Here is a 55,828-nt window from a genome sequence, read left to right as displayed (position 1 = left end):
GCGGTCCTGTCCGGGCGTGCCGAAGAGGTACAGGACGAGGTCGTCGCGCAGGGTGATCCGGCCGAAGTCCATGGCGACGGTGGTGGTCGCCTTGGACTCGACGCCGTGCAGGTCGTCGACGGGCCGGCCGGCCTCGCTGAGGATCTCCTCCGTCCGCAGCGGCCGGATCTCGCTGACCGCGCCGACCAGGGTGGTCTTGCCGACCCCGAAGCCGCCCGCGACGAGAATCTTCAGCGTGACCGGTTCGACCGGCGGCTGGGTGCGGCTAGAGCGCCCGAAGGCCATTGATCACCTCGCGAAGGATGCTCACGTCCGGCAGCTCGGCCGGCGGAACGGGGCGGGTCACATGGACGAGCTCGTCGTCGACGAGATCGCCGACGAGGACCCGTACCACCCCGACGGGGAGGTCGAGTCCCGCGGCGAGTTCGGCGATCGACTGCGGCTGCTCGGAGCAGCGTTCGACGATCTCCACATGCTCGGGGGACAGCGTCTGGTCGCGGCCGGGGTCGTCGGCGGCCGGTTCGGGCACCACCAGCGCGATCAGGTCGAGGCGGTGGCGGGTGGCGGTGCTGGTCCGGCCACGGGTCATGGCGTACGGGCGGACCACGGGGCCCGCGTCGGCGTCGAACCAGCGGGCGACCGCGTCCTCGTGGGACTGCTCCGTGTCACTCATGCCGTCCCCCTCCCCCGTCATCCGTTGGGCAGCCCGGAACGGGGCGCCGTGGCGAGGTGGGCTCCGACGCGCTTGACCATCAGGGTCATCTCGTACGCGACCTGGCCCACGTCCGAGTCGGCGTCGGCGAGGACGGCGAGGCAGCTGCCGTCGCCGGCGGCGGTGACGAAGAGGAAGGCGTCCTCGAGCTCGACGACGGTCTGCCGGACCCTGCCCGCCTCGAAGTGGCGGCCCACGCCCTTGGCGAGGCTGTGGAAGCCGGAGGCGACGGCGGCCAGGTGCTCGCCGTCCTCGCGGGAGAGGTCCTGGGACGCGCCGGTGGGCAGGCCGTCGCTGGAGAGCACCAGGGCCTTGCGGATGGAGCCGACGCGCTGGACCAGTTCGTCGAGGAGCCAGTTCAGCTCCCCGTTGCCGTGGGCGGAGCTGTGGGTTGCTGCGGCGTTCGGTGCGGTCATCGACCGTCCCCCTCGGGTGTCGTTCCTGGTGCTGTCGTTTCGGCGTTGTGCCGTCGTCCGCGCTGCCAGCCGCGCTGCATCGAGGCCATGCGGCTGCGCACCTCCTCGGCGTCGCGCTCGAAGGAGTCGGCCTCGGCGGCGGAGGCCGTGGTGCCGGTGCCGGCCGCAGCGTCCTCGGCGCGGGTGCCGTCCTCGCGCAGCTGGGGCGCGAGGCTGGCCTGGCGGACCCGGCGGGGCAGTCCGCCGAACGGGGCCGGCCCGTCCTGCGGGACGGGGACGAGCGTGGGTCCGGTGCCCTGCGGAGGCACGGGCGCGATGCCCTGGGGCGGCACGGGGGCGTCGCGCGGCACCCGGGCCAGCTCCATCGTGTCGCCGTCGCCGGGGGCGCTCGGGTTCGGGTGGGCGCGGCCCGGCTCGTCCAGGCGCCGGCCGTGGTCGACGACGAGGGTCGGCGGGCGGCGGCGGGGCAGGCGTACGGGCTCGGCGGACGTGTGGTCGTCGGCGCGGGAGCCGCCGCCGCGGGCCTGGTCGGCCTGGTCGCGGGCCTGCTGGTGCTGTTCGCCGCGGCGGCGGTGTTCGCGGGCCCGGAACAGGCCGCCGCGCTCGCTCTCGGTGTCGAGCAGGTCGGCGGCGCCGCCGAGCAGCTCGTCGAAGCCGTCGGAGTCGAGCGGGGCCTCGAGTTCGACGGGGCCGTCGAGCAGCGGGCCGGCGGGTTCCAGGGCCGGGTCGGGCACCTTGGTGAGCAGCGGGCGGCGGACGGGCAGCCCCTCCGTGCGCTCGGCGCCGTCGCGGTCGGGGCCCTTGCGGTCGAGGCGGAAGCCGGCGCCCTGGGTCTCGGGGGCGTCGGTGAGCAGCGCGGCCGGGATGAAGACGACCGCGGTGGTCCCGCCGTACGGGGAGGGCTGGAGCGAGACGCGTACGTTCTGGCGCTGGGCGAGCCGGCTGACCACGAAGAGGCCGAGCCGGTCGGTGTCGGAGAGCTCGAAGTCGGGGGTCTCGGCCAGGCGCAGGTTGGCGTCGAGGAGGGCGTCGGGGTTCATGCCGAGGCCGCGGTCGTGGATCTCCAGGGTGAAGCCGTTGGCGACCCGCTCGCCGAGCACCTGCACCGCGGTGTGCGGGGGCGAGAACACCGTGGCGTTCTCCAGGAGTTCGGCGATGAGGTGGGTGAGGTCGGCGACGGCCGGGCCGCCCACGCCGAGCCGGGGCAGCCGGCGGACCTCGATGCGCTCGTAGTCCTCGACCTCGGCGACGGCGGCGCGCACGACGTCCATGAGCTGGACGGGCTTGCGCCACTGGCGGGAGGGGGCGGCGCCGGAGAGGATCACCAGGCCCTCGGCGTGGCGGCGCATGCGGGTGGTCATGTGGTCGAGCCGGAAGAGGTCGGCGAGCTCGTCGGTGTCCTCGGTGCGCCGTTCCATGGTGTCGAGGAGGGTGAGCTGGCGGTGCAGCAGGACCTGGTTGCGGCGGGCGAGGTTGACGAAGACCTCGGAGACCCCGCGGCGCATGTCGGCCTGCTTGACGGCGGCCTCGACGGCGGCCCGCTGCAGGGTGTTGAGGGCCTGGCCGACCTGGCCGACCTCGTCGTCCTCGTACCGCAGGTGGGGCACCTCGGTCTCGACGTCGACGTGTTCGCCGGCGGCGAGGCGGCGCATGACGCTGGGCAGGCGGACGCCGGAGACCTCCTGGGCCTCCTTGCGGAGCCGGCGCAGGTCGCGGACGAGTTCCCGGCCGATGCGGACGGAGACCACGACGGAGACGAGCAGGGCGACGAAGCCGAGGACGCCGGCGACGCCCGCCTTGAGGAGCACGCTGTAGGCGGCGGGCTGGACGCGGTCCTGGTAGCGGTCGCCCGCCGCGGTGTTGTCGCGGGCGAGGTCGTCGAGGACGGGGGTGGCCTGCTCCTGCCAGGCCTCGGCGGTGACGGCGCGGGGGCGCTCGGTGGCGCCGCCGGCGATGACCGCTTCCTCGGACTTGCGCAGCGGGGCGGTCTCGGGGCTGCTCCAGTATCTCTCGAAGCGCTCGCGCTCGGCCCTGGGCAGGAGTTCGAGGTTGGCCTCGTAGTAGAGCCTGCGGGCGGCGACCAGGTCGGAGATCGCCCGGATCTCCTCGGCGGTGACGCGTTCGGCGATGAGCGCGGAGACGACCAGCGCGTCCTCGCGGGACAGGGCCTCGCGGGCGCGGACGACGCCGACGAGGGCACGGCCCTGCTTGTCCATCTCCACGTTCTCCAGGGCGTGGAGGGTGAGGAGGAAGCTGTAGCAGGGGTCGACGAGCCGGTTGTAGAACTCGAGGGCCTGGATGCGCCCGATGTCGCGGTTCTCCACGGAGCGGCGCAGGGAGGAGAGGCCGTCGAGGGCGTCCAGGAGGGAGGTGAGCCGCTGGGCGGTGACGGGGTTCATCTCGGCGCGGACGCCGGAGTCGGCGGCGTTGCGGCGGATGAGGGTGATCTGCCGGTCGGTGGCCTCGCGTTGCTCGCGGAGGCTGGTCAGCGCGTCGGAGGCGCGGGGGTCGGCGAGGTAGACGAGGGACTGGCGGCGTTCCTTCTGGATGACACGGACGGTGTCCTCCAGGGGGTAGCCGACCTTGTCGACGATATAGCCGACGTCGAGGAGCTGACGGGCCTCGCGTCCGGTGAGGACCGTGGCGAATCCCCACAGGCCGGTGAGGGAGACGAGCGGCACCAGGAGCAACGCCACGATCTTCCTGCGGATGGACTTCCCGCGAAAGCGCATGGCCTCCCCCACCTCGGCCTCCGCGGCCACGGAGGTCCCTCACGTTGTCACGCCCGGCGTCAACACGCGGCGTCAACCTTCAGTTTCAACAAACGGCGGCGCGAGCCTACTACTGCATCACAGCCATCTCGAAGACGCGTCCGGGCGATTTTCAGCCTGTCGAGTGAGTGTTGATCATGAGATGTCCTGGTATTCGGGGAGTTGGGTTCCGGGACTGTGGCACAGGACACCTGACAGGACACCACTTTCCGTACCCGAACAGATGGCTGGAACTGTTCGTTCCGCTCTTGAGGTCGCCGGCCGGAGGGGGACCCCGGCGAAACCTTTTCCCTCCCACGTGCGTCATTCTGTACCGGGGGGTGTGTGTCCGCGTAAAGCGGCTCAAGACGGGCAGCAGCCACCCAGGAGACATCGGTGGTGGGGAGTGACAGGACGATGGACAACGAGGCGCGGCCGGCGCGGCAGTTGTGGGTGGAGGACGAGAAGGGGCGCGGGCGCATGCCCGACCCGGTGCGGACGGCCGCCGTCCGTGCCGTCCTGCTGACCTCGGTGACGCTGATCCAGGCAATGGTCGCCTTCTTCTGCACGGTCACGGGGTCCTGGCTGGCCTTTCCGGTGACGATCACCGCGGTGGTCAGCACGGTGGCGGCCACCTGGAGCGTGCTCGACGTGTGGATCACGCGGCAGGTCTGGCGGCAGCGCAACGGGGTCGTGTCGGAGCCGAGCAGCACGGCACGGCCGCGGCGCGGCGAGCAGACGGCGGAGCCCCTGTCCGAGGCCGCCTGAGAGATCCCGGACGCGGAACGGCCCGGCCCCCCGTGGGGGCCGGGCCGTTCCGCGTCTTCTCGGGTCCGGCTACTCCGCCGCGACGGCCGCGGGCGCGTCCGGGGTACGGCGGAACATCCGGGTCGCGGTGATCTCGCCGTGGATCGTCTCGCCCTCCGCGCTCGGCTGCGGCAGACCGGGGCGGAGGTGCTCCTCCACGCTGATGTACTTCAGGCCCGCGCGCAGGTCCGCGTCATTGCGCAGCCGGATGACCAGCGGGAACTCGGCGAGCGCCGTCGTGTCGAACAGACCCGTCGTGTACAGCAGCTGCACGCCCAGGGCGTCCGACACGGCCCGCTGGAGCTCCAGGAGGTACGTGGCGTTGGCGCGGCCGATCGGGTTGTCGAGGAACAGCGTGCCCGCGTGGCGGTGCTTGTCGCGGCCCCGGTCGTTGGACCGGAGCGCGGCCATCGTGCAGTAGAGGGCGATGGCCGCGGTGAGCAGCTGGCCGCCGGAGAAGACGTCTCCCATCTGCCCGACGGGGACGCGCTCGGCGCGCAGCACCGCGTCCGGCTTGAGGATCTCGACGGCGACGCCCTTGGGTTCGAGGGCGGCCTGGACACCGCGCAGCAGCAGGGACATGCCGTCCCTGCGCAGGTCGGAGTTCTTCTTCACGGCGGCGCGGGTCGCCTCGTCGACGACCTCGCCGAGGCGCTCGGTGAGCGTGGCCTGGTCGGGCTCCTCGAAGCGGATCCGCAGGAACTCCTGGCCGGACCACTCCCCCAGGCCCTCGGGCAGCCGGGAGAGCCGCTGGGCCGAGCGAAGGGTGGCCAGCGAGGACTCCACCAGGCCGCGCAGCCGGTCCACGATCGAGTCGCGGTTGCGCTCCAGCTGCGCCAGCTCGTCGGTGAGCACCCGCAGACGGGGCGCGAACGCCTCGGCCCACTTCGCGGCGTGCTCCGGCAGCGCGGCGGCGGGCAGTTCACGGATCTGCTGCCGGGCCGGGGTGCGGACCTGCTCGAAGCGGTTCGCGTTGGCGTGGCGTACGAGGATGTCGCCGGCCTCGCGGACGGCGGCGTCGGCGGCGGACAGCTCGGCGGCGCAGCCGCGCAGCGAACGGCGGGCCTCCGCGGCCGAGTCGCGGGCCTCGGCCAGCGGACCCGGGTACGGCTCGGGCTCCTCCTGCTCCTCCTCGGCGTGGTCGCGCAGCAGGTCGCGCAGGAGCGCGGCGGTCTCGTCGAAGCCCCCGGCGGCGTCCTCGGCGGCCCGGTGGGCCTGGAGCAGACCCGTGTGGGCGGCGCGCGCCGCCTCCAGGGCGTCGGTGCGCGCGGCCAGTTCGGTGGTGGCGGTGCGGAGCAGGCTCTGGGCGTGCTCGGCGTCGGCCGGGATCAGCTCGTCGGGCAGCTCGGTGTGCGCCTCGCCGTCCTCGGGGGCGAGCCGCTCGGCCTCGCCGCGGAGCCGGCCCAGCTTCTCGCTGGCCTCGGAGGCGCGCGACTCCAGTTTCTGCACCAGGGCCTCGGCGCGGGCGGCGGCGGCCTGGCGGGACGGGCCGTCGGCGCCGTCGGTGGACTCCAGGAGCTGCTCGGCGCGGGTGCGGACCTTGTTGGTGAGGCGGTCGAGCTCGGCGAGGGCGGCGGACTCGTCGCTCTCGGCGCGGGCCTGTTCGGCGCGCAGGTCCGCGCCGACGCCGACCTTCTCGTACACCTGGGAGGCGGCCCGGTAGGCCTCGCGGAGGGTGGGGAGCGCGGCGCGGGGCGCGTCGGCGTCCTCCTCCGGGAGGTTCTCGGGGGCGCCGGCGATCTCGGCGCGCTCGGCGCGCAGGGCGCGGGCGGTGCGGTGGGCGTCGTCGGCGGCGCGCTGGGCGGCGCGGCGGTCCTCGTCGGCGGCGCGGGCGCGCTCCAGGCAGGTCTGGGCGCGGGCCTCGGACTCGGCGGCGTCGTCGGCGAGTTCGCGGAGCTTGGCCTGCCAGGCGGAGCGCTCGCGCAGCCGGAAGGCGAGGCCGGCGAGGGCGTCGGCGGCGCGGCGGGCGCGCTGGGCGGCCTCGCTGCGCTCGTCGCGGACCCGGGCGGCGTCGGCGGCGGCCTCGTCGGCCTCGGCCCGGACCGTACGGGCCTCGGCGAGGGCGGCGGCCGCGGTCTCGGCGGCGGTGCGCGCGGAGGCGGCGACGGCGGCCAGCTCGGCGAGCATGCCGGGCGGGCAGTCGGCACGCCAGGAGCCGATCCGGGCGGCGAGCGAGCGGTCACCGGTGAGCCGGGCGGCCAGGGCGCGGATCTCCTCGTCGCGGGCGGCGGCGCGGCTGCGCAGCGCCTGTCGCTCCTCGTCGGCGGCGTGCTCGTCGTGCATGGCCGGGTTCGGCGGCACGAGGAACACGTCGGTGTCCTGACCGGAGTCCGGCGCCGGTACGGGGGCCAGCAGGGCGGCGGCGGTGCCGACGGCGACGGTGGAGCGGGGCAGCAGCGCGGCGCCGCTCAGCACCTCGCGGGCGCGGGTGTACGAGACGGGGTCGGTGATCACGACGCCGTCGACCAGCTCGGGGCGGGCGGCGAGGACGGCGGCGTGGTCGGCGGGGGCGACGGCCTGGGCCAGATAGCGCCAGCCGGGCAGGGCGGGGATGCCGTGCTCGCCCAGGTACTCCACGGTGGCGAGCACGTCGGGGCCCGGCGGCAGCAGGCCGCCGTCGCCGAGGGCGCCGAGGATGCGGTTGTCGTCGGCGGCGGCCGTGCGCAGGTCGAAGAGCTGCCGCTCGGCGGAGGCGATGGACCGGTCGAGCAGCGCGCGCAGTTCGTCGGCGTAGCGGTCGAAGTCGGTGACGGTCAGCGGGCCGCCGTCGGCGACCTCGGCGAGGCCGGCGGCGGGCGGGGCGTCGGGGCCCGGGCCGTCGCCCGCGCGCTGGCCGGGCAGCGGGGAGCCGGTGCCCTGGACCGCCCCCTGGCCGGCGTCCGGCAGGGAGAGCAGTTCGGCCAGGCGCGGGTCGGCGGCGAGGGACTCGGCGGCGCGGCGCTCGGCGTCGTAGGCGTTCTCGGCGGCCTCGGCCGCGTCGGAGGCGCGGGCGGCGGCGAGTTCGGCGCGGGACTCGGCGGCGGCGGCCTCGCGGGCGCGCTCGGCGGCGGTGCGGGCGGCCTCCCGGGCCGCGTCCCAGGCGGCGACCGTGGTCTTCTCGGCGTCGCTCGCGGCGAGGGCGGCGCGGGCCGGGTCGGCGTCGGGCGCGGAGTCGTCGAGCCAGCCGGCCCGGACCGCCTCGGCGGTCTCCTGCTCGACCTCGGCGAGGCGCTGGCGCAGGTGCCCGGCCTCGCTGCGGGCGCGCTGGGCCTCGGTCGCGGCGGCGGTGGCGTCGCGGTGGGCGGTCTCGGAAGCCTCCTGGAGGGCGGCCGACCGCTCCTCCTCCTCGGCGGCCTGGCGCTCTCCCTCCCCGGCGGCCGCGGCGAGCGCCCGTACGAGATCGGCGGCGGCCTTGGCGCGGGCGGCGAGCGCCGGGGCGGCGTCCCGCTCGGCCTCGCGGATGGCGGCGGCGACGCGGGTCGAGCGGTCGCTCGCGGCGCGGTGCCGGAGCACGGACTCGGCGGCCTGCCAGGCGGAGTGCAGGGTGCGGGCGTCGGTGAGCTCGCGGCGCTGGGACGCGGCGCCCTTCTCGGCGGCGGTCAGGGCGAGCGAGGCGTGCCGGTAGGCGAGCTCGGCGGCGATGAGGGCGCTGCGACCGCGGGCCTCCTCGGCCTCCGAGACGGCGTGGGCGGCGGAGGTGACCTGCTGGGCCAACTCGGCGACGCGGGCGCGCTCCTGGGCGGCGCGGGCGGACAGGGCGCGGGCGAGGGTGCGGGTGCGGCGCTCGGCCCCGGCGTGCACGTCGCGCGCGCGGCTGCGGGTCTCGGCGGCCTCGACGATGCGGGTGAGCAGGTCGACGGAGCCGGCGGTGAAGTCGCGCTCGGCGGTGAGCTCGGCGCGGCGGCCGAGCTTGTTGCCGAAGCCGCCGACGAGGTCGGCGAGGCCGTCGGTGTCCCGGGTGTCGGTGACGGCACGCAGCAGCAGGTCGGTGAAGTCGGAGTCCTTCTTGACCGCGAAGAGACCGGCGGCCTCGCCCTCGTCGGCGTTCATCTCCCGCTGGTAGCGGAAGAGTTCGGGGTCGAGTCCGAGGTCGCCGAGGTGCTCGTTCCAGCGGTCGTGGATCTCCTCCCAGTAGACCTCCAGGTGCGGATAGGCCTTGCCGGCCTCGGTGATCGCGTCGCGGAAGCCCTTCATCGTGCGGCGGCGGCCGGCGGCGCCGGAGGCGCCCTCGACGGGCGGGCGCACGGAGGTGGCCTCGGCGACGGGGAGGTTGTCCAGGCTGAGGCCCGGGCCGGGGCGGAAGGAGTACCAGGCCTCGGCGAACTTGCGCGGGTCGTTGGAGACCTGGCGGCCCCGCCACTCGCTGGCCTTGCCGACGACGACGAGCTCGCCGGTGAGGGTGTGCTGCCACTCCAGGGCGACGTGGCCGCAGTCGTCGGCGAGCAGGAACTTGCGCAGCACGCCCGAGCTGGCGCCGCCGAGGGTGTTGCGGTGGCCGGGGAGCATGACCGAGAAGATCAGCTTGAGGAGGACGGACTTGCCGCCGCCGTTCTCCAGGAAGAGCACGCCCGCGGGGGCGGGGCGGCGCGGCGGGCCGACCGGCTCCTCCTCGAAGAACTCCGCCTGGGTGGGGGCGGGGTGCGGCACGGGCGCGCCGACTCCACGCAGGTCCAGGACGGTGTCGGCGTAGCGGGCACCGGCCGGTCCGATGGAGTAGAGGCGGACCCGGGACAGCTCGTACATGCGGCGGACTCTCGTCGTGTCGTTCGTGGATCAGGCGTGGAAGGGCAGGCCGGCGTCGGCGGCGATCTCCAGGTCGTCGCCCTCGGGCGGCGGCAGGAGGGTCGCGGACCCGTCGCTGACGGGGACGACGCCGAGGTCGAGGAGCTCGGCCATGGCGGCGCTGCCGGCCATGTCACGGACCTGGAGCTGGTAGCGGGCGGTGGTGCGGTAGGAGCCGCCGGACTCGTCTCCGGTCCGCTGGAGGAAGCCGGAGTCGGTGAGGAAGGCGACGGCCTTGCCGACGATGCCGGTGGTGGAGCCGGCGAGGCGGCGGGCGTCCTTGGTGGCGCCGGTGGCGCTGCGGCGGGCGTAGATCCGCCAGGCGGCCTCCAGGCCGGGGGCGTCGGAGGCCGGGTCGGTGTTCTCGCCGCTCTGTTCGGCGCGCTCTTCGAGGCGGCGGCAGGCCTGGCGGACGAAGGCGTCGACGCCGTTGACGGTGAGGCGGCCGATGTAGCCGTCGTCGGCGAGGTCCTCGGGGCGCGGGAACGCCATGGTGGCGACGGCGAGGTGCGCGAGGCCGTGCAGGAACCGGTCGGCGGAGTCGGTGGAGGCGCGGCGGGCGTAGTCGCCCATGCGGACGGCGAAGACGGAGTCCTCGCCGGCGGTGACGGCCATGCCGGCGCGCGGGGAGACCTCGAGGACGACCAGGCCGAGGCCGGTGGCGACGGCGTCGGCGAGGCGCGCGAAGGCGGGGTCCTCGCGGTAGCGGCGCAGCAGCTCGGCGTACTCGGCGTCGCGGGCGGGCAGCAGCTTGGGCTGGAGCCCGAAGGAGACGAGCCGGGCGGCGTCGGCGGCGTCCGCGGGGGTGACGGCGGTGGGTGCGGCGGGGGTGCCCGGGGCCTCCGGCTCGCTCCACGCGTCGGTGTGCTCGACGTGGTGTTCGCTCACGGCTGGGGCTCCTCGGTACGGCGGGGGTGCGGGTGCGGAGACACCTCGACGGCAGGGACGGCTGGGACGGCTGGGGTATCGGGGGTGGACAGCACGGCGGGGACGGCTGCGGTGTCCGGGGCGGCCGGCGCGTCTGGGACGGTCGGGGTCACCGGAACGGCAGGCGCGTCTGCGCCGGTTGCGGCTGCTGCTGCGGCTGCCGGTGCTTCCGGGGTACCCGGCTCGGGCGCCTGAGCCGGTCCGGGCAGGGGCAGGGGCAGGGGCAGGCGTACGGGTGTGACGGACACGGGTGCGGCCGTCGGCTCGGCCTCGGTCCCGCCCGCGGTCTCGTCGCCGGCCCGGCGCGTGCGCGGCAGCGGTACGGCCCGCACGAAGGGGCGGCGCGCGGGCTCGGCCGCCGTCGCGGCGGGCACCGTGCGCACCCGGGGGCCGTCCGTCGGCAGGTCGCCGAGGGGCCGGTCGGCGCCGGGCCGGGCCAGGGGCACGGCGACGACGCGTGGCCCGGGGGCGCGGTCGGCGGCGGGCGGGGTGACGGCAGCGTCGTCGGCGGGCGGGGCGGGGTCGACGGACGGGTCCGCGGCCTCCGGGGTGTGGGGCGCGGTCACGTGGCCTCCGTGCGGTCCGCGGCCATGCCGACGGCGTCCAGGAGGGCCGTGCCCACGATGAGGTCGGCGCCGCCGAACTCGGGGTCGTCGAGCTGCGTGCCGTCGTCGACGGCGAACAGCAGGCGCTCCTCGCCCTGGCGGTAGGCGGTGCCGACCGGGGGGCTAGCGGCGTGGACGGCGAGGAGGGCGACCAGGTAGGGCAGGTCGGGGTCGCGGCGGCGGGCGTCGGCGAGGAGGCCGGAGAGACGGCGCGGGGCGTCGTGCTCCAGGTCGAGCAGCTCCATGGCGCTCGCCAGCTGCTCCTCGCTGAAGCGGCTGTCGTCGGGGGTGGCGATCAGGTCGGGCTCGGGCATCTCCGCGCCCAGGTGCTGGCGCTCCACGGGCGGGGTGAGGAGGAGCTCGACCAGGTCGGCGACGCGGACGGAGGCGGGGGTGCGCAGTCCGGTGCCGTGGGCGAAGAAGGCGTCGGTGACCCGGGTGGCCTGCTCGACGGGGAGCGGCAGGAGGGGGGCGATCAGCTGCCCGTACAGGTCGAGGCCCGTGTAGGCGGTGGGGGCGGCGAAGGCCTGGCGGTCCTGCTCGGCGCGGAAGAGCGGTCCGGCCTCCAGGAGGCGGGACTGGAGCTGGGTGTGGCGGCGGATGCAGTCCTTGACGATGTCGACGAGCTCGGCGGCGCGGCGCTTGTGCTCGTGGTCCTCGGCCTCGTCCCGGGCCTTGCGGATGTTGGTGAGGATCGCGTTCTCGTGGCGGTAGCGGTCGGCCACGTGGTCGAGGGCCTCGGCGATCATGTCGGGCACGGCGTGGAGCCAGTCGACCGCGCGGACGTTGCGCCGGGTGGCCTCCAGGGTCCTGCGGAGGGTCTCGGCGTACTGCACGGTGCGGTAGCGGGCCTGCTCGGCGGCGAGCTGGGCGTCGGCGAGGCGCCCCCGGCTGATGAGGACCTCCAGCTTCACCTCGGCGGCGATCTGGGCGCTGGTGACATCGGTGTCGAGGGCGCCGACGAGGACGTTGACGGCCTCGTCGGTGGTGCGGAGATAGACCCCGCCCCCGTAGCCCGGGACCTCTTCGATGAGCTTGAAGTCGTAGTCGCGGCGGGTGTAGGCGCCGTCGGCGCCGAAGGTGCCGTAGACGGCGCGGAAGCCGCGGTCGACGCTGCCGACGTTGATCAGGTTCTCCAGGACCCAGCGGGCCACCCGCTCGTGTTCGGCGGCGGGGCGGTCGGGGGCCTGGGCGGCGACGCGGGGCAGCAGACGGGCGATTATCTGCTCGCTGTCCGCGCCGGTGTCGAAGTCCATGTTGAGCGTGACGAGGTCGATCGCGGCGAGGGCGACCTCGGCCATCGCGTAGACCGAGTACTCGCCGGCCAGGTTCGCCTTGCGCACGTCGAGGTCGTGCAGCGGGGCCGTGCACGCGAGCGCGCGGAGCCGCCGCGCGAGCCCTTCGTCGGCGGCCGGGCCCTGCGCGGGGCGCGGCCCCGCGCTGAGCTGGGGCGGAGCGAGGTCCGTCGAGGCAGGCGAAGTCACGGTGCACAGAGTAGGTCCTCGCACTGACAACGGTCGAAACGACGCTTATACGACCCCTGCCCGCGGCCCGTCCGCTCAGGCCTCCGGGTCGTCGACCGCCTTCGCGTACACATCGGTGATGCGGGTGCGGGAGTCGTCGAGATAGCGGGCCAGGAGCTGTTCGGCCCGATCCCGCTCACCCGCCCGCAGCGCGTCCAGAATCTCCCGGTTTCTTATGAGATAAGGCTCATGGAGGCCACGCGGGTCGTCCACGATGTGGAAGGCCAGGCGGAGTTCGGCGAGGACGCCGCGCATCAGCTCGTCGGTGCGGGCGCTGCCGGCCAGGGCGACGAGTTCGCGGTGGAAGTGGATGTTGGCGGTGGAGACGCCCTTCCAGTCCCCGGCCCGGGCGGCCCGCTCGCCCTCGCCGACCGCGGCGGCCAGGCCGTCGAGGATGAACGGCGGCTCCCCCAGGGCGTGGACGACGGCGCACTCGACGAGCCTGCGGGTGCGGTAGATGTCGGCGACGTCGTCGACGGCGAGGACGCGGACGAAGACGCCGCGGTTGAGCCGGTGGACGAGCAGCCGCTCGTGGGTCAGGAGGCGGAAGGCCTCGCGCAGGGTGTTGCGGGACACACCGAGGGCGCCGCCGATGCCGTCCTCGGAGAGCCGGGTCCCGGGCGGGAAGAAGCCCTCGGCGATCCGGGTCCGCAGGATGTCGGCCACCCGTTCCGCCGTGCTCGTGCGCCCCAGGAGGGCGCGGTCGTCCACCAGCTCGCCGATCGTGCCCCTCGGGTCCATGCGCGTTCCGTTCCCTCCGTCGTCCGCCGCCGAGTCAATCGCAGGTCCGGCATCGGAAACAAGGACGTGACGACACCACTCTTGTCGGATCGTTGAACGATCCCTACATTGAACGACATCGCACGGCACGTCGGCACAGCACGTCAGCACGGTTCGTCCGCACGTCTCTCCCGCACTCTCCTCCCCTTACCGCGAGGTGCAGATGAGCACGACCCAGACCCGGCAGCCCTCCCGAGGCGAACGTCCCGACGACACGGGTGCGTTCGCGTGGCTGCGCGCCCTCGGACCGCGCGGCAGACGCGCGTTCGCCGGCGCCTTCGGCGGATACGCCCTCGACTCGTACGACTTCTTCACGCTGCCGCTGTCCATGGTGGCCATCGCCGCCTACTTCCAGCTGGACAAGGGCCAGACCGGTCTCCTCACCACCGTCACCCTGGTGGTCTCCGCCGTCGGCGGCGCGCTGGCCGGCGTCCTCGCCGACCGCGTCGGCCGGGTGAAGGCGCTCCTGGTCACCGTGATCACCTACGCGCTCTTCACCGTCCTGTGCGGCTTCGCGCCCGACTACGAGACGCTGATGGTCTTCCGCGCGCTCCAGGGCCTCGGGTTCGGCGGCGAGTGGGCGGTCGGCGCCATCCTGGTCGCCGAGTACGCCTCCGCGCGGCACCGGGGCCGCACCCTGGGCGGCGTCCAGAGCGCGTGGGCGGCCGGCTGGGCGCTCGCCGTGATCGTCTACACACTGGTCTTCCGGTTCGTCGACGCCGACACCGCCTGGCGGGTCATGTTCTGGACCGGCGCCCTGCCCGCCCTCCTCGTGGTCTACGTACGGCGCCACGTCGAGGACGCCCCGCAGGCGGCCGAGGCGCGCCGCGCCGGTGCCGGCCGGGGGTCCTTCACCGCCGTCTTCAAGCGCCCCCTGCTCGGCACCACCCTCTTCGCGGTGCTCCTGTCGACGGGCGTCCAGGGCGGCTACTACACGCTCGCCACCTGGGTGCCGACCTTCCTGAAGACCGAGCGCGGACTCACCGTCGTGGGCACCGGCGGCTATCTGGCCTTCCTCATCTCCGGGGCCTTCACCGGCTATCTGACCGGCGGCTACCTCACCGACCGGCTCGGCCGGAAGAGGAACATCGCGCTCTTCGCGGTGCTGTCCGCGCTCGCCGTGCTCGCCTACACGCACATCGCGGCCGGGGCGAACACCCTCCTTCTGGTGCTCGGTTTCCCGCTCGGCTTCTGCATGTCGGCCATCTTCAGCGGCTTCGGCTCCTTCCTCGCCGAGCTCTACCCGACCCCGGTCCGCGGCACCGGCCAGGGCCTCACGTACAACACCGGCCGGGCGGTCGGCGCGCTCTTCCCCGCCCTGGTCGGCTTCCTCGCCGAGAGCTGGGGCGTGGGCGGGGCGCTCGTCTTCGGCGCGGTGGGCTACGGGCTGGCCGTCCTCGCCCTGCTCGGCCTGCCCGAGACCCGGGGGAGGGAACTCGTATGACCCGCACCGACGTTCCCGATCCGCGTACCGCCCGCGCGCGGGCCCGGGCCGGGGCCACCGGGCCCACGGCCGGCTGGGCACCGGGCCACGCGCAGGCCAACCTCATCGCGGTGCCCGCGGACTGGGCGTACGACGTGCTGCTCTTCTGCACCCGCAATCCGCGCCCCTGCCCCGTCCTCGACGTCACCGACGCCGGCTCCTGGCGGACCAGGCTCGCGCCGGACGCCGACCTGCGCACCGACATCCCTCGCTACCGGGTGTGGGAGCACGGGCGGCTCGTCGACGAGCCCTCCGAGGTGACCTCGTACTGGCGCGAGGACCTGGTGTCGTTCCTGATCGGCTGCAGCTTCACCTTCGAGGGGGCGCTGGCCGAGGCGGGGGTGCCGCTGCGCCATGTCGAGCAGGGCCGGAACGTGTCGATGTACGTGACCGACCGCGCCTGCCGGCCCGCCGGGCGGCTGCACGGGCCGATGGTCGTGTCGATGCGCCCGGTCCCGGCCGCCCTGGTCCCCGCCGCGCGGCGGATCAGCGGGCTGCTGCCCGCGGTGCACGGCGCGCCGGTGCACGAGGGCGATCCGGCCGGACTCGGGATCCGGGACCTGTCCCGGCCCGACTTCGGGGACCCGGTGGTCGCCGAGCCCGGGGACGTGCCGGTCTTCTGGGCCTGCGGGGTCACCCCGCAGGCGGCGGTGACGGCCTCGCGGCCGCCGTTCGCCCTCACCCACGCCCCCGGCCGGATGCTCGTGACCGACGTACCGGACGCGGAGTACCGCGTCGGGGCCTGAACGGGGGCGCGCGCGTTCCCGAGCTCTTCTGCGCACGGAAGGAAGGAAACCCTCCATGACCCGGGTCTCGATCGACCTCAACGCCGATCTCGGCGAGGGCTTCGGCCGCTGGACGCTGACCGACGACGAGCAGCTGCTCTCGGTGGTCACCAGCGCCAACGTGGCCTGCGGCTTCCATGCCGGGGACGCGGCGACCATGCGGCGCGTCTGCGAGCTGGCGGCGGCCCGCGGGGTGCGGATCGGGGCGCAGGTCTCCTACCGGGACCTCGCGGGCTTCGGCCGGCGCGCCATGGACGTGCCGGCGGCGGAGCTGGCGGCCGAGGTCGCCTACCAGATCGGTGCCCTCGAGGTGTTCGCGCGGGCGGCCGGCGCGCGCGTGGCGTACGTCAAGCCGCACGGCGCGCTCTACAACCGGGTGGTCCACGACGAGGAGCAGGCCGCCGCGGTCGTCGAGGGGGTGCGGCTCGCCTCGGCGGAGCTGCCGGTGCTCGGGCTGCCGGGCTCGCGGCTGCACGAGGCCGCCAGGAAGGCCGGACTGCCCGTGGTCGGCGAGGCGTTCGGCGACCGGGCCTACCGCCGGGACGGCACCCTGCTGCCCCGCGGGCAGGAGGGTGCCGTGGTGAGCGACCCGGGCGAGGTCGTCGAACGGTCCCTGTCCCTGGCCCGGTTCGGCGTGGTCACCGCGCACTGCGGACGCACGGTCGCGGTCCGGGCGCGCTCGCTGTGCCTGCACGGGGACACCCCCGGCGCGGTGGGGCTCGCCCGGCGGGTGCGGGAGCGGCTGGAGTCCTCCGGGGTGCGGGTGGAGGCGTTCGCATGAGGGCGCGCAAGGTCTACCGGGTCGGCGACCGGGGGCTGCTGGTCGAGCTGGTGAGCGGGGAGGCGACGGAGGCCTTCCACGCCGAGCTGCTGCGGCGGCGGGAGGCGGGCGCGCTGCCCGCCGTGCGGGAGATCGTGCCGGCGGCACGGACCGTGCTCCTCGAAGGGGTGGCGGCGCCGGACCGGCTCGCGGCCGAGCTGCGCGATTGGGACGTGCCCGCGCGGTGCGCGCCCGAGGGGGCGGCGGTGACGGTGCCGGTGCGGTACGACGGGCCGGACCTGGCCGATGTGGCCGCCCTGTGGGGGGTGTCCGTGGAGGCGGCGGTGCGGATCCACGCGGAGACCGTGTTCCGGGTCGCGTTCTGCGGGTTCGCTCCGGGCTTCGGCTATCTGACGGGGCTGGGTCCGCGCTACGAGGTGCCGCGCAGGGACACTCCGCGGACGGTGGTGCCGGCCGGTTCGGTGGCGCTCGCGGGGCCGTACACGGGGGTGTATCCGCGCTCCTCGCCGGGCGGCTGGCAGCTGATCGGCACCACCGACGCGGTGCTCTGGGACACCGCGCGGGAGCCGGCCGCCCTGCTCTCCCCCGGTGCCCGGGTGCGCTTCACGGTGGCGGGCCGATGACCGATCGGGCCGTGGCCGTCGTACGGGCCGGGGCGCTGACCACCGTGCAGGACCTGGGCCGGGCGGGGTACGCCCACCTGGGCGTGCCGCGTTCGGGGGCGTTGGATCCGGGCGCGGTCCGGCTCGTCAACCGGCTGCTCGGCAACGCGGAGGGCGCGGCCGTCCTGGAGACCACGGTCACCGGGTGCGCGCTGCGGCCGCGGTGCGCGGTGACCGTGGCGGTGGGCGGGGCGCCGTGCCCGGTGACCGTGGACGGCCGGCCCGCCGCCTGGGGCACGCCCGTACGGGTCGGTGCGGGGCAGCTCCTCCAGGTGGGGGCGGCCGTGCGCGGGCTGCGCTCGTACGTGGGGTTCGGCGGCGGAGTCGACGTCGACCCGGTGCTCGGCAGCCGCTCCACCGACCTGCTGTCCGGACTCGGCCCGGCGCCGCTGGCGGACGGGGAGGTGCTGCCGCTGGGAGCGGAGGCGGCCGTACGGGGGTCGGTCGACGCTCCCCCCTGGCCGGGCCCGCCGGACGAACTCGTCCTGCGGGTCCGGCTCGGTCCGCGCGAGGACTGGTTCACGCCCGGCGCGCTGCGGGCGCTCGCCACCCGCGCGTGGCGGGTGTCCGCGTCGAGCAACCGGATCGGACTGCGCACGGAGGGGCCCGCCCTGGAGCGGGCGGTCACGGGGGAGCTGGCCAGTGAGGGCATGTCCCTGGGGGCGGTGCAGGTCCCGCCGGACGGGCGGCCGGTGGTGTTCCTCGCGGACCATCCGACGACGGGCGGCTATCCGGTGGTGGCCGTGGTCCGGGAGGCGGATCTGGCGGCGGCGGCGCAGGCGGTGCCGGGGACGGCGGTCCGCTTCGTGCCGTACCGGTGACGACGGCCGAAACCGCTGTGCCGGCCGTAGAGGCGGGAAATGTTGTGCCGGCCGTAGAGGCGGGAATCGCTGTGAACTCCGTTCACAGGGGCGGCGGTCCGTAGCCTCCGCCTCCCGGTGTACGGACGACGAGGACGTCGTCGGGGCCGACCTCGGTGGTGTCGACGCCGTCGAGGCGGTCCACGGTGCCGTCGGCGCGCTCGACCGAGTTGACGCCGAGGGCGCCGGGCTCGCCACCCGCCATGCCGTACGGCGGGACGCGGCGGTGGCCGGTCAGCAGGGTGACCGTCATGGGCTCCAGGAAGCGGATGCGGCGCTCCACGCCGTCGCCGCCGCGGGTGCGGCCGCGGCCGCCGCTGCCCTCGCGGACGGCGAAGGCGTCGACCCTGACCGGGTGGCGCCACTCCAGGATCTCGGGGTCGGTGAGCCGGGAGTTGGTCATGTGGGTCTGGACGGCGTCGGCTCCGTCGAAGTCCTCCCCGGCGCCGGAGCCGCTGGCGACCGTCTCGTAGTACTGCACGCGGTCGTTGCCGAAGGTGACGTTGTTCATGGTGCCGGAGCCCTCCGCCTGCACGCGGAGGGCCGCGTAGAGGGCGCCCGTGACGGCCTGGGAGGTCTCCACGTTCCCGGCGACGGTGGCGGCGGGGTGGGTGGGGGCGAGCATCGAGCCGGCCGGCACGCGCACGTCGAGCGGCTCCAGGCAGCCGCTGTTGAGCGGGATGTCGTCGTCGACGAGCGTGCGGAAGACGTAGAGGACGGCGGCCATGACCACGGAGGTGGGGGCGTTGGCGTTGCCGGGCTGCTGGGGCGAGGTGCCCGTGAAGTCGACGACGGCGCCGCGGTGTTCGCGGTCGACGCGGACGGCGACCTGGACGACGGCGCCGGCATCGGTCTCGTAGCGGAAGCTTCCGTCGTTCAGCCGGGCGACGATCCGGCGGACCGACTCCTCGGCGTTGGCGCGGACGTGCCGCATGTACGCGTGGACGACGTCGAGGCCGTACGTGTCGACCGTCTTGCGGAGTTCCTCGATGCCCTTCTCGTTGGCGGCGATCTGGGCGCGCAGGTCGGCGAGGTTGGTGTCCGGGTCGCGCGAGGGATGGCGGGCGCCCGTGAGCAGGGCGCGGGTCTCGGCCTCGCGCAGTCTCCCGTCGCGGACGAGCAGCCAGTTGTCGAAGAGGACGCCCTCCTCGTCGACGGTGCGGCTGAACGCCGGCATGGAACCGGGGGTGATGCCGCCGATCTCGGCGTGGTGGCCCCGGGAGGCGACGAGGAAACGCAGAACGGTCCCGGCGGCGTCGAAGACGGGCGTGACGACGGTGACGTCGGGCAGATGGGTGCCGCCGTGGTACGGGTCGTTGATCGCGTAGACGTCGCCGGGGCGCAGGGAGTCGCGGTTGCGGCGCAGCACCTCCTTGATGGACTCGCCCATCGAGCCGAGGTGGACCGGGATGTGGGGCGCGTTGGCGATGAGGTTGCCCTCGGGATCGAAGAGGGCGCAGGAGAAGTCGAGCCGCTCCTTGATGTTGACGGAGTGGGCGGTGTTCTCCAGGCGGACGCCCATCTGCTCGGCGATCGCCATGAAGTGGTTGTTGAAGACCTCCAGGAGGACGGGGTCGACGTCGGTTCCGACGGCCGTGCGCGCGGGGCGCGGGGTGACGCGGCGCAGCAGGAGGTGGCCGCCGTCGGCGGCGGTGGCGCACCAGCCGGCGTCGACGACCGTGGTGGCGTCGGCCTCGGCGAGGATCGCGGGGCCGGTGACGCCGTCACCGGGGCGCAGATCCGCGCGGCGGTACAGCGGAGTGGGGGTGAGCTGTCCCCCGCTGTAGGTGCGGACCGTGACGCGCGGGGCGGGCCGCCCTGCCGCGGAGGCCTCCGCGGAGGCCCGTTCCGAAGGTCGTTCCGATGCCCCTCCGGAGGGCCGTTCCGCTGGTCGTTCCGATGCCCCTCCGGAGGCCCGTTCCGCAGGTCGTTCCGATGCCCCTCCGGAGGCCCGTTCCGCAGGTCGTTCCGATGCCCCTCCGGGGCCCCGTTCCGAGGCAGCTCGTCCGGGGGCCCCTCCGGGGGGTGCCTGTCTGCCTTCCTCGGGGACGACGACGGGCCCGTGGGGGCCCGCGGTGCCGATGGCCTCCACGGAGACGGCCTCGACGACGACCGGCTTGTCCATCGTGAAGGCGTAGCGCAGCCGGTGGGCCGCTGTGAACGCGGTTTTCATCGTTTCCGCGGGAGCGAGGGGCACTTGGAGGCTCGCGTCGGTGCCGGCGTACCGCAGCAGGACACGCGCGCGGGTGGTGATCGCGCTGTCCGGCACTCCGTCGTCCCGCAGTTCGGCGCGAGTGCGTTCGGCGAGCGCGGCGCAGAGCGCGCTGACGCGGTCGGGCGTCCCGGGGGCGTCGAGTTCGGCCTCGACGGACTGCTCGCGCATGGCGGTGGCGTCGGCCAGGCCGATGCCGTACGCGGAGAGGACACCGGCCAGCGGCGGCACGAGGACGGTGTCGATGCCGAGTGCGTCGGCGACGGCACAGGCGTGCTGGCCGCCGGCGCCGCCGAAGCTCGTGAGGGCGTAGCGGGTCACGTCGTGCCCGCGCTGGACGGAGATCTTCCTGACGGCGTTGGCCATGTTCAGCACGGCGATCTCCAGGAAGCCGGCGGCCACCTCCTCGGCGGTGCGGCCACCCCCCACCTCGGCGGCGAGGGCGGTGAACCGCTCGCGCACGACGTCGGCGTCGAGCGGCTGGTCCCCGTCCGCGCCGAACACGGCCGGGAAGTGGTCCGGCTGGATCCGGCCGAGCATCACGTTGGCGTCGGTCACCGTCAGCGGGCCGCCGCGGCGGTAGCAGGCGGGGCCGGGCACGGCGCCCGCTGAGTCCGGGCCCACGCGGTAGCGCCGCCCGTCGTAGTGGAGGACGGAGCCGCCGCCGGCCGCGACGGTGTGGATGCTCATCATCGGGGCGCGCATCCGGACGCCCGCCACCTGGGTGCCGAGTTCCCGCTCGAACTCGCCCGCGTAGTGCGAGACGTCGGTGGAGGTACCGCCCATGTCGAAGCCGATGACCCGGTCGAGTCCGACCTGCGCCGAGGTGCGGGCCATGCCGACGACGCCGCCGGCCGGCCCCGACAGGACGGCGTCCTTGCCGCGGAAGTGGGCGGCCTCGCGCAGGCCCCCGTTGGACTGCATGAACATCAGGCGGATCCCGGCGAGTTCGCGGGCGACCTCGTCGACGTACCGGCGCAGGATCGGCGAGAGGTAGGCGTCGACCACGGTGGTGTCCCCGCGCGGGACGAGCTTGATGAGCGGGCTGACCTCGTGGGAGCAGCTGACCTGGGTGAACCCGGCCTCGCGGGCGAGGTCGGCGACGCGGGTCTCGTGCTCGGTGTACCTGTAGCCGTGCAGGAGGACGACGGCGGCGGAGCGCAGTCCCGCGCGGTGGGCGGCGGCGAGCTCCGCGCGGACGGTGTCCTCGTCGAGCGGGCTGACGAGCCCGCCGCGGGCGTCGACCCGCTCGGGCACCTCGATCACCCGCGCGTACACCGCCTCGGGCAGCACGATGTGGCGGTCGAAGAGGCGGGGGCGGTTCTGGTAGGCGATGCGCAGGGCGTCGCGGAAGCCGGCCGTGACCAGCAGGACGGTGGGCTCGCCGCGCCGCTCCAGGAGGGCGTTGGTGGCGACCGTGGTGCCCATCTTGACGACGTCGATCCGGTCGGCGGGCACGGGCTCGTCCGGGCCGAGGCCGAGGAGCAGCCGGATGCCTGCGACGGCGGCGTCGTGGTTGCGGGCCGGGTCGTGCGAGAGCAGCTTGCGGGTGACGATCCGGCCGTCCGGTCGCCGGCCCACGACATCGGTGAAGGTGCCGCCCCGGTCGATCCAGAACTCCCAGCGTCCGGTCATGTCCTCATTGTGGCGGGCGGGGGCCGTCCGGGGCGCTCAGCAGCAGGCCGAGCGAGGCGGTCAGGTCCCGCTCCGCGCGGGCGTCGAGCACGGCGCGGGTCCCGGTGGCCGCGTGGCGCAGTTCGGCGGCGGCCAGCAGGAGCAGCTGGGGCAGCAGGTCGTGGCAGCGGCGCAGCACCCAGGCGGTCCCGGCGGTGGCGAGCCAGAGCGCCGCGTCCCCGCGGCCGGGCGGCGCCTGTTCGGGCTCGGGCGAGGGCGCCGGTCCGTCGGCGAGGCCGCGGGCGTGCAGGAGCCGGTGGAAGGCGGCGGCGATGGCGCGGTGGCCGCGTTCGCCCGGGTGCAGCCGGTCGGCGCTCCACAGGGAACGGTCCGCGGTCCACGCGGGGGCGTCCAGGTGCAGGTGGACGGCGTCGTAGCGGGCGGAGAGGGCGTGGACGACGCCGTTCACGGAACGCTGGCGCCGGGCCAGCGGGCGGGCGAGCGGAGCGGGCAGCCCCAGCATCAGGCCGGGATCGGGCAGGCAGGCGGTGAGCAGGACGGCTCCGGCGGCGGTCAGCTCGGCGCAGACCCGGTCCAGGCGGCGGGCGAGGTGCCCGATGTCGAAGGTGCGGCGCAGGGTGTCGTTGACGCCGACGACGACGGACGCGAGCTGCGGCCGCAGGGTGAGCGCGGCGGGCAGCTGCCGCTCGGCGACCTCGCGGCTCTGCGCTCCGCTCTCGGCGAGGTTCGTGAACGCGGTGGCGCCGGCATCGGCCCCGAGCCCTTCGGCGAGCAGCGCGGCCCAGCCCCGCCACCGGCCGTCGACCCGGTCGCCGACGCCCTCGCTGAGGGAGTCCCCGAGGACGACGAATCGGACGGGCCCCCGCGCGGGGGCGCCTCCGGGCGCGGGCGCCGGCCCGGGGTCCGTGCCCGAGCGGGGCACCGGTCCGGGGTCCGTGCCCGCGAGCGCGGTCATCTCGGCGCCCCCTGCCGCGCGGCGACGTCGTGTGCGGCCAGGAAGGCGGCGGTGGCGCGCTCCCAGGAGAACAGCTCCGCGCGGGCGCGGGCCGCCGCGCGCCGCGACGCCTCGGGCTGGGCGAGCACCGTGCGCACCGCGCGGGCGAAGGCGGCGGGGTCGTCGGCGGCACAGGCGCCGGCGTCGGCGACGACCTCCGGCAGCGCGGAGGAGGCGCTGCAGACGACGGGGGTGCCGCAGGCGAGGGCTTCGAGGGCCGCGAGCCCGAAGGTCTCGGCGGGGCCGGGGGCCAGACAGAGGTCCGCCGAGGCCTGCAGGTCGGCAAGGGCCTCGGGGTCGGCGACATGGCCGAGGAAGCGCACGGGGAGGCGCGCTTGACCGGCACGGCGCTCCAGGGCGGGGCGCAGGGGACCGTCGCCCGCGACGACGAGGGCGGCGCGGACCCCCCGGGCGCGCAGGACGGCGAGGGTGTCGAGGGCCGCGCCGGGACGCTTCTCGACGGAGAGCCGGGAGCACAGGGCGAGCAGCACCCGTTCGCCGTCGGCGTGCCGGGCCCGCAGCACGGTGCTGCGGCGGCCGGGCCGGCAGCGGTCCAGGTCCACGCCGAGCGGGGCACGGACGACGTTGCGTGCCCCGATCCGTACGAACTCCCGCTCGGCCCACTCCGTGGTGCACACGATCCGGGAGTAGGCCCACGCGGTGCGGCGGTTGAGCCGGTCGGCCGCGCGGGCGGCGGCCGCCTCGGGGACGCCCCAGGTGCGGAGCACCCCGTCGGCCGTCTCGTGGGAGACCATGACGGACGGCACCCTGGCCCGGCGTGCCCACTCCCCGGTCCAGCGCAGGGTGGTCCGGTCGGATACCTCCAGACGGTCGGGGGCGAGCGCGTCCAGGAGCCGGCGCAGTCGGCGCCGGTCGACGAGCACCCGGTAGCCGCCGGTGCCGGGGACGACGGGCCCGGGCAGGGTGATCACCCGGCCCTGCGCGGTCTCGTGGTCGCTCGCCACGTCGCCCGGGACGACGAGGACGGGTGAGTGCCCGGCGGCGCGGTAGCCGCGTCCCAGCTGGTCCAGGGCGGTGCGCAGGCCGCCCGATGTGGGGGTGACGAAGTTGGCGAGCCGGACGATCCGCAGCGGCCGCCCCGGGTCGAGGGGACGGCCGCCCTCCGCGCGGGCGCCCCGTACCGTCCCGCTCACGCCGCCACCGCCGTGCGCTCCCGCAGCACCTCGCGGTAGTGGCCGATCAGCTCGTCGCCGACGGCCGCCCAGGTGCGCCCCTCGACGGCGGCCCGACCGGCTCTGCCGTACACGGCGCGCAGGGCGGGTGCGGCGGCGAACGCGGCGACGGCCTCGCGCAGCGCCCCGGGGTCCTCGGGCGGGACGAGCAGTCCGGTGCGGCGGTGGTCGACGAGGTCGAGGGGGCCGCCGGCGGCGGGTGCGACCACGGGGACACCGGCGGCCATGGCCTCCTGGACGGTCTGGCAGAAGGTCTCGTACGGGCCGGTGTGGGCGAACACGTCGAGCGAGGCGAAGATCCGGGCCAGGTCGGCGCCGGTGCGGCGGCCGAGGAAGACGGCGCCGGGCAGCGCGGCCCGCAGGCCCGGCTCGCTGGGCCCGTCGCCGACGATCACGACCCGGACGCCGGGCAGCCCGCAGACCCCGGCGAGGAGGTCGACGCGCTTCTCGGGGGCGAGGCGTCCGACGTAGCCGACGAGCGTCTCGCCGGCGGGCGCGAGGGAACGCCGCAGGTCCTCGTCGCGCAGCCCGGGCCGGAAGCGCCCGGTGTCGACCCCGCGCCGCCACAGGCGTATCCGGCCGATCCCGTGCGCCTCCAGGTCCCGTACGGCGGCGGTGGACGGCGCGAGGGTGCGGTCGGCGGCGCCGTGCACCGCGCGGAGCCGGCGCCAGGCGGCGGCCTCGCCCGTGCCCACGTAGGTGCGGGCGTATCCGGCGAGGTCGGTCTGGTAGACGGCGACGGCGGGCAGTCCGAGCCGGGCCGCGGCCGTCATGCCCCGCGCGCCGAGGACGAAGGGGCCGGCCAGGTGGACGATCTCGGCTCGGTGCGCGGCGAGCGCGGCGGCGACCCGGCGGCTGGGGAGGGCGACCCGTACCTGCGGATAGCCGGGCAGCGGCAGCGAGGGTACGCGGACGACGGGGCAGGGCGCGTCGGCGTCCGGGCCCGTGGCCGCGAGGGCGCCGGTGAGGGCGGGGGCGACGACGAGGGGGTCGTGGCCGCGGCGGACGAGGTGGAGCGCGGTCTGCTGGGCGCAGTGCGCCACACCGTTGACGTCGGGCGGGAAGGACTCGGTGACGATGACGACACGCATACGGGAGTTGTCGTCCCGCTCGGCGTGTCCCCGTCAAAGTGGATCTGGACGGGCGGGGAACGTCCCATGAGCGTTTGCCCCGGGCGCCGCCAAGAGCGACGGGGGTGGCCGTTTCGGCCACCCCCGTGCGGAGGGCGCTCAGACCAGCCCCGCGCGTACGGAGGGCGCTCAGGCCCGCCCGGCGGGTATGGCGGCGGCGCTCAGACCCGCCCCGCGCGTACCGCGGCGCTCAAACCCGCCCCGCGCGTATGGCGGCGGCGCTCAGACCTGCAGGTCGAGATCGGGACCTATCCGGTTGCGCACCGCCGTCTGGACCTCGGCCTCCTCGGCGGGGTCGGCGGCGAGCCTGCGCAGGCGCTCGGCGACCCGGGCATCGGCCGTCTCCGCGTGGAGGGCGGCGAGCTCGCGGGTGGTCTCCTCGCAGTCCCACAGGCACTCGACGGCGAAGCCGTTCGCGAAGGTGGGGTCGGTGGCGGCGAGGGCACGGGCGGTGCGGCCGCGCAGCTGGGAGGAGGCCGTCTCGCGGTAGACGTGGCGCAGCACGGGGGCCGCGCAGCCGATGCCGAGCCGGCCGGCGCCGTCGACCAGGGGGTAGAGGGCGGCCGCGTCGGGGCCCTGGGAGCGCACGGTCTCGCGGAGGGCGCCGAGGACGAGGGGGGAGTCCTGGGTGCCACCGCGGAAGGCGAGCATGCCGGCCGCGGCCGCGCCGAGCGCGTCGGGGCGGTGGATCCAGCCGCGGGCGCGGTCGACGGCGGCTTCGCCGCACATCCGCTCGAAGGCGGCGACGGCCGCGTCGGCGACGGTGCGGGAGGCCCCGCCGGCGGCGAGCTCGACGAGGTCGAGGACGGCGGGGTCCCGGGCCTCGGCGAGATAGTGCAGTGCGGCGCAGCGGGCGCCGTCGGGGCCGCTGCGGGCAGTGGCGAGGATCAGCTCGCGGTCCTCGGGACCGGCGACGGCGACGAGGCAGCGGGCGGCGGGCCCGTGCAGTTCGGCGCCGCGCTCCAGGCCCTCCTGGGCCCAGTCGAGGACAGCCTGGACGCTCCAGCCGGGGCGCGGCCCGGTGGGGCGGAGCTGGCGCTGCCAGCGGTCGAAGGAGCCCTGTTCGCCCGCGGCCTTGATCCGGGCGCCGACGGAGGGCCGCGGATCCTCGGCCCACAGGCGCCAGGGCCGCGGTTCGAAGGCGTCGCGGACGGTGGCCGCGAGCGCGGCCTCGCCCTCGGCGTCGGCCGGGAAGCGGGCGAGCACGGGCAGGGCGAGGGAGCGCAGGCCGGCGTCGTCGTCGCGCAGCGCGAGCTCGTCCAGGGCCCAGGCCCAGTTGGTCCCGGCGGCGGCGTAGCGCCGCAGGAGCAGCAGGGCGTCCCGGCGCCCGTAGGAGGCGAGGTGCCCCAGGACGGCGAGCGCGAGCCCGGTCCTGCCCTCTTCCGTGTCGAGGTGGTCCTCGGCACCGAAGAGGTGCGCCTCGATCTCCTCCAGACCTCCGTGGAGGTCGAGATAGAGACGTGCGTAGTAGAGGGAGCGGTTCTCGACCTGCCAGTCATGGCGGGGGTCCTCGAGAACACAGCTGTTGAGGGCCGCGAGGGCCTCGGCACGTGGCGCGGCGAGCGCGTGCAGGGTGCCGTCGCCGCGGCCCCTCTGCAACAGGCCGAGCAGGGTGCCGCTCGGCGCTATGACTGGATCGAACATGGAAGACGCCTCACATCAAGCTGTCGACACGACCGGGGGGAATCCCGGGATGACCCGGGGCAGGCTGATCGCCTAGGCCGTGCGGCAACATGTCGGGCCGCCCGTCGTCCTGCGCTTGCCAGTGACCATCTTCCTCTGCCTCTCGTCGGTGGCCCCCTGCGGGCCCGTCGTCATGATGACCCACCCATTTCGCCACCGCGACCACATTTACGACGCTGCTCTCACCTGGGGTTCAGCCCGTGTTCACCGGATGCCGAAGAGTTCCAGGAGCTCGGTCTTCTGGAACATCCGAGCGGTGTCCACGGCGGACGGAGTCCCGGCTTCCGGATTCGCCCCGCCGGCCAGGAGGGCGCGGACGACCGCGTCCTCGCCCTTGAAGACGGCGCCGGCGAGCGGGGTCTGGCCACGGTCGTTGGCGCGGTCGGCGTCGGCGCCGCGGGCGAGGAGGGCGGCGACCGCGTCGGCGTGCCCGTGGTAGGCGGCGAGCATGACGAGGGTGTCGCCCTTGTCGTTGGTGAGGTTCGCCGGGACCCCGGCGTCGAGATAGGCCGCCAGCGCCGCCGCGTCGCCGGCGCGGGCCAGGTCGAAGACCTTGGAAGCCAGCTCGACGACCTCGGGGTCCGGGGTCTCGTTCTCGCTCATCGTGGTGCCTGCCTCTCCTGCTTGACCTGCGCACGGCAAGCGCGGCCGTACGAGTGAATCGACAGGGTACTGCCCGGTCGGCGACATGACCGCGCCTCACCGAGGCAAAGATCACTCGCAGCGCGCTCCCTTTTAGCGCGCTCCGGACTTTTCGCCACCCGAAAGGGAGCCGCCCCTACGCCGGTCAAGTGAAAACGCCAGCAATTCACCCATATGCACCTTTAGTCATATAGATACTTGCCGTGAACTTGGAAGGACTCATCGTGACTGTCCCCTCAACCAGGAGAACACCTCATGATCCTGTCCATTTCAGGCGTCGTCCTGCTCGGCATCATCTGCTTCCTGTTCTTCAAGAAGGACGGCATGAAGGCGTCGCACGCCCTCGTCAGCGCGCTCTTCGGCTTCTATCTGGCAGGCACCGCCATCGCCCCGAGCATCACCGCGGGCGGCCAGAGCCTCGCCAGCCTTCTGGGCGGGATCAAGTTCTGACGTCCCCCAGCCAATCCCACCACTCCAGGAGTACGACGTGGCCCGGCGACCACTCCCCCGCATTCTGAGCAGCGGCAGCGCCCAGATCGCTCGCAGTCGAGAGATCGCGCGCACGGCCGCCGACAGCGCCACCGACGTGCTCCATCCGCTGATCACGATCTCCCGTGGTCTGCGGAAGCTGGCCGCGACCGCGCGCGCCAAGTGGGCCGCGACCCCCAAGGAGCGGCGCGGTCCCCTGCTGTTCCTGGTCGCGGCCTGCGTCCTGGTCGTCGCCTTCCTGCCGTACGGCCCGCTGCTCGCGCTCGTCGCGCTCATGGGCGCGGCCGCCTGGCAGGGACGAGAGCGCCCGGTCGTCAAGACCGGGCCCGACGACAACGAGGTCGCCCGGCTCAAGGGCCTCTACGAGGCCCTGGTGCCGTATCTCTCGCTCCCCGAGGACCCGGAGCCGCTCTTCGCCCACGGCGGGGACTGGAGCGCCGCCTTCTCGGACTACGCCTTCGACGACGACGGCCGGCTGAGCCGGCTGAGCATCTCCTACCCCCCGTACTTCACCGACGGCGAGCCCGCCGCCCGCGCGCGCATCGAGCAGCTGCTGCACGCCAAGTCGGGCCGGGGCCGCGAGTACCTCTTCGAGTGGGACGAGGAGGGCAACCGGCTGACGATGCACGTGCTGTCCGCACTCCCCACCACCATCGCCGCCCAGCACTTCGTCACCGTGCCCGGCGAGACCGTGCTCGGCTTCACCGACGCCGACGCCGTACAGCGGACCGTGCCGGTCCGGGCGGCCGACGGCACCGAGGACGCGCCCGCCGTGGTCTGGCGCACCGGCCCCCGCTCCACCGAACCGCACCTGCTGGCCGTCGGACAGCCCGGCAGCGGCACCACCTCGCTGCTGCGCTCGATCGCCCTCCAGGCCCTCCCCCACGGCGATGTGCTGGTCATCGAGGGCGGCGGCACCGGAGAGTTCGCCTGCCTGGTCGGCCGGGCCGGGGTGCTCGCCGTCGAGTGCGGGCTCTCGGGCGCCCTGACGAGCCTGGAATGGGCCGCGCACGAGACCGAGCGCCGGCTGATCGCCGCCAACCGGGCCCGTCAGGCGGGCCACCCGGTGCCCGAGGACACCCGGCGCCCGCTGTGGATCCTGCTCGACCGGCCGAGCGTCCTCGGCCACCTGGCAGCCGCCGACGGCCGCCCCGACCCGCAGGAACTGCTCCAGGTGCCGCTGCGGCACGGCCGCGCAGCCCAGGTCACGGTCGTGGTGGCCGAGCAGTTCGACAGCGTGGAGGCGCTCGCCGAGACGGTACGGACGCACACCAGGGCCCGGATCGTGCTGGGCCCGGCCTCCGCCGAGCAGATCGCCTCGGTCCTGGGCAGCCTGCCGCACACCACGCCGGTCCCCGACATGCCGCCGGGCCGCGGCTACGCCCGCCTCGGTACGGGCCCGGTGCTGCGGCTCCAGGTGCCCGCGACGCCCGACCCGTTCGACGACGCGACCAGCGAGGCACACCGCCAGGCGGTCCTGGAGCTGCTCCCGGAGCGCCAGACGGCCACCACGGCGGCGGTCCAGCCGGCTCCGGGTTCGGCCCCGGACCCCGACGTGGACGCCGACACGGCGCCGACGCTCCGCAAGGGCCCCGGCACCACCGCCCTGCCGTCGCCCGTCCCGGCGGAGGGCTGAGCACCCGGGATCCCTGGCGAAGGGCGCGCCTCGACACGAAGGCCCCCCGCCCGGCCGAGGCCTCCGTTGCGCCGAAGAGGGCGGCCGCACCCGTGCAGGTGCGGCCGCCCTCTCGCGTGTCCCGGCGCCCCGGAGAGCCGGAGAGGTCCTACGCCACGAAGGAGCGCGGCGCCTCGACCCCGGCCCCCGCGCCCGACTCCACCAGGCGGGCGGCGGCGGCCAGGCGGGCGGCGGCCTCCTCGGCCACCGGGCCGCCGACGGTGAACGGGAGCCGGACGTACCCCTCGAAGGCGCCGTCCACCCCGAAGCGCGGTCCCGACGGGACCCGGACGCCGACGCGCTCGCCGACCTCCGCGAGGCGCGAGCCCGACAGGCCGCCGGTGCGCACCCACAGGGTCAAGCCGCCGCGGGGCACCTCGAACTCCCAGTCCGGCAGCTCCCTGCGCACGGCCGTCACCAGGGCGTCGCGGTTCTCGCGGGCCTGGGCCCTGCGCAGACCGACGGCCTCCTCCCAGCCGCCGGTGCGCATCAGCCAGTTCACGCCGAGCTGCTCCAGGACCGGGGTGCCGAGGTCCGCGTAGGCGCGGGCGGCGACGAGGGAGCGGATCACGTCCGGCGAGGCCCGCACCCAGCCGATCCGCATGCCCGCCCAGAACGCCTTGCTCGCCGAGCCGACGGTCAGGACGGTGGCCCCGGCCGGGTCGAAGGCGCAGACCCGCCGCGGCATCGTCAGGTCCTCGTCGAGGAAGAGCTCGGTCATCGTCTCGTCGACCACGAGGACCGTGCCGGCCGAACGCGCCGCCTCGACCAGCTGCCGCCGCTGGTCCTCGTCGGCGAGGGCGCCGGTGGGGTTGTGGAAGTCGGCGACGACATAGGCGAGACGGGGCGCCGCGTCCCGCAGCACCTGGCGCCAGCGGCCCAGGTCCCAGCCGCCGAGCCCCTCGGCCATCGCGACGGGCACGAGCCGGGCCCCCGCCTCCCGCATCAGCTGGAGGATGTTGGCGTACGAGGGGGACTCGACGGCGATCCGCTCGCCGCGGCCGGCGAAGAGGTGGCAGATCGCGTCGATGGCTCCCATGGCGCCGGTGGTGACCATGATCTGCTCGGGCATGGTCGGGATGCCCCGCTCCGTGTACCGGTCGGCGAGCATCTGGCGCAGGGCGGGCAGACCGGCCGGGTAGTCCCCGTGGGTGTGCGCGTACGGCGGCAGCTCCTCCAGGGCGCCCTGGATGGACCGGGTGAGCCAGGGCTCGGGGGCGGGCAGTGCCGCGCAGCCCAGGTCGATCATGGAGCCGAGCGACTCCGGGGGCAGCGGTTCGAGTCCGCGCGCGGGCAGCGGGTTGCCGGCCGGGACCGCCGTCCAGCTTCCGGCGCCGCGCCGGGACTCCAGGAAGCCCTCGGTGCGCAGCGCCTCGTAGGCGGCGGCGACGGTGGTGCGGCTCACGGTCAGGGCGACGGCGAGTTCGCGCTCGGCGGGCAGCCGGGCGGCGACCGGGACGCGGCCCTCCAGGACGAGGAGGCGGATGCCGTCGGCGAGGGCGCGGTAGGCGGGCGGCTTGCGGACGCCGGGCACGGCGGGCCGCGCCTGCTGGGCCTGGAGCTGCCGGGCGAGCTGGGCAGGCCCCACCGCCGAAGTCCACTGGGCCATGGAAATCAGTCCACCTTCCGCGAATTGGCCATGGTTGGCGTATGTACCCCCGCCACAGAGTGTCATGAGCCAGTCCACCACGACCACCCAGGTCACCACTGAGGGGGCAGTCCTGTGTCCATCGCCTCCGGCCTCCGCGGCCGGCATCTGACCCGCCGGCTCGTGCAGCTCTACGCCGGTCTCGCGCTGTACGGGATCAGCTCGGCGCTGCTCGTGCGCGGCGGGCTCGGTCTGGAGCCCTGGGGCGTCCTCCACCAGGGTCTCGCCGAGCGGACCGGTCTGACCATCGGGGTCGTGTCCATCATCGTCGGGGCGATCGTGCTCCTGCTGTGGATCCCGATCCGGCAGCGGCCCGGGCTCGGCACGGTCTCCAACGTCTTCGCCGTCGGCCTCGCGATGGACGGCACCCTCGCCCTGGTCCCGGACATGGACGGCCTGCCCGCCGGGATCGCCCTGATGGTGCTCGGCATCGTGCTCAACGGCGTGGCCACCGGCCTCTACATCGCGGCGCGCCTGGGCCCCGGCCCGCGCGACGGGCTGATGACGGGCCTGCACCGGCTGACCGGGCGCTCGATCCGGCTGGTCCGCACCGCGATCGAGATCGCCGTGGTCGCCAGCGGTTTCGCCCTCGGCGGCTCGGTCGGCGTCGGCACGATCCTGTACGCCCTGTGCATCGGCCCGCTCGCGCAGTTCTTCCTGCGGCGCTTCGCGATTCCGGAGGAGGCGGCCGGATCCGATATCCAGGAGCTCGGATCCAATATCCAGGAGCTCGGATCCAATATCCAGGAGATCGGATCCCGTGGCCAGGAGATCGGATCCCATGGCCAGGGGACGGGATCCCCTACCCGGAAGGTGGGATCCCCCGTCCAGGATTCCGAATCCGATCCGCGGCCCGCCCGATCCGGCCCCGTCACCTCCCCGACGCACTGACACGCCATACTGCGGCGGTGACTCGCGTACGCCACCCCTACCTCGACCACCCGGCTCCCCTCCCCTTCGCCCACCGCGGCGGCACGGCGGACGGTCTGGAGAACACCGCGGCCGCGTTCCGGCGCGCCACGGCGGCCGGCTACCGCTACTTCGAGACCGACGTGCACACGACCGCGGACGGTGTCCTGGTCGCCTTCCACGACTCGACCCTGGACCGGGTGACGGACACCGGTGGCCGGATCGCCGATCTGCCGTGGGCGGCGGTCCGGGAGGCGCGGGTGGCGGGCAAGGAGCCGCTGCCGCTCTTCGAGGAGCTGCTCGAGGAGTTCCCCGAGGCGCGCTGGAACGTGGACCTGAAGGCCGAGTCCGCCCTCGAACCGCTGGTGGACCTGATCTCCCGGACCGACGCCTGGGACCGGATCTGCGTGGGCTCGTTCACGGAGGGCCGGATCGCGCGGGCGCAGCGGCTCGCCGGTCCGCGGCTGGCCACCTCGTACGGGGTGAAGGGGGTCCTCGGCCTGCGGCTGCGGTCGCTGGGCATCCCGGCGGCGCTGCGCGCGGGCGCCGTGGCGGCCCAGGTGCCCGAGCGGCAGGCCGGCCTTCCGGTGGTGGACCGGCGCTTCGTGCGCGAGGCGCACGCCCGCGGGCTCCAGGTCCACGTGTGGACGGTGAACGAGCCGGAGCGGATGCACTCCCTGCTGGACCTTGGCGTGGACGGAATCATGACCGATCATCTGGAGACGCTGCGCGGAGTCCTGACGGACCGCGGACTGTGGGTCTGAGCGCGCGTACCACCACGCGGAACACGGGGAAGAACGAGGGGGCGCGGCCTTGACCGACGTCGACACCACCGGGCAGCCGGACGGCCAGGGCGCCGATCCCGCCGGCCCGGCAGATCCGGCAGATCCGGCCGGCCGGGCCGAGCGCAAGCGGGAGCAGCGAGGCTGGTACTTCTACGACTTCGCCTGCTCGGTGTACTCGACGAGCGTCCTGACGGTGTTCCTGGGGCCGTACCTCACCTCGGTCGCCAAGGCGGCGGCGGACCCGGAGGGGTTCGTGCATCCTCTGGGCGTGCCGGTGCGGGCCGGCTCCCTCTTCGCGTACGCCGTGTCCGCCTCGATCGTCGTCGCGGTGCTCGCGATGCCGCTGGTGGGAGCGGTGGCGGACCGTTCGGGGCGGAAGAAGCCGCTGCTCGCGGCCTCGGCGTACCTGGGCGCGACGGCCACGACCGGGATGTTCTTCCTGGACGGCGAGCGCTATCTGCTGGGGGCCTTCCTGCTGATCGTGGCGAACGCCTCGCTGTCGGTCTCGATGGTGCTCTACAACGCGTATCTGCCGCAGATCGCCGAGCCCGAGGAGCGTGACACGGTCTCCTCGCGGGGCTGGGCCTTCGGCTACACCTCGGGGGCGCTGGTCCTCGTCCTGAACCTGGTCGTGTACTCGGGCCACGACTCCTTCGGCCTCTCGGAGGGGACCGCGGTGCGCATCTGCCTCGCCTCGGCGGGGCTCTGGTGGGGCGCCTTCACCCTGGTGCCGCTGCGGCGGCTGCGCGACCGGGCGATCGAGCGGACCGGCCACGGCGGCGCCGAGGAGGGGGCGGTCGGCAGTGGCTGGAAGCAGCTGAAGGCGACCCTGCGGGACATGCGCCGCCACCCGCTGACGCTCTCGTTCCTGCTCGCGTACCTGATCTACAACGACGGCGTGCAGACGGTCATCTCGCAGGCGTCCGTGTACGGCTCGGAGGAGCTGGGACTCGACCAGACGACGCTGATCACGGCGGTGCTGCTGGTCCAGGTGCTGGCCGTCGCGGGAGCGCTCGGCATGGGCCGGATGGCGCGTTCGTACGGGGCGAAGCGGACGATCCTGGGCTCGCTCGCCGTGTGGACGGCGATCCTGGCGGCGGGATACTTCCTGCCGGCCGACGCGCCCGCGTTCTTCTACTGCCTCGCGGCGGCGATCGGTCTGGTGCTGGGCGGCAGCCAGGCGCTGTCGCGCTCGCTGTTCTCCCATCTGGTGCCGCGCGGCAAGGAGGCGGAGTACTTCTCGGCGTACGAGATGAGCGACCGGGGGCTGAGCTGGTTGGGGCCGTTGGTGTTCGGTCTCGCGTATCAGCTGACCGGAAGCTATCGGGATGCCATCATCTCTCTGGTGATCTTCTTCGGCGTCGGCTTCGTGCTGCTCGCGAGGGTCCCGGTGCGGCGCGCCGTGGCCGCCGCGGGCAACCCCGTACCGGACCGGATTTAGACGCGGAAGTGAAAGGCCGGTAGTGTACGCCTTTGGCCTGCCAGGCGGACCGTTACTGCGTGCTGACTTGGTGAAGACGTTGAGTGACATCTCCTGCCAGATGTGACAAAACGGGCACTGGTGGGTAGAACAAGGGGCGGCACGACGGGCGACGCATGACCCGGAACGGGAATCTTTACCGCCGACCGGACGTTGACCGGATGACGACGACAGCGACACCTGTCCTGTGGGCGACAAGCCCGGGAGGCACGATTCATGAGTGAGCGAGCTCTTCGCGGCACGCGCCTCGTGGTGACCAGCTACGAGACCGACCGCGGCATCGATCTGGCCCCGCGCCAGGCGGTGGAGTACGCATGCGAGAAGGGCCATCGTTTCGAGATGCCCTTCTCGGTCGAGGCGGAGATTCCGCCGGAGTGGGAGTGCAAGGTCTGCGGAAGCCAGGCTCTTCTGGTGGACGGGGACGGCCCCGAGGAGAAGAAGGGCAAGCCGGCGCGTACGCACTGGGACATGCTCATGGAGCGGCGTACCCGCGAGGAGCTGGAGGAGGTGCTGGCCGAGCGGCTGGCCGTCCTTCGGTCCGGCGCCATGAACATCGCCGTGCATCCGCGCGACAGCCGGAAGTCCGCCTGACGGACGGCCGCACGGCCTGAGAGAAACGCCGAGGGGCCCGGTACACGATTCGTGTACCGGGCCCCTCGGCGTTTCGGTGTCTCCGCGCCGCTCGCCACCGCTCGCACGTGACGGTCCAGGCGGTGCGGCGCCCGCACGAGACGGTCCAGGCGGTGCGGCCCTCGCACGTGACGCCTCAGGCGCCGGCGTCAGGCGCTCACGGCATCAGCGGCGGCCGGGGACCCTGAGGCTCCCGAGGCCCCTGGGGCGCGTCCTCGCGGATGACCTCGCCCTGGACGACCTTCCCGTCCGGGCGGCGGATACGGGCCTGCTGGAAGGCGTCCTGGAGGCTTCCCTGCGGGGCGGCGCCCATCCGGCGCTCCACGGCCTTCTCCGTGTACCGCCCGAGCGCCGAGCGCACCGGCGGGATCAGCAGGAGCAGTCCGGCCACGTCCGAGATCAGGCCGGGGATCATCAGGAGCAGCCCGCCGAGCATCAGGAAGCCGTTGCGGTCCTCCGCGCCGGCCCGGTCGGCCGCCGTGGGCACCGCGCCGGTGCGGGCGGCCTCCTGGGCCTGCTGGAAGGTCCCGGTGAGGTTGGCGAAGGCACGCCGCCCCGCCCGCTTGATCACGGTGGCACCGAGCACGGCGCCGCCGATGAGCAGCAGCAGGACGGTGAGGCCGCCGAACGCGTTCGCGACCACCGTGAGCAGCCAGATCTCCAGGACCAGCCAGACCGCGATGGCCGGCGGCAGGAACGTACGCGCACGGGAGCGCTTGGGGGCGAGAGAAGGCGATGCGCCGGTCGTCATGCCCCCAGTGTGCCTGGCGGCCCGCAGGAACGTCGTAAAGGCGAGATCAGCTCGCGGACCTGCGGCCGAGCAGCTTGCCGACCTTCTGCGCGCGGGCGCTGATGCCCCAGCCGGTGACCCGCCACAGCGCCTCGACGACGATGTTCCGGCTCATCTTTGAGTCGCCGATCTCGCGCTCGACGAAGGTGATCGGCACCTCGACGACATGGAAGCCGGCGGCGACCGCGCGGCGCGCCAGGTCGACCTGGAAGCAGTAGCCCGCCGAGGCGACGTTCTCCAGGCCCAGGCCCTCCAGGGTCTCCTTGCGGAAGGCCCGGTAGCCGCCGGTGACGTCGCGGATCGGCACGTCGAGCATGACGCGGGAGTAGAGGCTGCCGCCGCGGGAGATGAACTCGCGGGACTTGGGCCAGTTCACGATCCGGCCGCCGGGCACCCAGCGGGAGCCGAGCACCAGGTCGGCGCCCTTGAGGGCGGTGAGCAGCCGGGGCAGCTCCTCGGGCTGGTGGGAGCCGTCGGCGTCCATCTCGACGAGGACGTCGTAGCCGTGCTCGATGCCCCAGCGGAAGCCCGCCAGGTAGGCGGCGCCGAGCCCCTCCTTGCCCTTGCGGTGCATCACGTGCACGTGCTCGTCCTCGGCGGCGATCTCGTCGGCGAACTTGCCCGTGCCGTCGGGGCTGTTGTCGTCGGCGACGAGGATGTGCGCCTCGGGTACGGCCTCCCGCACCCGCGCGACGATCGGCTTGATGTTCTCCGCCTCGTTGTAGGTCGGAATGATCACCAAGGCCTTGCCGAGCGGGCCGTAACGCCTCTGGCCACCGTCGTTCACTACTGCCCCTTCGGATACATGCGCGAGGCCACCACCATAGCGAGCCTGGCGCACGGGGTGCGGGATCGGGGCCCGGCGTCCTTCGGGCCGACCTGGGACCCGCTGGCTGCGGGTCGACCGAGGCCGTTGTCTACTGAACGCCGGAACCCCCACCCGGGTCACACCGTCCGCCGGAAAAACCTTCCCTCGCCCCCGAGGCGGGCGGCGTTCGGTGCCTGCGTGGAGGGTTTGAAACCGGTCGGACGTCCTTGGTGGACGTGGTGAACCTACCGGCCACCGCCCGTCAGCTGTCAACACCCGTTTGACCTGCGGTGATGAACCGTTCAAGCAGGTGGGGCACGAAGATCCGCAGGTCGAGGGCGAAGCCGGCGATCGTCGAGCGGCGGCTCGAAATGTCCCTACGTCACTCGTTCGGCCGTACGAACACCGTCTGTCCGAAGACGACGGTCCGCAGACAGACGGGAAGATCGCGGCCAGGGGACAGATCGGGCAGACCGGGCGTTCCGGAGCGCGGATCGGTCGACCAGCGGGCCACCCGGTCGTCGGGCGCCTGGACCACCAGCTCACCGGTGCGCCAGATCGCGTAGTCGGCGGGCGCGCCCGGCACCAGCGTGCCGGCGTCGTCGCGGCCCACCGCGCGCCAGCCGCCCCGGGTGTGGGCGGTGAAGGCGGCGCGGACCGAGATCCGGTGCTCGGGCGTGCGGTGGAAGGCGGCCGCCCGGACGGTCCCCCACGGGTCGAGCGGCGTGACCGGGCTGTCCGAGCCGAAGGCGAGCGGCACGCCCGCGCGCAGCAGGGCGGCGTACGGGTTGAGGGTGCGGGCCCGCTCGACCCCGAGCCGGTCGGCGTACATGCCCTCGTCGCCGCCCCAGTACGCGTCGAAGGCCGGCTGCACGGAGGCGGTCAGGCCCAGCTCGGCGAAGGCCGCGATCGACCCGGGGGTGAGCATCTCCGCGTGCTCGACGCGGTGCCGGGCGGCACGGATGCGGGCGAGGCCCAGCTTCTCGGCGGCGGCCCGGACGCCCTCCACCACGGCGTCGACGGCGGCGTCGCCGATGGCGTGGAAGCCGGCCTGGAGCCCGGCCTCGGTGCAGGCCACCACGTGCGCGGCGACGGCGGCCGCGTCCAGGTGGGACACGCCGGCGCCGGTCCGGTCGGCGTAGGGCTCGTGGAGGCAGGCGGTGTGGGAGCCGAGGGAGCCGTCGGCGAAGAGGTCGCCGGCCGCGCCCAGGGCACCCAGGGCACGGGCCCGCTCGATGTCGAGGTCGGCCCAGTAGCCGACGACCCGGGGGCCCGGCTCGCTGCGGGCGAGGTCCAGCAGGCCGGTGAAGTCGTCCTCGGAGGAGATCTCGGGGCCGCCGCACTCGTGCAGGGTGCCGATGCCGAGGGAGGCCGCGTGGTGGCGGGCGGCGCGCTGGGCCTCGGTGCGCTGCTGCGGGGAGAGCGCCGCGTAGGCGGCGGCGCGGACGGCGTGGTGGGCGTCACCGGTGAGCGGCTGCCCGTCGTGGAAGCCGGTCAGCTCGCGGACGCCGGGCACGAGGTCGAGCAGGGCGGTGGTGACGACGGCCGAGTGGACGTCGATCCGGGTGAGGTACAGCGGCCGGCCGCCGGTCAGCTCGTCGAGCTCGGCGCGGGTGAGCGGACGGCGCTCCGGCCAGCGGGCCGCGTCCCAGCCGTGACCGATGAGGATGCGGTCGGCGGGGCGGGCCTCGGCGTAGGCGCGGATCCGCTGCGCCGCCTCGGCGAGCGAGGTGGCGGCGGACAGGTCGAGGCCGGTGAGGGCGAGACCGGTGGCGGTCGTGTGGACGTGCGCGTCGACGAACGCGGGGGTGACGAGCGCCCCTTCGAGGTCGACCACCTCGTCCACGCCGGAGGCGAAGGCGTCGGCGGCGCCCTCCGACCCCACCCAGGCGATGTGCCCGCGCTCCACCACCATGGCGGTGGCGAAGGGATCGGCGGGGCTGTGGACTTCTCCACCGCGCAGCAGCACGGTGCGGTGTTCGTACGCACTCATGCGAACAGGCTAGGGCGTTACGGACGCCCCCGTTACCAGCGGGTTCGGGGGCGGCCGGGGCCGGTGCGGCTAGACGCGGGGCGGCCTGGCCTCGTACGGGGTGGACAGGACGACGGTGGTGCGGCTGGAGACGTGCGCCTGGGAGCGGATGCGGCTGAGCAGGTGCTCCAGCTCCAACGGGGTGGCGACGCGCACCTTGAGGATGTAGTTCTCCTCCCCCGCGACGCTGTGGCAGGCCTCGATCTCGGGGATGTCGGCGAGCCGGTCGGGGGTGTCGTCGGGTGCGCTGGGGTCGAAGGGTTTCACCGAGATGAAGGCGGTCAGCGGCAGGCCGACGGCCTCCGGGTCGACGACGGCGGCATAGCCGCGGATGACTCCGCGCTGCTCGAGGCGGCGGACGCGCTGATGTACGGCCGAGGTGGACAGGCCCGTGGCCTTGCCCAGGTCGGTGTAGCTCATGCGCCCGTCCTTGACGAGCAACTCGACGATCTGACGATCCAGCTCCTCCATGCGGTGACCCTATTGCCCCGAAGGGGCCGGGGCACAGCCCGGGGCTTCCCTTATGCCTGGCTATGGGCATCCACGGGGCACCTGCGACGGGCATGTGACGAACGCCACAGGTTTTGCGGGGGCTCAGGCGTGACCTCACGGTTATGCACCCGGCCGTATGGGAATTGCTTGCTGTGGTCGAGGCCACTCAGATCCGGCCGACCCGTCCGAGGGGGAGATCTCCATGCAGGAGCCTGTTGATTCCGTCGACACGTCCGACGAGCTCGACGCGTACGACACCTTTGAGATGTACCGGGTGGTCTGCCCGGACTGCGTCCAGCCCATCGCGCTGCTCGCCGACGAGGACGCGCTGCCGGAGCACGCGCTGTGCCCGACGCCGTGGAACCCCTTCGTGCTGACGGTCTGCACGGGTACGGGGCGCCCCGCCGCCGACGCCCGCCCCGCGGACGAGACGCTGGAGGTACAGGAGCAGGACACCGCCCTGCTCCTGACGCTCCCCCAGGGCCTGGACTGGCGGACGCAGCCCTTCTCGCACGTCGGCGGTCCGGGCTCGCGTCCGATCAAGCCGTCGCAGCTGCGCCGCGCCGCCTGAGCCTCACCAGTAGCGTCCCTGCACCATCGCCGCGAGGGTGGCGTGGTGCAGGATCAGGCCGTCCGGGTTCTCCGGCACCTCGACCTCTCCGAAGTACGCCTGCCGGTACGCGATCCTCAGCATCACGATCGCGTGCCGCAGCGCCGCGTAGAGAGTGTGGAACTCCATGTCGCGAGGGGTGTGCCCGGTGAGCCGGGCATAGCGCCGCTCGACGTCCTCGCGGCGCAGGAAGCCGGGGAGTCCGGGCTGCCCGAAGCTGACGGTGAGGTCCTGGAAGAAGCGGTGCAGATAGACGGTCCAGCCGAGGTCCACCTCGCGCGGGGCGAGGGCCGCCATCTCCCAGTCGAGGACGGCCGCGGGCGTGAACCCGTCGTAGACGATGTTGCCGATGCGGGCGTCGCCCCAGTTGAGGACGGCAGGTCCCTCGTCGGCGGGCCAGTGCGCCTCCAGCCAGTCGAAGGCCGACTCGATGAGCGGCGAGGGGGCGAGCCCTTCCACCACCCACGCGTAGTAGTCCCGTTGGGCGTCGACGTGGCGGCGCAGCGGACTGCCCGTGCCGTCCGGCAGCAGGAACTCGGCCTCCTTGGCGGGGAACTGGTCGTGCAGCCGGGCGAGGACCGCGACCGAGGCGGCCTCCAGGGCCTCCCGCTCGCCGTCCTCGGCCGCGTGCAGCCAGTTGCCCTCGTACGTGTAGGGCATGACGTCCGGCGGGACGCGGCCCTCGGCGCGGGCCATCACGAAGAAGGGGGCGCCCAGCGGCGTCGGGTCCTCCTCCAGCCACAGCACGCGCGGCACCGGCACGTCCGTGTGCTCGCCGACCAGGCGCATCACGCGGTGCTGGCGGGCCATGTCGTAGACGGGGAAGACCGAGTACGCGGCGGGGTCGGCGGCGAGCCTGAGGGCGCAGCCGCGTACGGGGGCGTCGGGGTGGTCGAGGTCGAAGAGCAGGGTCTCGCTGGACATGCCGTTGGAGCCGGGCACGGCCAGGTCGTGGAGACGCGCACCGGGGAGCCGCCCGTCGAGCCAGTCGGCCAGCCGCCGACCGAGCTCCTCGGGGTCCCGGGTGGTGGTGCGGGGGCGGGGCGCGGTGGCCATGGGGCTCCTTCGGGTCGTGGGGCCTGCCGGGGGATCGGGGCCGGTTCGGCGGACCAGGGGCGTCGGCGGGGGCCGGGTCGGACGGCGGGCCGGGGGCGGGGACCCGCGGGTCAGGGAGCGGTGGCGGAGTAGTCGGCGAAGCCGCTCGGGTCGTGGCGGCCGAAGGAGCCGTGCTCGAAGATGCCGTAGCCGGTGCGGCCGTCGAGGGTGAAGCGGGCGGCGTGGTCGGTGACGCCGTAGGCGGCCATGGGGTGGGCGCCCGGTTCGGAGAGGTCGTAGACGCGCCGGTCGGTCCAGTCGCGGCCCTGCCAGCTGCCGTGCTGCCAGTCGGTGGCCGGCGGGTAGCCGGCGCCGACGGCGAGCGGCGAGGAGGCGAGGATCTCGACGCCGATCTCCAGCGGCTTGCCCGCCGGGTCGGTGAGGTGGATGACGGCCCGCTCGGGGTCGCGGGTGCCGGGCCGGTAGGTGATCTCGGTGCGGGGCCAGCCGAGCTGGGTGTCGCGCCGCCCGTTCCGTACGAGCAGGGCCTCGTTCAGGGTGCGGTAGCCGTCGGCGTCCTCCTGGGCGATGACCATGAGGAAGCGGTCGTCGAAGCGCATGGGTATCCAGAGCCAGTGGAAGCCCTCGGGGCGGAACTCCTCGGCCCGGCCCGCCTCTTCGCCGGGCAGCGGGCGCACGCCCCAGCTGCGGTCGCGGGTGCCGGTCCACTCCCCCGCGGTGACGGTGAACTCCTCGCCGCCGGCCCGGACGGTGCCGGTGACGTGGCCCGCCTGGACGAAGCGGCGGCCTTCCAGGATGAGGCGCTCGCCGCGGCGCTGGGTGTGGTGGGGCTCCCAGACTGCGGGGAAGTCGCCGGTCCAGGCCAGGTCGAAGGAGAGGCCCTCGGGGTCGCCGGGGTCGGGCGCGCAGTGCAGGGTCAGCCGCCGGAGCGGTTCGTCGACGGTGATGCGCAGGGGGCCGACGGAGAGGTCCATGCGGTCGTCGCCGAGGGCGTCGGAGGCCCGGACCGCGTGCAGCCGGTCGCCGGTGCGCAGGGTCGCGTAGGCGTCGACGACCCCGGTGTTGGGGTAGACGCCGAGACCGGCGATGAGCAGGGCGCGGCCCTGGTGGTCGAAGACGTGGAAGATGCACCGGTCGTAGGCGTTCCGGTCGCCGCTGACGTGGTGCTTCATGGAGAGCGGCGCCTGGTGCACGGGGTATTCGTCGAGGGCGACGGGCCGGTCGTCTGACACGTGTGACCTCCTGGGCGGCGAACGGAAGTTGACGGTACGTCAGAAACCGCGTCAGGGGCCAGAGCCGTGCACCCGCCCCGTACGCCGGGGACGTGTCGAACTCCCGCTCGGCACTCCCCGGCGGTGACCGGCGGTACGGCCGGGGCGTTGGTCCCGGCATGACCACGCTGTATACGACACCCAGCGGATACGGCCGGCACCGCCAGTCCGAGCCGCACTTTGAAGAATCGGTTCCGCACAAGGTTTCCGCCCCGCAGCCGGCGCCCCTGCCGATGCCCGCGCCGCACCCCGCGGACCCGCCCATCTACCAGGCGGTGCTCAGCCTCTGGGCCAGCCACGGCAGGACCCTGCCCGGCCACCGGCTGGCCGCGGCACCGGTCTGGGCGGACCGCACCGTACGCGTCAGCGGGACTCTGGTCCGGCAAGGTGACGTGCGATGACCATGCGCTGGATCTGATTGGTGCCCTCGACGATCTGGAGCACCTTCGCCTCCCGCATGAACCGCTCGACGGGGAAGTCCGCGGTGTAGCCGTAACCGCCGAGCACCTGCACCGCATCCGTCGTGACCTGCATCGCCGTGTCCGAGCAGAACAGCTTCGCCATGGCCGCCCGCTGGGAGAAGGGCCGGCCCTCGTCGCGCAGCCGCGCCGCCTCCAGGTACAGGGCGCGGCCCGCCTCGATCCGGGTCGCCATGTCAGCGAGGAGGAAGCGCAGCCCCTGGAAGTCGGCGATCGGGTGCCCGAACTGGCGTCGTTCGCGCGCGTACGCGACGGCCGCGTCGAGCGCGGCCTGCGCCACGCCCACCGCACAGGCCGCGATGCCGAGCCGCCCCGAGTCCAGGGCGGCGAGCGCGATCGTGAAGCCCTGCCCCTCCGCGCCGATGCGCCGGGAGTCGGGGACGCGGACGCCGTCGAGGTGGACCTGGGCGGTCGGCGAGCCCTTCATCCCCATCTTCCGCTCGGGCGCGGCCGCGCCGAGCCCCTCCGCGTCCCCCGGCACCAGGAACGCGGTGATCCCCTTCGGGCCGTCCGCGCCGGTACGGGCGAGGACGGTGTAGAAGTCGGCGATCCCGCCGTGGGTGATCCACGCCTTGGTGCCGTCGAGCACCCACTCCTCGCCGTCCCTGACCGCCCGGGTGCGCAGGGAGGCCGCGTCGGAGCCCGAGGCCGGTTCGGAGAGGCAGTAGGCGCCCAGCAGCCCGCCGCCGAGCATCGCCGGCAGATGGGCGGCGCGCTGCTCCTCGGTGCCGAAGGCGGCGAGGGCGTGGCAGGACAGGCTGTGCACGCTGACCCCGAGGGCCACGGTGAGGCGGGCGGCGGCGAGCTCTTCGAGGACCTGGAGGTAGACGGTGTACGGCTGGTCCCCGCCGCCGTACGCGGAGTCGTACGGGAGGCCGAGCAGACCGGAGGAGGACAGCAGCGAGAAGAGCTCGCGCGGGAAGCGGCCCGCGGCCTCCTCCTCGGCCGCGCGGGGCGCGATCTCCCGCTCGGCGATCTCCCGGACCAGGGCGAGCAGCTCCTGGGCCTCCTCGGTGGGCAGCCGGCGTTCCACGTGCTGCGGGGCGCGGTCGGGCATGGGCGGCGCACTCCTCCCTCTCGGGCGTTCGTCACTGCCGATGCTGCCCCGGCGCGGGGCGGGGCGCGCGGGGAGCGCCCGTGGCGGAGGGAGTATGCCCGCGCGGCGGGCCCGGCTCACCCGGGGCGCGGCGCGCCTGCCACGGCCGGTCCGGGGATCCCGTACGCCCGCGCACGCCTCCCCCACCGCGGTCGAGCCGGTACGGATGCGTTGACTCCTGCACGCCCCCTCCCTACGCTCCCCAGCCGACACGCGCCGGCGAGGGGGGAAGGACCGTGCCGAGGAACGCCGCACCGCTCCGGGTGGTGCTGCCGCTCGTGGCCGGCGGCGCCGTCCTGCTCCTGGCCCAGCTCGCGCCCCCGGCCGCCCTCGCGGCGCTCGGGGTCACGGGGATCGCGGGGCTCGGCGTCGGCCTCGTCCTGCTCGCGGCCGGCGTGCTGCTCTGGCTGCGGCCGCCCACGCCCGCCCGGGCGACGCCGCTCACCGCGGCGCTGGCGGTGCTGTCGGTCACCGCGACCCGGCTCGGCGGCTACCCGGTGGGCGTGGCGCTCGGCGCGCTGGCCGTGGCGGTCGGCCTCGGCCGCTTCACATCAGGCCGGCCTGGGTGACGAACATGGCGAGGACGACCACCAGGGTCCAGCCGAGAACGTGCTCCAGGATCTTCGGTCCGTTGTCCTTGGGGCCGCCGGTGCGCGCGCGGAGACGGGCGGCGGCGTGGGAGGTGGCGTGGGAGGTGGCGCTCATGCCCACCACCCTGCCAGCGGCCGGCGCCCCGGGGTAGAGACGTACGTCACCGTGCCCCGGGGCCGCCCGGCCCGCGGGAGCCGGTCAGGAGATCCCGACGACGGCAAGGGCCTTGCGCTGTGCGGGAGTCGGGCGGTCGGGGAAGTAGAGGTAACACACCCCGCCTGTGCCGGAGACCACTTTGCCGGTGGCGTTGTAGCGCTTGGTGCGGAGCCAGATGTTCTCCCACTCGCGCCGCTTGTAGACCCGGCGGACGGCCTCGTTGCTGGGTGAGGCCGGGTCGTTGGCGATCACGTCGCCGTCGGCGGTGAAGCCGATCACGGTCATCAGGTGGCCCGAGGTGCCGTAGCCGGCGCCGGTGAGCTCGTCCTTGCGGAAGGACTGCGACGTTATGGCCGGGATGCCCGCGCGGATCAGGGTCTCCAGGTCGGTGAGCGAGCGCAGCCGGGTGACGACCGCGTTCATGTCCGGGTAGCTCGCGGCGTAGGCGGCGTTGAAGGGCCAGTTGCCGCAGCCCTCGTACTGGTAGTCGTAGGTGAAGCGGGCCGCGTGGCAGACCTGGGGGTCGGCGAAGGCCGGGTTCACCCAGGCGAGGTCCTCGGGCGAGGGACCGCGGCCCCAGTACTCGACGATCATCTGCGAGGAGGTGGGGCTGCACCAGGCCTCGCCGCCGTTGTCGTACTCGGGGTACTGGCCGACGTGGACGTTCTGCGAGTAGCGCGGCACGGTCAGCTCGTGGTCGAGGCCGGGCACGGAGGCGGGGACCGTGAAGCGGTCGGGGACGTCCGAGGCCATCGCGCCGAGCCGCCGGACGGTGGGCGTGAGGCTCGTGCCGGGCGCCCGGTAGAGGGTGAGGCGCAGTCGGTACGAGACGAGGCGGAGGCCGCTCGCCGCGTCGTCCACGGAGAAGGTGTCGGTCCAGATGGAGGCCCTGCCGTCGGTCTGGCCGTCGACGGAGGTGCGGCGGATGTCGCCGTCCCCGGCCGCCCAGCGGCCCATCACGAACCAGGGCGTCTCGCCGCCGTCGCTGTAGGTGCCGGAGAGCTCGACCTGGAGCCAGGTGCCGGGCGGGGTGTCGGCGTTCCAGGAGGCGATGACCTCGGTGGCGGGCACGGCGGAGGTGTGGGTGGGCGAGGTCCAGGTCGCGTACTCCCAGCCGCTCACCCGGCCCGTGTGCGGGTCGGTGTAGTCGGTGCGGCCGGCCGGAATGCCGATGACCAGGCCGGGGCGGTGCCCCGCGACGGCCCGGGTGCCGGCGGACGTGCCGCAGCGCCAGTCGGTGTAGGTGCTCCAGAAGCGGTTGTCGACGAGTCCGGGCGCCGGGGCGTGGCCCTCGGTCTCCGCGCAGTCGTCGAGGCATTCCGCGGCCGGGGCGACCCCGGCTGCGGAGGCGGGCGCGGCGGTGGCCGCGGCGGTGCCGGCGGCCGCCGCGAGGGCGGCGGCGAGGACGGTCCTGCGCGGGGTGGAGCTGGGCATGGACGGGGACCCCCAGTCGAGAACGGGCGATGCGAACGGACGGGGCGTGAGGTGTCCCGCCGGTCAGGCCCGGACACCTCGACGCGCCCACTATCGCGGCTCCCCGACGCCTTCGGCCAGCGATTCGACGCGTGCCGCCCGAGCAATATTGGTCTTGTCCACTGGCACCGCTCCCCTCGCTGACCTGCGACGGCGGGCTCGCCTACGCTGGGTCCATGACCGACCTCGACCTCGTGGCCGCCGCGCTGCGCCGGCTGCCGCCCTCCTGTGGACCGGTGCGGATCGTCGCGGTCGACGGGCACGCCGGCTCCGGCAAGTCCACGCTGGCCGCCCGCCTCTCCGGGGCGCTGGGCTCCGCGCCCGTGCTCCACCTCGACGACCTCGCCACCCACGAGGAGCTCTTCGAGTGGACCGGGCGGATGCTCGCCGAGGTGATCGGGCCGCTCTCCCGGGGCGAGACGGCGCTCTACCGCCCGTACGACTGGAATCTGCGCGCCTTCGGCCCGCCCCGGCCGCTCCCGCCGGAACCGGTGGTGCTGGTGGAGGGCGTGGGCGCCGGGCGGCGGGCGCTCCGGCCGTTCCTCGCGCGGCTGCTGTGGATGGAGCGCGGCCCCGAGGAGTCCTGGGTGCGCGGCCGGCACCGCGACGGGCCGGAGCTCGCCTCGTTCTGGGACGGCTGGACCGTGGCGGAGACTCGCCACTTCGCCGAGGACCCCTCGCGGCCCTTCGCGGACACGCTGGTTCGGGAGCGCGAGGAGGGTTACGAGTGGCTCGCCGGGCCCTCTGTGACAGCGAGCCCGAACCAGATCATCACACACCGTGACGACCCTCTGGCTGCGAACTGAGCAGACGGAATTCCACTTCCGCAAGTGCCTCAACTCCGCTTGACCCAAGGGGCGTACAGGTCTTACGTTCTCAATGTGCGGCTCTCCGAAGTCGCCGCAGACGCGAAGCCCCCGGTTGTTCCCCCGTGATCGGGGGCTTCGTTCTGCCCCTCCCCTCACCCAGGGTCACCACCCCTGGGCTGCCGACGGATCGCGCCCGATCAGCGCGGATCGGCTTCTTCTCCCTCATCACGCACCCCCTGCGCAGGTACGATGCCCCTCGGTGCGGTCAATTCCCGTCCACGTGATGACGGTTGTGGGGGACCCGATGGACATCGGCACACAGGGCGCGCACGCCCCCGCCGAGCTCGCCTGGCTGCGCGGCGTCGACGCCTACACGATGGGCGCCTACCCGCAGGCCGAGGAGGAGTTCCGCACGGCCGTGCGCATCGATCCCGGCATGGCGGACGGCTGGCTCGGGCTGCACGCCCTGCGGATCGACACCACCACCGCCCTGCTGCGGATGTACCGCAACCGCGAGCGGTTCGGCGAGCAGCGGGCCCGGCACCGCAGGACCCTCAACTCCTGGTACTGGCTCGGCTGGTGGGTGCAGCCGGTGCTGGAGAGCCCGCGCGACCTGCTGCTCGCGCACGCCTCGCACTGGCTCGACGGCCGGCATGTGCCCGAGCTCGACCGGGCGCTCGCCGGGCTCCCTCCGGTCGACACCGACCCGCAGGTCCGCTTTCTGCACGCCTGCCGCTCGTACCTGGTCAAGGACTGGGAGCAACTGGTGCGGCACACCGAGCCGCTCGTCGACGACCCGCTGCTCGGCATCGAGGCGGGGCTCTTCGGCGGGATGGCCCGTGTGCGGATGGAGATGTACGGGCAGGCCGAGCCGCTGCTCGCGACCGCCCTCATGCGCTGCCGCAGCGAGCAGCCGCAGCGCAAGGAGCTGCGCTACTGGCTGGCCCGGGCCCACGAGGGGACCGGCCGGACCGCCGCCGCGCTACCGCTGTACCGGGCGGTGCACCGGATCGACCCGGCGTTCATGGACACGGCCGCGCGGCTGGCGGCCATCGCCGAGTACGACGGCTTCGACGGCCCCGACGACCCGGCCGGGCTCGCCCCGGTCGCGCTCGGCGGCTTCGGCCAGGACGCGGTGGACGCCATGGACGCCGCCCAGACGGAGCCGGAGGGCGCGGGCGGCGACGGCCTGCTCCTGAAGCCCGGCTCCGTGCCGCCGCCCGCACCGCCGGAGCCACCGGACTTCATCCGGCAGAAGGCGGTCGTCCCGCCGCAGCCGGTGCCGCCCCGGTTCCCCGCCAGCCCCACCGACCCGGCCCTGCTCGCCGAGGCACTGGCGGAGCTGGAGCGCATGGTCGGCATGGAACCGGTCAAACGCCAGGTCAAGGCCCTGTCCGCGCAGCTGGAGATGGCCCGGCTACGGGCCGGTCAGGGCCTTCCGGTGCAGCCGCCGAAACGCCACTTCGTCTTCTCGGGGCCCTCCGGCACCGGCAAGACCACCGTCGCCCGCATCCTCGGCCGCGTCTTCTACGCGCTCGGGCTGCTCGGCGGCGACCACCTCGTGGAGGCCCAGCGGGCCGACCTGGTCGGCGAGTTCCTCGGCCAGACCGCGGTCAAGGCCAACGAGCTCATCGACTCGGCCGTCGGCGGCGTGCTCTTCGTCGACGAGGCCTACTCCCTCTCCAACTCCGGCTACAGCAAGGGCGACGCCTACGGCGACGAGGCCCTCCAGGTGCTCCTCAAGCGCGCCGAGGACAACCGGGACCACCTCGTGGTGATCCTCGCCGGCTACCCCGAGGGCATGGACCGGCTCCTCGCCGCCAACCCCGGCCTGTCCTCCCGGTTCACCACCCGCGTCGACTTTCCCTCGTACCGCCCGCTGGAGCTCACCGCCATCGGCGAGGTCCTGGCCGCCGCCAACGGCGACGGCTGGGACGAGGAGGCGCTCGACGAGCTGCGCTCCATCAGCGCGCACGTCGTCGAGCAGGGCTGGATCGACGAGCTCGGCAACGGACGCTTCCTGCGCACCCTGTACGAGAAGTCCTGCGCGTACCGGGACCTGCGGCTCTCCGGCTATCCGTCCACCCCGACCCGCGAGGACCTGGCCACGCTGCGGCTCCCGGACCTGATGCAGGCCTACGGCGAGGTCCTGTCGGGCCGCGGTCCGATCGACCGCGGCCCGCAGGAGCCGCCGGGGATCTGACCTGGATCCGATGTCCCGGAGCCCGCCCTCGGCCCCTCAGCCCGTCAGCGCCCCCGCCGCCCGTTCCGGTCGTGGCGCCGGGGCCAGGCGGTGGGCCGGGTCGCGGACCTCGCCGACCAGCATCTCCAGGACGTCCTCCAGGGCGACGAGCCCCAGCACCCGGCCGGAGGCGTCCGCCACCTGCGCCAGGTGGGTGGCGGCGCGGCGCATCACGGTGAGGGCGTCGTCCAGCGGGAGCTCGGCCCGGATCGTGCCCATCGGGCGCCACATCTGCTGGGGCACCGCGCGCTCGCGGTCCTCCAGGTCGAGGACGTCCTTCACGTGCACGAAGCCCATGAAGGTGCCCCGGCCCTCGGTGCACACCGGGAAGCGGGAGTAGCCGGTGCGGACCGTCAGCTCCTCGATCTCGCGCGGGGTCACCGACGGGGAGACCGTCACCAGCGAGGCCGAGGGGATGAGGACGTCCGTGACGGGGCGGGTGCCCAGTTCCAGGGCGTCCTCCAGACGCTCCTGCTCGGCCGGGTCGAGCAGTCCGGCCTGGCCGGCGTCCTCGACGAGACGCCCGAGCTGCGCACGGGTGAAGACGGCCTCGACCTCGTCCTTGGGCTCCACGCGGAAGGCCTTCAGGACACCCCGGGCGCAGGCGCCGAGTGCGCTGGTCACCGGGCGGCAGAGCCGGGCGAAGCCGACCAGGCCCGGGCCGAGCCAGAGCGCGGTCCGCTCCGGGTCGGCCATGGCCAGGTTCTTCGGGACCATCTCGCCGATCACGAGGTGGAGGAAGACCACCGCGGCGAGCGCGAGGACGTACCCGAGCGGGTGGATGAGGCCCTCGGGCACGCCCACGGCGTGGAAGACCGGTTCGAGGAGCCGGGCCACGGTGGGCTCGGCGACCGCGCCGAGGGTCAGCGAGCAGACGGTGATGCCGAACTGGGCGGCGGCCATCATCTGCGGCAGGTTCTCCAGGCCGTACAGGACCTGGCGGGCGCGCGAGCCGCCGAGCGGCTCGATCTGGCTGCGGCGCACGGAGACGAGGGCGAACTCGGCGCCGACGAAGAAGCCGTTGGCCAGCACGAGCAGGACGGCGAACAGCAGCGGGAGCAGGCTCATCGGGCCGCCTCCGCGCCGACGGGCACCTGGGCGGTGCGCACGATCCGCACCCGCTCGGCGCGGTAGCGGTCCACCTGGCGCACCGAGAGCCGCCAGCCGGGCAGTTCCGCCCGGTCGCCCGGGGCGGGGATCCGCCCGAGGAGGTCGGCGACGAGCCCGGCGACCGTCTCGTACGGCCCGTCGGGCACGTCGAGGCCTATCCGGTGCAGGGTGTGCACCCGGCAGGAGCCGTCGGCCTCCCAGGTCTGCTGGCCGTCCTCCGAGGGGACGGCGGCCAGTTCGGGCCGCTCGTCGGCGGCGGTGTCGTGCTCGTCGCGGACCTCGCCGACGAGCTCCTCGACGATGTCCTCCAGGGTGACGACGCCGGCGGTGCCGCCGTACTCGTCGACGACGACCGCGATCGGCTGCTCGCGGCGCAGCCGTTCGAGCAGCGCCTGGGCGGGCAGCGACTCGGGGACGAGCAGCGGCGGGACGGCGATCCGGCCCACGGGGACCCGGTGCCGCTCGTGCGGGACCACGGCGAGGGCGTCCTTGAGGTGCACCATGCCGACGATCTCGTCGATCCGCTCGCGGTAGACGGGGAAGCGGGACAGGCCGGTGGCCCGGGTGAGGTTGAGGACGTCGGCCGCGGTGGCGTCCGACTGCAGGGCGCTCATCTTCACCCGCGGGGTCATGACCTGTTCGGCGGTGAGCCCGCCCAGCGACAGGGTCCGTACGAAGAGGTCGGCGGTGTCCTGTTCGAGGGCGCCGGCGAGGGCCGAGTGCCGGGCGAGGGAGACCAGCTCCCCCGGGGTGCGCGCCGAGTCGAGCTCGTCGGTGGGCTCCACGCCGAGCAGCCGGACCAGCCGGTTGGCGACCCGGTTGAGCAGGGCGATCACCGGCCGGAAGAGGGCGGAGAAGGCGTGCTGCGGTCCGGCGACGAAGCGGGCCACCTGGAGCGGCCGGGAGACCGCCCAGTTCTTGGGCACGAGCTCGCCGACCACCATCTGGACGGCGGAGGCCAGCAGCATGCCGACGACCACCGCGATGCCGGAGACGGCCCCTTCGGGCAGGCCGGTCGCGCGGAGCGGCCCGTCGAGCAGCCGGGCGAGCGCGGGCTCGGCGAGCATGCCGGTGACGAGCGAGGTGATGGTGATGCCGAGCTGGGTGCCGGAGAGCTGGAAGGACAGCTCGCGCAGCGCCCTCACCACGGTGCGGGCCCGGCGGTCGCCTTCGGCCGCGGCGCGTTCGGCCTCGGGGCGTTCCACGGTGACGAGGCCGAACTCGGCCGCCACGAAGAAGCCGTTGGCGAGGATGAGAAGGAAGGCTGCGGCGAGCAGCAGAAGCGAGATGATCATGCCGCCGCCTCGGGTGAGCGGGCGGCGCAGGTACTACCGGACGATCCGTCCATTGCCGGAGGGAGTCACTCCTCGGGTCGTAGGGCTGCCTCGCGGGCCGCCGGCGGGCGGCCCTGCACACGCGAGGCGGTGGTGCCGCTCGGCACCACCGCCTCAAGAGTAGTCACGCCCGTGCCACCGGGGGCAGGGGGTCGGCCCCGTATGGGGGACGGGTCAGGGTGTCAGGCCGTCTCGCTGCCGGTGCCGTGGCTGTCGGCGAGGGCGCGGAGCGCGCGGGCGTCGCGGATGGCCGACTCCCTGGCGATGCCGGGCTGGATGCCCAGCGCGGGCAGGCTGGTGCCGTCGCTCAGGTCGAGGAAGACCCAGGGGTCGCCGGGGCGCAGATTGACCTTGAGGATCTCGGCCCACGCGAGTCGGCGCGTCCGGGTGATGTTGACGACCGTCACACCCTCGTCGTCGGCGACCACCTTGGGCCGGCTCAGCAGCACCAGGACCCCGAGGAAGAGCGCGGCGGTGAAGACGAAGCTGGCCCGCTCCCCCGGTCCGAGCTTCTCCAGCATCAGCCCGACGGCGGTGATGACGACGAACATCGCCAGGCCGACGGTCAGCAGCACGACCCGGGTGCGGGCCGGCCGGAAGGTGACCGGGAGGACGGAGTCGGTGGGCTCGGACATGCGGGTTCCTTGCGCGATTCCTGCGGGCGGGGGGCGTCCCGCCCGCGGGCGGGACGGGGTCAGAGGCGGCAGGCGTGGATGGCCGTGGTGAGGATGGCCCGGGCGCCCAGCTCGTACAGGTCGTCCATGACCTTCTGCGCCTCCTTGGCGGGGACCATGGCGCGGACGGCGACCCAGCCCTCGTTGTGCAGCGGCGAGACGGTGGGCGACTCGAGGCCGGGGGTGAGGGCGACGGCCTGCTCCAGGTGCTCGGCGCGGCAGTCGTAGTCCATCATCACGTACGAGCGGGCCACGAGGACGCCCTGGAGGCGGCGCAGGAACTGCTGGACCTTCGGGTCGTCGGCCGGGGCGCCGGTGCGGCGGATGACGGTGGCCTCGGAGGTGAGGATCGGCTCGCCGATGACCTCAAGGCCCGCGTTGCGCAGGCTGGTGCCGGTCTCGACGACGTCCGCGATGATCTGGGCGACGCCCAGCTGGATCGCGGTCTCGACGGCGCCGTCGAGGTGCACGACGGAGGCGTCGACGCCCTGCTCGGCGAGGTGCTTGGCGACGATGCCCTCGTAGGAGGTGGCGATCGTCATCCCCTGGAAGTCCTCGGGGCCGTTCGCGGTGCCCGGGCGGGTGGCGTAGCGGAAGGTGGACCGGCCGAAGTTCAGCGGCAGGATCTCCTCGGCGTTGGCGCCCGAGTCCAGGAGCAGGTCGCGGCCGGTGATGCCGATGTCGAGCCGGCCGGACGCCACGTAGATCGCGATGTCCTTCGGGCGGAGGTAGAAGAACTCCACCTCGTTGTCCGGGTCGACGGTGACGAGTTCCTTGGACTCCTTGCGCTGCCGGTAGCCCGCCTCATGGAGCATCTCCATCGCAGGTCCGGAGAGAGAACCCTTGTTGGGGACGGCGATGCGCAGCATGGGACGGGCTTCCTTTGCCTCAGGTGTTCTTCAGGGGTGTTCGGGGTTTCGGGTGCGCTGTGCTCAGAGATGCGAGTAGACGTCGTCGAGCGAGATCCCGCGGGCGACCATCATCACCTGGACGTGGTACAGCAGCTGCGAGATCTCCTCGGCGGCGGCTTCCTTGCCCTCGTACTCGGCGGCCATCCAGACCTCGGCGGCCTCTTCGACGACCTTCTTGCCGATGGCATGGACGCCCTTGCCGACCAGTTCCGCGGTGCGGGAGGTCGCCGGGTCGCCGGTCTCGGCCTTGAGCTTGAGCTCGGCGAAGAGCTCTTCGAAGGTTTTGTTCGCCATGATGTCCTAAGGGTACGGGGTGCGAAGGTGCCACTCAGCGCCAGGGTTCGCTGACCGTCCGCAGCGTGGTCGCGGTGGCGACGGCGGCGGTGACGGCCTCGTGGCCCTTGTCCTCGGAGGATCCCTCGAGGCCGGCCCGGTCCAGGGCCTGCTCCTCGTTGTCGACGGTCAGGACGCCGAATCCGACGGGTACGCCGGTGTCGATCGAGACCTGGGTGAGGCCGTGGGTGACGCCCTGGCACACGTACTCGAAGTGCGGCGTTCCGCCGCGGATGACGACGCCGAGCGCCACGATGGCATCGTAGCCGCGACCGGCGAGCACCTTCGCCACCACCGGGAGCTCGAAGCTGCCGGGGACGCGGAGCAGGGTGGGCTCCTCGATGCCGAGCTCGCCGAGGGCCCGCAGGGCGCCGTCGACGAGACCGTCCATGATCTTCTCGTGCCACTGGGCCGCGATGACCGCGACCCGGAGGTCGCCGCAGTTCTTCACGCTGAGGACGGGTGCGCCCTTGCCGCTCATGTTTCTCCTTGCCGGTTTACGGTCGTACGTGCGGGATTACTGGTTGTCGCAGGTGGAGGCGGCGGTGCCGTCCAGCCAGGGCAGGTCGTGGCCCATCCGGTCGCGCTTGGTGCGCAGATAGCGGAGGTTGTGCTCGCCCGCCGTGACCGGCATGGGCTCGCGGCCCTCGACGGTGAGGCCGTGCCGGGTGAGGGCGTCGATCTTGTCGGGGTTGTTGGTCATCAGCCGCAGGCTGCGGACGCCGAGGTCGACGAGGATCTGCGCGCCGGCCGCGTAGTCGCGGGCGTCGGCGGGCAGCCCGAGCTCCAGGTTGGCGTCGAGGGTGTCGCGGCCGCGCTCCTGCAGCTCGTACGCGCGCAGCTTGGACAGCAGGCCGATGCCGCGGCCCTCGTGGCCCCGCAGATAGACGACGACTCCGCGGCCGGCCTCGGTGATGCGGTCCATGGAGGCCTGCAGCTGGGGGCCGCAGTCGCAGCGCAGCGAGTGGAAGATGTCGCCGGTGAGGCACTCGGAGTGGACGCGGACCAGGACGTCCGCGCCGTCGCCGAGGTCGCCGTGGACGAGGGCGACGTGCTCGACGCCGTCGACGATGGAGCGGTAGCCGTACGCGGTGAACTCGCCGTGCGCGGTGGGCAGCTGGACCTCGGCCTCGCGGCGCACGGTCGGCTCGGCGGAGCGGCGGTAGGCGATCAGGTCCTCGATGGAGATGATCGTCAGGCCGTGCTTGCGGGCGAAGGGGATCAGCTCGGGCAGCCGCAGCATGACGCCGTCCTCGCCGGCGATCTCGACGATCGCGCCGGCCGGGCGCAGTCCGGCGAGCCGGGCGAGGTCGACGGCGGCCTCGGTGTGTCCGTTGCGGACGAGGACGCCGCCGGGCTTGGCGCGCAGCGGGAAGATGTGGCCGGGGCGGACGAAGTCGCCGGGCTCGTACGTGCCGGCGGCCAGCATGCGCAGGGTGGTGGCGCGGTCGGCGGCCGAGATGCCGGTGGTGACGCCGTGGGCGGGGGCCGCGTCGACGGAGACGGTGAAGGCGGTCTTCATCGACTCGGTGTTGTGGTCGACCATCTGCGGCAGCCGGAGGCGCTCCAGCTCCTCCCCCTCCATGGGGGCGCAGATCAGCCCGCGGCACTCGCTCATCATGAAGGCGACGACCTCGGGGGTGGCCTTCTCGGCGGCGATGACCAGGTCGCCCTCGTTCTCGCGGTCCTCGTCGTCCACGACGACGACGGGCCGGCCCGCGGCGATGTCGCGGATGGCCTGCTCGACGGGGTCGAGGGCGAGATCGGTGGCGTCCCAGAGAGGCAGCGCACTCATGCGTGGGCTCCTTCCAGAGCGGGGGCGGTGCGCGTCCGGAGCCACCAGTCGCGCATGCCCCAGATGACGAGGGCGAAGTAGATGACGTAGACGAGGCCGGAGAAGGCGAGGCCGCTGTTGAAGGCGAGCGGCACGCCGACCAGGTCGACGAGGAGCCAGGCGAACCAGAACTCGACGAGGCCGCGGGCCTGGGCGACCATCGCGACGAGGGTGCCGACGAAGATGTACGCGTCGGCCCACGGGCTCCAGGAGAGCGACGGGTAGAGGGTGAAGAGGCCGCCGACGGCGAGGGTGCCGAGGGCCGCGCCGCCGAGGAGGAGGCCGCGCTCCTTCCAGGTGGCGAAGCGGACGGCGATGGAGCCGTCCTGGGCCTGCTGCCGGCCGCGGCTCCACTGGCGCCAGCCCCAGACGGCCACGCCGATGACGAGGAGCTGCTTGCCGACGCCGCCGCTGAGGTGGGCGGAGGCGTAGGCGCCGACGAGGATGACGCCGGAGAGCAGCTGGGCGGGCCAGGTGAGGACGGAGCGGCGCCAGCCGAGGGCCAGGGCTATCAGGCCGATCGTGTTGCCGATCATGTCGGACCACATGATGTGCTGGCCGAAGGCGCTGAACGCCTCGGAGTTGAGCCAGTTCACTTGACGTTCTCCTGAGCGTTCGGGCCGAGCAGGCGCTCGACGTACTTGGCGATGACGTCGACCTCGAGGTTGACCGGGGCGCCGGGCTGCTTGATGCCGAGCGTGGTCAGGGCGAGGGTGGTGGGGATGAGGCTGATGGTGAAGTAGTCGGCCGCGGCCTCGACGACGGTGAGG

At 74.1% G+C, this 55,828-nt stretch carries 49 protein-coding genes and 1 pseudogene (2 of these 50 only partly in view); 16 read left to right on the top strand and 34 right to left on the bottom strand.

The features are described from left to right. The 4 genes in view from ACH414_RS26180 to ACH414_RS26165 are tightly spaced (each overlapping or abutting the next) and all read right to left on the bottom strand, a layout consistent with a single transcriptional unit that may run on beyond the window. On the bottom strand, nt 1-285 hold the 5' end (the start) of the coding sequence (locus ACH414_RS26180) for an ATP/GTP-binding protein (protein ID WP_382548058.1). Its footprint begins 321 nt before the window's first position; only the first 285 of its 606 coding nucleotides appear in the window; it begins with the start codon at nt 283-285; the stop codon falls past the left edge of the window. After that, nucleotides 266-694, bottom strand: a complete 429-nt coding sequence (locus ACH414_RS26175) for a DUF742 domain-containing protein (protein WP_382548060.1) — start codon at nt 692-694, stop codon at nt 266-268. Before ACH414_RS26175 ends, ACH414_RS26180 begins: the two co-directional genes overlap by 20 nt. Next, nucleotides 691-1,128: a roadblock/LC7 domain-containing protein gene (locus tag ACH414_RS26170; RefSeq protein ID WP_382548062.1), complete on the bottom strand. Its 438-nt coding sequence runs from the start codon at nt 1,126-1,128 to the stop codon at nt 691-693. The genes ACH414_RS26175 and ACH414_RS26170 overlap by 4 nt, the downstream gene beginning before the upstream one ends. Next, on the bottom strand, nt 1,125-3,860 hold the full coding sequence (locus tag ACH414_RS26165) for a nitrate- and nitrite sensing domain-containing protein (RefSeq protein ID WP_398943542.1): 2,736 nt from the start codon (nt 3,858-3,860) through the stop codon (nt 1,125-1,127). The genes ACH414_RS26170 and ACH414_RS26165 overlap by 4 nt, the downstream gene beginning before the upstream one ends. Nucleotides 3,861-4,295: 435 nt before the next feature. On the opposite strand from ACH414_RS26165, the gene ACH414_RS26160 reads away from it, so the two are divergent. Then, a complete protein-coding gene (locus ACH414_RS26160) occupies nt 4,296-4,646 on the top strand; it encodes a hypothetical protein (protein WP_382548066.1) in 351 nt (116 codons plus the stop codon). Nucleotides 4,647-4,715: 69 nt separating this feature from the next. Here the strand turns inward: ACH414_RS26160 and ACH414_RS26155 are convergent, their stop codons facing one another. The 5 genes from ACH414_RS26155 to ACH414_RS26135 all read right to left on the bottom strand — a co-directional run bounded on the left by ACH414_RS26155 (nt 4,716) and on the right by ACH414_RS26135 (nt 13,242). Further along, nucleotides 4,716-9,407, bottom strand: coding sequence for a hypothetical protein (locus tag ACH414_RS26155; RefSeq protein WP_398943540.1), 4,692 nt, complete (start codon nt 9,405-9,407; stop codon nt 4,716-4,718). A gap of 30 nt (nt 9,408-9,437) precedes the next feature. After that, a complete protein-coding gene (locus ACH414_RS26150) occupies nt 9,438-10,334 on the bottom strand; it encodes a hypothetical protein (protein WP_382548069.1) in 897 nt (298 codons plus the stop codon). Then, nucleotides 10,331-10,939: a hypothetical protein gene (locus tag ACH414_RS26145; RefSeq protein WP_398943538.1), complete on the bottom strand. Its 609-nt coding sequence runs from the start codon at nt 10,937-10,939 to the stop codon at nt 10,331-10,333. Before ACH414_RS26145 ends, ACH414_RS26150 begins: the two co-directional genes overlap by 4 nt. Then, nucleotides 10,936-12,462: a hypothetical protein gene (locus ACH414_RS26140; protein ID WP_382548073.1), complete on the bottom strand. Its 1,527-nt coding sequence runs from the start codon at nt 12,460-12,462 to the stop codon at nt 10,936-10,938. The genes ACH414_RS26145 and ACH414_RS26140 overlap by 4 nt, the downstream gene beginning before the upstream one ends. Before the next feature lie 75 nt (nt 12,463-12,537). Beyond that, nucleotides 12,538-13,242, bottom strand: a complete 705-nt coding sequence (locus ACH414_RS26135) for a GntR family transcriptional regulator (RefSeq protein ID WP_398943536.1) — start codon at nt 13,240-13,242, stop codon at nt 12,538-12,540. 202 nt (nt 13,243-13,444) lie between these two features. On the opposite strand from ACH414_RS26135, the gene ACH414_RS26130 reads away from it, so the two are divergent. From ACH414_RS26130 to ACH414_RS26110, 5 genes are read left to right on the top strand one after another with little or no spacing between them, the layout of a single operon-like run. Further along, complete coding sequence (locus ACH414_RS26130; RefSeq protein ID WP_398943534.1) at nt 13,445-14,725, top strand: MFS transporter; 1,281 nt, start codon at nt 13,445-13,447, stop codon at nt 14,723-14,725. After that, a complete protein-coding gene (locus tag ACH414_RS26125) occupies nt 14,722-15,510 on the top strand; it encodes a putative hydro-lyase (protein WP_386568666.1) in 789 nt (262 codons plus the stop codon). The genes ACH414_RS26130 and ACH414_RS26125 overlap by 4 nt, the downstream gene beginning before the upstream one ends. Before the next feature lie 55 nt (nt 15,511-15,565). Continuing rightward, entirely contained in the window at nt 15,566-16,330 is a 765-nt protein-coding gene (locus ACH414_RS26120) for a LamB/YcsF family protein (RefSeq protein ID WP_386568664.1), read from the top strand. Next, the gene (locus ACH414_RS26115) at nt 16,327-16,953 is read left to right on the top strand and encodes an allophanate hydrolase subunit 1 (protein ID WP_382548083.1); all 627 of its coding nucleotides are present in this window, start codon (nt 16,327-16,329) and stop codon (nt 16,951-16,953) included. The genes ACH414_RS26120 and ACH414_RS26115 overlap by 4 nt, the downstream gene beginning before the upstream one ends. After that, nucleotides 16,950-17,813, top strand: coding sequence for a biotin-dependent carboxyltransferase family protein (locus ACH414_RS26110; RefSeq protein WP_382548085.1), 864 nt, complete (start codon nt 16,950-16,952; stop codon nt 17,811-17,813). Before ACH414_RS26115 ends, ACH414_RS26110 begins: the two co-directional genes overlap by 4 nt. 82 nt (nt 17,814-17,895) lie before the next feature. Here ACH414_RS26110 and ACH414_RS26105 read toward each other — a convergent pair whose 3' ends face one another. The 6 genes from ACH414_RS26105 to ACH414_RS26080 form a co-directional block, all read right to left on the bottom strand. After that, a complete protein-coding gene (locus ACH414_RS26105) occupies nt 17,896-21,699 on the bottom strand; it encodes a hydantoinase B/oxoprolinase family protein (RefSeq protein WP_398943530.1) in 3,804 nt (1,267 codons plus the stop codon). A gap of 4 nt (nt 21,700-21,703) precedes the next feature. Beyond that, complete coding sequence (locus ACH414_RS26100; RefSeq protein ID WP_398943528.1) at nt 21,704-22,654, bottom strand: SGNH/GDSL hydrolase family protein; 951 nt, start codon at nt 22,652-22,654, stop codon at nt 21,704-21,706. Next, nucleotides 22,651-23,784 carry a glycosyltransferase gene (locus ACH414_RS26095; RefSeq protein WP_398943568.1) on the bottom strand — a complete coding sequence of 378 codons (1,134 nt, stop codon included), beginning with the start codon at nt 23,782-23,784 and terminating at the stop codon, nt 22,651-22,653. Before ACH414_RS26095 ends, ACH414_RS26100 begins: the two co-directional genes overlap by 4 nt. A gap of 59 nt (nt 23,785-23,843) precedes the next feature. Further along, complete coding sequence (locus ACH414_RS26090; protein ID WP_382548091.1) at nt 23,844-24,977, bottom strand: glycosyltransferase family 4 protein; 1,134 nt, start codon at nt 24,975-24,977, stop codon at nt 23,844-23,846. Nucleotides 24,978-25,238: 261 nt separating this feature from the next. After that, nucleotides 25,239-26,660 (bottom strand): HEAT repeat domain-containing protein, encoded by a 1,422-nt coding sequence (locus tag ACH414_RS26085; RefSeq protein ID WP_382548093.1) that lies wholly within the window; start codon nt 26,658-26,660, stop codon nt 25,239-25,241. A gap of 243 nt (nt 26,661-26,903) precedes the next feature. Next, entirely contained in the window at nt 26,904-27,302 is a 399-nt protein-coding gene (locus ACH414_RS26080) for an ankyrin repeat domain-containing protein (RefSeq protein WP_382548095.1), read from the bottom strand. 294 nt (nt 27,303-27,596) lie between these two features. On the opposite strand from ACH414_RS26080, the gene ACH414_RS26075 reads away from it, so the two are divergent. Continuing rightward, nucleotides 27,597-27,791 (top strand): hypothetical protein, encoded by a 195-nt coding sequence (locus ACH414_RS26075; protein ID WP_046907412.1) that lies wholly within the window; start codon nt 27,597-27,599, stop codon nt 27,789-27,791. Between the two features lie 37 nt (nt 27,792-27,828). Beyond that, entirely contained in the window at nt 27,829-29,466 is a 1,638-nt protein-coding gene (locus tag ACH414_RS26070) for a hypothetical protein (protein ID WP_382548097.1), read from the top strand. Nucleotides 29,467-29,614: 148 nt separating this feature from the next. On the opposite strand, the gene ACH414_RS26065 is transcribed toward ACH414_RS26070, so the two are convergent. Further along, entirely contained in the window at nt 29,615-31,114 is a 1,500-nt protein-coding gene (locus ACH414_RS26065; protein ID WP_382548099.1) for a PLP-dependent aminotransferase family protein, read from the bottom strand. A gap of 114 nt (nt 31,115-31,228) precedes the next feature. Between ACH414_RS26065 and ACH414_RS26060 the strand changes: the two are divergent. The 4 genes and pseudogenes from ACH414_RS26060 to ACH414_RS26045 all read left to right on the top strand — a co-directional run. Next, nucleotides 31,229-31,849 (top strand): annotated as a pseudogene (locus ACH414_RS26060) (YitT family protein); the annotation flags it as partial. A gap of 212 nt (nt 31,850-32,061) precedes the next feature. Continuing rightward, a complete protein-coding gene (locus ACH414_RS26055) occupies nt 32,062-32,826 on the top strand; it encodes a glycerophosphodiester phosphodiesterase family protein (protein WP_382548101.1) in 765 nt (254 codons plus the stop codon). A 49-nt stretch (nt 32,827-32,875) separates the two neighbouring features. Further along, a complete protein-coding gene (locus tag ACH414_RS26050) occupies nt 32,876-34,288 on the top strand; it encodes an MFS transporter (RefSeq protein WP_398943525.1) in 1,413 nt (470 codons plus the stop codon). Between the two features lie 255 nt (nt 34,289-34,543). Next, nucleotides 34,544-34,918, top strand: a complete 375-nt coding sequence (locus ACH414_RS26045; protein WP_026278069.1) for an RNA polymerase-binding protein RbpA — start codon at nt 34,544-34,546, stop codon at nt 34,916-34,918. Nucleotides 34,919-35,114: 196 nt separating this feature from the next. On the opposite strand, the gene fxsA is transcribed toward ACH414_RS26045, so the two are convergent. The 4 genes from fxsA to ACH414_RS26025 all read right to left on the bottom strand — a co-directional run bounded on the left by fxsA (nt 35,115) and on the right by ACH414_RS26025 (nt 39,058). Further along, on the bottom strand, nt 35,115-35,708 hold the full coding sequence (gene fxsA, locus ACH414_RS26040; protein WP_398943524.1) for an FxsA family membrane protein: 594 nt from the start codon (nt 35,706-35,708) through the stop codon (nt 35,115-35,117). Between the two features lie 46 nt (nt 35,709-35,754). Further along, nucleotides 35,755-36,534 carry a polyprenol monophosphomannose synthase gene (locus ACH414_RS26035; RefSeq protein WP_382548107.1) on the bottom strand — a complete coding sequence of 260 codons (780 nt, stop codon included), beginning with the start codon at nt 36,532-36,534 and terminating at the stop codon, nt 35,755-35,757. A gap of 403 nt (nt 36,535-36,937) precedes the next feature. Further along, nucleotides 36,938-38,548, bottom strand: coding sequence for an amidohydrolase (locus ACH414_RS26030; RefSeq protein ID WP_398943523.1), 1,611 nt, complete (start codon nt 38,546-38,548; stop codon nt 36,938-36,940). Between the two features lie 69 nt (nt 38,549-38,617). Continuing rightward, entirely contained in the window at nt 38,618-39,058 is a 441-nt protein-coding gene (locus ACH414_RS26025) for an Lrp/AsnC family transcriptional regulator (RefSeq protein WP_382548111.1), read from the bottom strand. Between the two features lie 223 nt (nt 39,059-39,281). Between ACH414_RS26025 and ACH414_RS26020 the strand changes: the two genes are divergently transcribed. Further along, the gene (locus tag ACH414_RS26020) at nt 39,282-39,650 is read left to right on the top strand and encodes a hypothetical protein (RefSeq protein ID WP_386568644.1); all 369 of its coding nucleotides are present in this window, start codon (nt 39,282-39,284) and stop codon (nt 39,648-39,650) included. A 3-nt stretch (nt 39,651-39,653) separates the two neighbouring features. On the opposite strand, the gene ACH414_RS26015 is transcribed toward ACH414_RS26020, so the two are convergent. The 3 genes from ACH414_RS26015 to ACH414_RS26005 all read right to left on the bottom strand — a co-directional run bounded on the left by ACH414_RS26015 (nt 39,654) and on the right by ACH414_RS26005 (nt 43,552). Beyond that, the gene (locus ACH414_RS26015) at nt 39,654-40,745 is read right to left on the bottom strand and encodes a phosphotransferase family protein (protein ID WP_398943520.1); all 1,092 of its coding nucleotides are present in this window, start codon (nt 40,743-40,745) and stop codon (nt 39,654-39,656) included. Nucleotides 40,746-40,855: 110 nt separating this feature from the next. Continuing rightward, a complete protein-coding gene (locus ACH414_RS26010; protein WP_398943518.1) occupies nt 40,856-41,977 on the bottom strand; it encodes a hypothetical protein in 1,122 nt (373 codons plus the stop codon). A 402-nt stretch (nt 41,978-42,379) separates the two neighbouring features. After that, a complete protein-coding gene (locus ACH414_RS26005) occupies nt 42,380-43,552 on the bottom strand; it encodes an acyl-CoA dehydrogenase family protein (RefSeq protein WP_382548120.1) in 1,173 nt (390 codons plus the stop codon). Between the two features lie 275 nt (nt 43,553-43,827). On the opposite strand from ACH414_RS26005, the gene ACH414_RS26000 reads away from it, so the two are divergent. Beyond that, entirely contained in the window at nt 43,828-44,160 is a 333-nt protein-coding gene (locus ACH414_RS26000) for a DUF6114 domain-containing protein (protein ID WP_382548122.1), read from the top strand. On the opposite strand, the gene ACH414_RS25995 is transcribed toward ACH414_RS26000, so the two are convergent. Together ACH414_RS25995 and ACH414_RS25990 are read right to left on the bottom strand one after the other, a co-directional pair. After that, nucleotides 44,138-44,296 carry an SCO1431 family membrane protein gene (locus tag ACH414_RS25995; protein WP_386568634.1) on the bottom strand — a complete coding sequence of 53 codons (159 nt, stop codon included), beginning with the start codon at nt 44,294-44,296 and terminating at the stop codon, nt 44,138-44,140. The two genes, ACH414_RS26000 and ACH414_RS25995, sit on opposite strands and share 23 nt — an antisense overlap. A gap of 84 nt (nt 44,297-44,380) precedes the next feature. Continuing rightward, on the bottom strand, nt 44,381-45,772 hold the full coding sequence (locus tag ACH414_RS25990; protein ID WP_398943516.1) for a peptidase C39 family protein: 1,392 nt from the start codon (nt 45,770-45,772) through the stop codon (nt 44,381-44,383). Nucleotides 45,773-45,987: 215 nt separating this feature from the next. On the opposite strand from ACH414_RS25990, the gene ACH414_RS25985 reads away from it, so the two are divergent. Together ACH414_RS25985 and ACH414_RS25980 are read left to right on the top strand one after the other, a co-directional pair. Continuing rightward, nucleotides 45,988-46,617, top strand: coding sequence for a uridine kinase (locus tag ACH414_RS25985; RefSeq protein ID WP_398943514.1), 630 nt, complete (start codon nt 45,988-45,990; stop codon nt 46,615-46,617). A gap of 307 nt (nt 46,618-46,924) precedes the next feature. After that, entirely contained in the window at nt 46,925-48,823 is a 1,899-nt protein-coding gene (locus ACH414_RS25980) for an AAA family ATPase (protein WP_398943566.1), read from the top strand. Nucleotides 48,824-48,859: 36 nt separating this feature from the next. On the opposite strand, the gene ACH414_RS25975 is transcribed toward ACH414_RS25980, so the two are convergent. The 9 genes from ACH414_RS25975 to ACH414_RS25935 all read right to left on the bottom strand — a co-directional run. Further along, entirely contained in the window at nt 48,860-49,930 is a 1,071-nt protein-coding gene (locus ACH414_RS25975; protein ID WP_382548132.1) for a hemolysin family protein, read from the bottom strand. After that, complete coding sequence (locus ACH414_RS25970) at nt 49,927-51,267, bottom strand: hemolysin family protein (RefSeq protein WP_382548134.1); 1,341 nt, start codon at nt 51,265-51,267, stop codon at nt 49,927-49,929. The genes ACH414_RS25975 and ACH414_RS25970 overlap by 4 nt, the downstream gene beginning before the upstream one ends. A 221-nt stretch (nt 51,268-51,488) precedes the next feature. Further along, on the bottom strand, nt 51,489-51,941 hold the full coding sequence (locus ACH414_RS25965) for a PH domain-containing protein (protein ID WP_382548136.1): 453 nt from the start codon (nt 51,939-51,941) through the stop codon (nt 51,489-51,491). 59 nt (nt 51,942-52,000) lie between these two features. Next, nucleotides 52,001-52,849, bottom strand: a complete 849-nt coding sequence (gene hisG, locus ACH414_RS25960; protein WP_398943511.1) for an ATP phosphoribosyltransferase — start codon at nt 52,847-52,849, stop codon at nt 52,001-52,003. Nucleotides 52,850-52,912: 63 nt separating this feature from the next. Further along, a complete protein-coding gene (locus ACH414_RS25955) occupies nt 52,913-53,185 on the bottom strand; it encodes a phosphoribosyl-ATP diphosphatase (protein WP_046907435.1) in 273 nt (90 codons plus the stop codon). A 34-nt stretch (nt 53,186-53,219) separates the two neighbouring features. Further along, nucleotides 53,220-53,705, bottom strand: a complete 486-nt coding sequence (gene ribH, locus ACH414_RS25950; RefSeq protein ID WP_382548142.1) for a 6,7-dimethyl-8-ribityllumazine synthase — start codon at nt 53,703-53,705, stop codon at nt 53,220-53,222. 36 nt (nt 53,706-53,741) lie between these two features. Further along, nucleotides 53,742-55,019, bottom strand: coding sequence for a bifunctional 3,4-dihydroxy-2-butanone-4-phosphate synthase/GTP cyclohydrolase II (locus ACH414_RS25945; RefSeq protein ID WP_382548144.1), 1,278 nt, complete (start codon nt 55,017-55,019; stop codon nt 53,742-53,744). Then, nucleotides 55,016-55,606, bottom strand: coding sequence for a nicotinamide riboside transporter PnuC (locus tag ACH414_RS25940; protein ID WP_382548212.1), 591 nt, complete (start codon nt 55,604-55,606; stop codon nt 55,016-55,018). The genes ACH414_RS25945 and ACH414_RS25940 overlap by 4 nt, the downstream gene beginning before the upstream one ends. A 44-nt stretch (nt 55,607-55,650) precedes the next feature. Further along, a protein-coding gene (locus ACH414_RS25935) for a riboflavin synthase (protein ID WP_382548146.1) crosses the window boundary here: on the bottom strand, nt 55,651-55,828 show its 3' end. It continues 431 nt past the right edge of the window; the window shows 178 of its 609 coding nt (coding positions 432-609); its start codon lies beyond the right edge, outside the window; the stop codon is at nt 55,651-55,653.

The organism is Streptomyces sp. NPDC020422, from assembly GCF_044386705.1.
GTDB lineage: Bacteria > Actinomycetota > Actinomycetes > Streptomycetales > Streptomycetaceae > Streptomyces.
The sequence above is the reverse complement of the archived record's forward strand: the minus strand, read 5'-3'. Positions and strand labels throughout refer to the sequence as shown.

Excerpts from the sequence above, each read along its gene's own strand:
- ACH414_RS26175 (WP_382548060.1), bottom strand. The coding sequence starts at position 694 with ATGACGGGGGAGGGGGACGGCATGAGTGACACGGAGCAGTCCCACGAG.
- ACH414_RS26170 (WP_382548062.1), bottom strand. The coding sequence starts at position 1,128 with ATGACCGCACCGAACGCCGCAGCAACCCACAGCTCCGCCCACGGCAAC.
- ACH414_RS26165 (WP_398943542.1), bottom strand. The coding sequence starts at position 3,860 with ATGCGCTTTCGCGGGAAGTCCATCCGCAGGAAGATCGTGGCGTTGCTC.
- ACH414_RS26160 (WP_382548066.1), top strand. The coding sequence starts at position 4,296 with ATGGACAACGAGGCGCGGCCGGCGCGGCAGTTGTGGGTGGAGGACGAG.
- ACH414_RS26155 (WP_398943540.1), bottom strand. The coding sequence starts at position 9,407 with ATGTACGAGCTGTCCCGGGTCCGCCTCTACTCCATCGGACCGGCCGGT.
- ACH414_RS26135 (WP_398943536.1), bottom strand. The coding sequence starts at position 13,242 with ATGGACCCGAGGGGCACGATCGGCGAGCTGGTGGACGACCGCGCCCTC.
- ACH414_RS26130 (WP_398943534.1), top strand. The coding sequence starts at position 13,445 with ATGAGCACGACCCAGACCCGGCAGCCCTCCCGAGGCGAACGTCCCGAC.
- ACH414_RS26125 (WP_386568666.1), top strand. The coding sequence starts at position 14,722 with ATGACCCGCACCGACGTTCCCGATCCGCGTACCGCCCGCGCGCGGGCC.
- ACH414_RS26120 (WP_386568664.1), top strand. The coding sequence starts at position 15,566 with ATGACCCGGGTCTCGATCGACCTCAACGCCGATCTCGGCGAGGGCTTC.
- ACH414_RS26115 (WP_382548083.1), top strand. The coding sequence starts at position 16,327 with ATGAGGGCGCGCAAGGTCTACCGGGTCGGCGACCGGGGGCTGCTGGTC.
- ACH414_RS26110 (WP_382548085.1), top strand. The coding sequence starts at position 16,950 with ATGACCGATCGGGCCGTGGCCGTCGTACGGGCCGGGGCGCTGACCACC.
- ACH414_RS26105 (WP_398943530.1), bottom strand. The coding sequence starts at position 21,699 with ATGACCGGACGCTGGGAGTTCTGGATCGACCGGGGCGGCACCTTCACC.
- ACH414_RS26100 (WP_398943528.1), bottom strand. The coding sequence starts at position 22,654 with ATGACCGCGCTCGCGGGCACGGACCCCGGACCGGTGCCCCGCTCGGGC.
- ACH414_RS26090 (WP_382548091.1), bottom strand. The coding sequence starts at position 24,977 with ATGCGTGTCGTCATCGTCACCGAGTCCTTCCCGCCCGACGTCAACGGT.
- ACH414_RS26085 (WP_382548093.1), bottom strand. The coding sequence starts at position 26,660 with ATGTTCGATCCAGTCATAGCGCCGAGCGGCACCCTGCTCGGCCTGTTG.
- ACH414_RS26080 (WP_382548095.1), bottom strand. The coding sequence starts at position 27,302 with ATGAGCGAGAACGAGACCCCGGACCCCGAGGTCGTCGAGCTGGCTTCC.
- ACH414_RS26075 (WP_046907412.1), top strand. The coding sequence starts at position 27,597 with ATGATCCTGTCCATTTCAGGCGTCGTCCTGCTCGGCATCATCTGCTTC.
- ACH414_RS26065 (WP_382548099.1), bottom strand. The coding sequence starts at position 31,114 with ATGGCCCAGTGGACTTCGGCGGTGGGGCCTGCCCAGCTCGCCCGGCAG.
- ACH414_RS26045 (WP_026278069.1), top strand. The coding sequence starts at position 34,544 with ATGAGTGAGCGAGCTCTTCGCGGCACGCGCCTCGTGGTGACCAGCTAC.
- fxsA (WP_398943524.1), bottom strand. The coding sequence starts at position 35,708 with ATGACGACCGGCGCATCGCCTTCTCTCGCCCCCAAGCGCTCCCGTGCG.
- ACH414_RS26030 (WP_398943523.1), bottom strand. The coding sequence starts at position 38,548 with ATGAGTGCGTACGAACACCGCACCGTGCTGCTGCGCGGTGGAGAAGTC.
- ACH414_RS26025 (WP_382548111.1), bottom strand. The coding sequence starts at position 39,058 with ATGGAGGAGCTGGATCGTCAGATCGTCGAGTTGCTCGTCAAGGACGGG.
- ACH414_RS26020 (WP_386568644.1), top strand. The coding sequence starts at position 39,282 with ATGCAGGAGCCTGTTGATTCCGTCGACACGTCCGACGAGCTCGACGCG.
- ACH414_RS26015 (WP_398943520.1), bottom strand. The coding sequence starts at position 40,745 with ATGGCCACCGCGCCCCGCCCCCGCACCACCACCCGGGACCCCGAGGAG.
- ACH414_RS26005 (WP_382548120.1), bottom strand. The coding sequence starts at position 43,552 with ATGCCCGACCGCGCCCCGCAGCACGTGGAACGCCGGCTGCCCACCGAG.
- ACH414_RS25995 (WP_386568634.1), bottom strand. The coding sequence starts at position 44,296 with ATGAGCGCCACCTCCCACGCCACCTCCCACGCCGCCGCCCGTCTCCGC.
- ACH414_RS25990 (WP_398943516.1), bottom strand. The coding sequence starts at position 45,772 with ATGCCCAGCTCCACCCCGCGCAGGACCGTCCTCGCCGCCGCCCTCGCG.
- ACH414_RS25985 (WP_398943514.1), top strand. The coding sequence starts at position 45,988 with ATGACCGACCTCGACCTCGTGGCCGCCGCGCTGCGCCGGCTGCCGCCC.
- ACH414_RS25980 (WP_398943566.1), top strand. The coding sequence starts at position 46,925 with ATGGACATCGGCACACAGGGCGCGCACGCCCCCGCCGAGCTCGCCTGG.
- ACH414_RS25975 (WP_382548132.1), bottom strand. The coding sequence starts at position 49,930 with ATGAGCCTGCTCCCGCTGCTGTTCGCCGTCCTGCTCGTGCTGGCCAAC.
- ACH414_RS25970 (WP_382548134.1), bottom strand. The coding sequence starts at position 51,267 with ATGATCATCTCGCTTCTGCTGCTCGCCGCAGCCTTCCTTCTCATCCTC.
- ACH414_RS25965 (WP_382548136.1), bottom strand. The coding sequence starts at position 51,941 with ATGTCCGAGCCCACCGACTCCGTCCTCCCGGTCACCTTCCGGCCGGCC.
- hisG (WP_398943511.1), bottom strand. The coding sequence starts at position 52,849 with ATGCTGCGCATCGCCGTCCCCAACAAGGGTTCTCTCTCCGGACCTGCG.
- ACH414_RS25955 (WP_046907435.1), bottom strand. The coding sequence starts at position 53,185 with ATGGCGAACAAAACCTTCGAAGAGCTCTTCGCCGAGCTCAAGCTCAAG.
- ribH (WP_382548142.1), bottom strand. The coding sequence starts at position 53,705 with ATGAGCGGCAAGGGCGCACCCGTCCTCAGCGTGAAGAACTGCGGCGAC.
- ACH414_RS25945 (WP_382548144.1), bottom strand. The coding sequence starts at position 55,019 with ATGAGTGCGCTGCCTCTCTGGGACGCCACCGATCTCGCCCTCGACCCC.
- ACH414_RS25940 (WP_382548212.1), bottom strand. The coding sequence starts at position 55,606 with ATGTGGTCCGACATGATCGGCAACACGATCGGCCTGATAGCCCTGGCC.